Source organism: Nitrospira sp. BLG_1 (assembly GCF_047338595.1).
Classification (GTDB): Bacteria; Nitrospirota; Nitrospiria; order Nitrospirales; family Nitrospiraceae; genus Nitrospira_D.
Map to the genome: position 1 here is coordinate 1 of NZ_JBLFBO010000020.1, position 42,905 is coordinate 42,905.

Sequence of the window (42,905 nt, forward strand, 5' to 3'; positions counted from 1 at the left end):
GCGGTCAGGTCCCGACGAGCTTGATCGGGAATGATGCGTTTCAGGAAGCAGACAATATCGGGTTGAGCCGACCCTGCACGAAATATAATTTCCTTGTGAAAGACGTGAACGATTTGGCGGCTACTATTAAAGAGGCGTTTTATATCGCAACGACTGGCCGACCTGGTCCGGTCCTGGTCGATATTCCGAAAGATGTCTCGATGGCCAAAGCGGACTTTACCTATCCGAATTCGGTCTCGATCCGTGGGTACAACCCGACTGTCGAGGGGAATAAGTGGCAGATTAAGCAGGCGGCCGAAGCCATTATGAAGGCCAAGAAGCCGATTCTCTATGTGGGCGGTGGGGTCGTGTTTTCAGGCGCATCGCAAGAGCTCCTTGAATTGGCTGAGATGACGCAGATTCCGGTCGATATGACCTTGATGGGGCTGGGTGCGTTTCCTGGGGAGCATCCACTGTCCATGGGGATGCTGGGGATGCATGGGACCTATCAGGCTAATATGGCCATGCATTATTCGGATTTGGTCATTGCGATCGGGGCACGGTTTGATGATCGGGTGACGGGGAAGCCATCAGAGTTCTGTCCCCATGCGAAAGTTATTCACGTTGATATCGATCCGACGTCGATCCGCAAGAACATCCATGTCGACATTCCAATCGTGGGCGACTGTAAGAGCGTGCTCCGTGAGTTGAATCAGATTCTACGTGCAACAGTGAATGGGGAGCAAAAAGACCTTCGGAAACCTTGGTGGGATCAGATCCGAGACTGGCAACAGGCTCATCCCTTGGCGTATCACCAGGAGAAGGAGGGGCCGATCAAACCGCAACAAGTCGTCAAGCGGTTGTATGAGTTGACGAAAGACCGAGATCCGATCGTCGCCACCGATGTCGGACAGCATCAGATGTGGGCGGCGCAATATTTCAAGCTGGCGAAACCCAACCGGTGGTTGACCTCAGGCGGGCTGGGTACGATGGGCTTTGGATTCCCCGCAGCAATGGGGGCACAGGCGGCTTTTCGAGATCGTCTGGTGCTCTGTATCGCAGGCGATGGCAGTATTCAGATGAACATGCAGGAAATGGCGACGGCGGTCTTGAGCAAATTGCCGGTGAAGATTATCATCCTGAACAATGGATTTCACGGCATGGTTCGGCAATGGCAGGATCTATTTTATGAAGGGCGCTACGCATCGAGCAATCTTGGTACGACGCCGGATTTCGTCAAGTTGGCGGAGGCCTATGGGGCGGTGGGGCTGCGGGTCAAGAAGGTCGGTGATCTCGATGCGGTTCTGAAAGAAGCGTTGGCAACGGATAAACCCGTCATTGTGGATGTGCCGACCTATCCCTATGAGAATTGCTATCCGATGATTCCTGCCGGCGGGTGCAATCATGAGATGATCTTGGAGGATCCGCCTGAGTTGAAGATGAAACAATCCGGTGGCGCCAAAGTGACACCGGAAGATAAGGATACGGTTCTAACTGCATAGGAGTGAGAGCGTGTGGCGTATCGCTGATGGCAGAAACGGGAGACTGTAGTCGGCTCCGAGCCATAAGCCATCGGCTAGAAGCTCTTTGAGTTGAGAATGGAACATATTATTTCAGTGACTGTTGAAAATAAGTTTGGAGTCTTATCCCGAGTCGCAGGGTTGTTCAGCGGGAGAGGATTCAATATTGAGAGTTTGTCGGTGGCTCCGACGCTTGATCCCTCCATGTCCCAGATGACGATTGTGACCTCGGGCGATGAGCGGATCATCGAGCAGATCGTGAAACAACTCAACAAACTGATCGATGTAATCAAGGTGGTCGATTTGAACGAGACGGAATTCGTCTCCCGAGAGACCGCGATCATCAAAGTTCATACGAAAGATGTGGATCGAGCCGAGGCGCTGAGAATCGTCGATATCTTCCGTGCGAACGTGATCGATTCGACACCGACGACCTATACGATCGAAGTATCCGGCGATCCGAAGAAGATAGAAGCGATCATTAACTTGCTTCAGCCGCTTGGGATCAAGGAGTTGGTCCGTACCGGTCGAGTCGCTGTTGCGCGGGAGCCTGTTCGTCAGGCTGCCGTCCAGGCGAAAAAAATTGCCCGCGAATGATTGACTGAGGGACCAAAGAAGCGTCGCTCTAGATTGACCTATGGAAAGGGTGTTTCATGAACATTTACTACGATAAGGATGCTGATCTTCAACAGATTCGGAACAAGAAGGTGGCGGTGGTCGGCTATGGAAGCCAGGGCCATGCGCATGCCCTGAACATGAAGGAAAGCGGAGTCAATGTCGTGATCGGGCTGCGTGAAGGGGCGTCCTGGAAAAAGGCTGAACAGAGTGGGTTGAAAGTTATGCCTGTTGCCGATGCCGTCAAGGCGTCCGATGTCGTGATGATTCTGGCACCTGATGAAGCCCAGGCCGCCATCTATCGACAAGACATTGCGCCCAATCTCAAGCCGGGGGCCTATCTCGCATTTGGTCATGGCTTCAATATTCACTTTGGGCAGATCGTGCCGCCTGCCTCCATCAATGTCTTCATGGTCGCACCGAAAGGCCCGGGACATCTCGTTCGCTCCGAATACACGAAGGGCAGTGGCGTGCCTTGCTTGTTGGCGATTCACCAGGACCCCAGCGGGACGACCAAGCAAGTGGGATTGGCGTATGCGAGTGCGATCGGCGGTGGGCGTGCCGGTGTCATCGAGACCAATTTTCGTGAGGAAACTGAGACGGATCTCTTCGGTGAGCAAGCGGTGTTGTGTGGTGGCCTCACGTCCTTGATTCAAGCGGGTTATGAAACGCTGATTGAAGCTGGTTATTCGCCTGAAATGGCGTACTTCGAGTGTTTGCACGAAGTGAAACTTATCGTCGATCTGATTTATCAGGGGGGCATTGCCAATATGCGCTACTCGATCAGCACGACGGCAAAGTACGGGGATGTGACTCGCGGCCCACGAGTCGTGACCGAGCAAACGAAGCAGGAGATGAAGAAGATTCTCGATGAGATTCAGACCGGGCGGTTTGCCAAGGAATGGGTGCTTGAGAATCAGGCCAATCGACCGGTCTACAATGCTCTGCTCGCGAAGGGGGAGGCGCATCCCATCGAAGCAGTGGGAGCCAAGCTGCGGGGAATGATGCCGTGGCTCAAGAAGGATCAGCTGGTCGATAAAACGAAAAACTAGAGATGTTGAAACCAAGCACCAGTTTCGTTCTCGCATCGTTCAAAGGCTCAACGTACAATAACCACGTACGCTTCACCGTTTCACTTCCTGCGGCCTCGCTGGACGGCCGGTTAGAACATCTCTTCTGAAGAATTGAGGCCACTCCATGGCAGATCGTGCAGTCGGCGTTCCCTTTGCGAAAGAAGGAATTCCCTTCATCGCAGTTCCTGCTGGCGTTACACTGTTGACGGGATTGTTGGGCTGGTCCTTCGTCGCGTTCCTCGGTGGGATTGCGACCTTGTTTTCGGCTTGGTTTTTCCGAAACCCGGCCAGAGTGATCCCGCAAGGTCCAAACCTCATCGTCGCTCCCGGCGACGGTAAAGTGATTGCCATTGAGGAAGAGTTTGAGCCGAGGTATCTGAAAGAACGGAGCCTCCGCGTGACGATCTTTCTGAATGTCTTCAACGTGCACATCAATCGACTACCCTGCGACGGAATGGTTGAAAATGTGCAATATCAGCCGGGTTTGTTCATGGTGGCCAGTAAACCTGAAGCCACGTTTATGAACGAGCAGAATGCATTGATGATCAAGACGCCCGAGGGAATCAAAGTCTTGTGTGTGCAGGTGGCTGGCCTGATCGCCCGGCGTATCGTGTGTTGGATTGCGCCGCTGGAACGAGCTGTTCGGGGTGAGCGATATGGGCTGATTCGGTTTGGGTCGCGTATGGATACGTTTCTCCCTATCGGCACCACGCTTCGGGTGGCTGTCGGGCAGCGGGTGAAAGGCGGGGAAACCATCTTAGGAGAGTTGCCATGAAAACAGCGAGCTTTCGAAGTTCGTTTGGAAAGGGAGGAAAGCGGAGAAAGGCCGCGATGCACCTGATTCCCAACCTCTTTACGACAGGCAACTTGTTCTGTGGGGTATTTGCCATTCTGTCGGTCTTCAATGGCAACTACCTGGAAGCCGCAATCGCGGTGTTGGTCGCTATGATCTTTGACGTCCTGGATGGAAAATCAGCTCGGTTGACCAACAGCACCAGCCAGTTCGGGTTGGAGTATGATTCGCTTTCTGATGTGGTGTCGTTTGGTGTGGCCCCAGGGATCTTGATCTATTCCTGGGCGTTGAGCGGGCATGGAACGTTCGGGGTAGCAGTCATGTTTGCCTATGTGGCCATGGGAGCCGTCCGATTAGCGAGGTTCAACTCCACAGTGGCGGTCTCCGACGGTAAGTACTTTACTGGGTTGGCCATTCCTGCCGCTGCCGGGGTCGTGGCGTCCTTGGTCGTCCTGGATCATTACATCATGAAGATGGGGGCGGATGTCCGCTCGATTGTCGTTCTATTGATGACATTAGGGCTGTCGTTTCTGATGGTCAGCACGATCAAGTATCGGAGCTTTAAGGATCTGAAGTTCAAAGGGCATCGCCAGATCACGTACTTGGTATGGGGTATTCTGGCGCTGATGATGGTCGCCGCGTGGCCTGCGGTTATGTTATTCGTTGTGTTCGCGGGCTATGCCTTGATGGGACCGGTCGAAAAGATCGCTGGGCTGCTTGTTCCGGCTTCTGGGAAACGGGGTGTCGGAAAAGTTGATCTACCACCGGTGGAATCAAACCCATAGCAATAGGAATGGAGAGAAACCGAGAAGGGTGTGAACGGCTAGGATGAGGAGTAGTAGGCGAACTGTTTAGAAGACTGAATGTTCAAGACGGCGATCCAGCATGATTGCAGTGAGGATCCTGTTTCAACATTCTAGAGAGAGCTGGTGGATGGTGCAAACCAGCCTGGACGTCGCCGAACTCGCCTCTGAGCTGAGTCTCCGAACAGGAAGTAAGAGACTCCGTCTCGCCTCCGTAAGAGGCTGAAAGAAGGGTCTGAGGGGAAGATGATCCTCAGGCTAAATCAGGGTGGTACCACGGAGTGCTTCAAGCCTTCGTCCCTGGGTCTAACGGGATGAAGGCTTTTCTTTTACAAGCTGCTGAAAAAGCCTTCCCGCTGCGTTCTCAGTCGTTTGAACCCCTCGACGTACCAACCCAGTACGCCTCGGGGTTCGCACTCCTTGCGGCCTTGCCGGAAGGACTTTTTGAGCAGCTTGTATCGGAGGTTAATATGACACGCATGATCAGAATTTTTGACACGACGTTGCGGGACGGCGAGCAATCGCCCGGTGCCAGCATGAATGTGGAAGAAAAGGTCATGGTGGCGAAACAGCTCGCACGGCTCGGGGTCGATATTATTGAGGCGGGATTTGCCTATAGCTCCCCTGGTGATTTCGAAGCGGTGCGACGGATTGCCCAGGAGGTCGAGGGGCCGACGATCTGCAGCTTGGCACGAGCTCGTCCCGAGGACATTGATCGGGCATGGGAAGCGTTAAAGGGCGCGCCAAAGGTTCGCATCCATACATTTTTGTCGACATCTGATATTCATCTCAAACACCAGTTTCGGATGACGAGGGAACAGGCCAAGCAGCGGGCCGTGGAGATGGTTCAGCGGGCGCGAGGGTATGTCGAGGATGTTGAATTCTCTCCCATGGATGCAAGCCGATCAGACCCATCGTTTCTTTACGAAGTGATCGAGGCGGTCATCGCTGCGGGAGCCGGGACCGTGAATATTCCGGACACCGTGGGCTATGCCGTTCCACAAGAATTCGGTGCGCTGATCAAAGGGATTTGCGACCAAGTCCCCAATGCCAACCAAGCCGTGATTTCCGTCCATTGCCACAATGATCTGGGGGTGGCGGTATCGAACAGCTTGGCGGCCATCATGAACGGGGCCGGACAGGTGGAATGTACGATCAATGGTATCGGCGAGCGTGCGGGGAATACCTCGTTGGAGGAGATCGTGATGGGTCTCCGAACGAGGAAAGACTTTTATCAGGCCGATACCGGAATCAGAACAGAAGAGATTGCGAAGACCAGCCGCTTGGTGAGCAAGATTACCGGCATGGTGGTACAGCCCAACAAAGCGATCGTGGGGGCCAATGCCTTTGCTCATACCTCGGGCATTCATCAAGATGGCTTGCTGAAGGAAAAGGCAACCTATGAAATCATGCGTCCGGAATCAATTGGGTTGGTTGAGAGTCAGATGGTCATGGGCAAGTTGTCCGGGCGACATGCCTTTCGGCAGCGGTTGGAAGAGCTGGGTTACAAGCTCGGTGAAGCCGAGGTCAATCATGCCTTCGAGCGGTTTAAAAAACTCGCCGACCACAAGAAGGAGATTTTCGAGGAAGATCTCGAAGTGATCGTTTCGGAAGAGCTGGCAAAGATGGCCGAGCGTCTTGTTTTAAAGGGCCTGCATGTATCGAGCGGAACTGATCAGGTTCCAACTGCCACGGTTGAACTGGAGATCGATGGCAAGTCTGTCTCACAAACCGGGACCGGTGATGGGCCGGTGGATGCCGTCTATCGCACCATTGCTGCCCTGACGAAGACGAAGAGCCGCTTGTTGATGTACGTCGTCAAAGCCATTACCGGCGGGACTGATGCTCAGGGCGAAGTCTCAGTGCGGGTGCAGGAAGACGGACGGACCGTGTCTGGGCATGGAGCCGATACTGATATCATCACAGCGTCCGCTCGAGCCTACGTCAGCGCCTTGAACAAGTTATCCTATTTGGCGACGCGACAGGCGCAAGGTGAGCAGAAGGTGAACTTGATTTAACGCGGAACTCCACGGTACAGTTTATCTTTTTTGAGTTGATGTTGGTTCGATCGAGAGGGCTTGTTCTTGTTCAAGGTGACGCTAGCGGATCGCCCCGAGTTTCTCGCTGGGGACGAGACCCGCTTGCGGGAGATTTTTCATCCTGCCAAACACCAGTTATCGCTGAATTATAGTCTTGCCCACGGAACCTTGCCGCCCGGGCAACGTTCGAAACGCCATGTCTTAGCCTCCGCTGAAGTCTATTACTTCATCTCGGGGTGGGGGAGATTGACGATTGACGACCAGGTTGCATCAGTTGAACCAGGAACGACGATCTATGTGCCGCCAGGGGGGCGACAGTTTCTTGAAAATATTGGAAACACCGACATAGAGTTTTTGTGTCTCGTTGATCCGGCCTGGCGGATAGAAGATGAAACGATAGTAGAGTAAGCCGTGAGGCTGCGTCATCGAAAGGAGCACCTGTGAAGGCGAAGATTGCAGTATTGGCTGGAGATGGGGTCGGGCGCGAGATCGTGCCTGAAGCGGTCAAGGTATTGAAGGTCATCGCAGAGAAGTTCGGACATGCGTTTGAGTTTGTCCCTGGCGATATCGGTGGGCAGGCAATCGACAAGCTGGGTGTCCCTTTACCCAAAGATACATTGGCCTTAGCCAAGCAAAGCGATGCAGTTCTTCTGGGAGCCGTGGGCGGACCCAGATGGGAAGGGCTTGAATACAGCCTTCGCCCTGAGCGTGCACTGCTTGGAATCCGAGAAGCGCTTGGGCTCTATGCCAACTTGCGACCGGCCAAACTCTATTCGGCACTCGTGGACGCCTCGACCTTGAAGCGTGAGGTGGTCGAGGGGATCGACATCCTCGTCATTCGTGAGTTAACCGGGGGCATCTATTTCGGTAAGCCGAAAGGGATCGAGAAGTTACCCAATGGGGATGAGCGGGGAATCAATACGGAGGTCTATACGACGGAAGAAGTGCGACGAATCGCCAAAGTGGCGTTTGAAGCGGCGAGAAAACGCCGCAAGAAAGTGACATCAGTCGATAAAGCGAACGTCTTAGAGTCCTCGGAACTGTGGCGAAAAGTTGTGATCGATGTCCAGGCCTCCTATCCGGACGTGGAGCTCAGTCATATCTATGTTGATAACGCCGCGATGCAATTGGTGCGAAACCCTCGGCAGTTTGACGTGCTGCTTTGCAATAACATGTTCGGGGATATCCTCAGCGATGAAGCGGCGATGTTAACCGGTTCAATCGGAATGTTACCGTCGGCAAGCATCGGCGCCAAAGTGGGCCTCTTTGAGCCGATTCATGGGAGCGCACCGGACATCGCCGGGAAGAATATTGCCAACCCAATTGCGACCATTGCCTCTGCCGCCATGATGTTGTCCTATGCGTTTCAGCTTGAAAAAGAAGCGGATGCCATCGAGCAGGCCATCCTCAACACGCTCGATCAGGGCTATCGCACCAGGGATATCCAGAGTGCCGGGGCGAAGATCATCGGTACAGTGGAGATGGGTGACGCCATCGTTCGCAATCTCAGTTAGTCAGCGCGTCTAAACTATGGCAGCCATTTTGTCTACATGGATGATCCGCACCCTTGCCGGGAACGGCGAGCCAGGTTTTACCGGTGATGGTGGACCTTCACTCTACGCACAGTTGAACGAGCCGAAGGGGGTGGCGGTCGATGATCATGGTGATGTGTATGTGGCTGACTCTGAAAATCATGTGATCCGTAAGATAGAGCGTACCACGGGCATTATTTCGACGGTTGTCGGCATGCCGCCTGAAGGGCAGGGGGAAGAAGATTCTCAACGAGATCATGTGATTTCTGTCGCAGATGAGGATCCTTTCGCGGACTCTCGTCATGAGTCTGCACAACAATCGTATGTTCAACAGTCGGATTTGAGCGGAACGGTCAGATATGTCACGACGGGAACCGCTCCACTGCAGCGATATGCTGGAGACGGTGGATTGGCCGTAGCCGCTTCCCTCAACTTTCCAACGGCGGTTGTGGTCGATAAAGTTGGAAATCTGTATGTCGCGGATACCATGAACCATCGTGTGCGGCTGGTGAATGCAGTCACGGGTATCATTACCACCTTGGCGGGGACAGGTCAGCCGCGATTCTCGGGCGATGGCGGTTCTGCTGACCAGGCGGCACTCAATGAACCGGCGGCGTTGGTTCTGAGCACCGATGAAACCCTGTTGTACATTGCCGATCAGAGCAACCATCGTGTGCGGATGATCGATCTCAGAACCAGAGTCATTCAGACCGTTGCTGGAACCGGATCGGCGACCTACGATGGGGATGGGAAACTCGGGGTTGAGACGGCCCTTGCTGGCCCAAGTGGCTTGGCGATTACGGGTGACCAGCTCTACATCGCTGATACGTTCAATGGTCGAGTTCGCGCTCTCCATCTTTCAACCGGGCTGATCTCTAACGCTGCGGGAAACGGTGGATCCTACCGATATGAGTCGGCGTTGGACGCATCATCAGCGAGTCTTGCACGTCCGACGGGAATTGCTATTGGTCAGCAGGGAAGGCTCTTTCTGACGGACTCTGATAATCACCTCATCCGAGAATGGGACCAGGCATCAGGAATGGCGGTCTGTGTGGCCGGGCAAGGAAGTCCCTGCTACTCAGGTGATAACGGTCTCGCACGAGAAGCCGGTGTATGTTACCCATTCGGTATCGTTGCCGATCGCGACGGAACGCTGCTGGTGGCGGACACGTTCAATCATCGTATTCGCGCATTGACATTGGAGTAGACGCTGCATGCTGAAGAAGAAACAAGGGTATACAGTGGCCATCCTTGGCGCAACCGGCGCGGTCGGCCAGGAAACCTTAGAAATATTGGAGGAGCGGCAGTTCCCGCTGGCAAGTCTGAGACTGTTTGCCTCCAAGCGATCTGTGGGCGAGATTATGGCGTGTCAAGGAAAGGAGTGGACAGTTGAGGAACTGACGGACTCCTCGTCGTTCGATGGCGTCGATCTGGCTTTTATCTCCGCGACTGATGCGATCAGCAAGGACTATGGGCAGCGATTGGGCGCCGCCGGGATCGCCGTCATCGATGATAGCGCTGTCTTTCGTATGGATGAACAGGTCCCGCTGGTGGTTCCGGAGGTCAATGCGGCGGCATTACGAGACATGCCGCGAGGCATCGTGTCCATTCCCAACTGCACGACCACCCCGTTGGTCATGGCGCTGAAGCCGCTTCACGATGCGGTAGGGGTCAAGCGCGTGGTGGTGACGACCTTCCAATCCGTATCGGGAACCGGGTCGGCGGCCATGGATGAGTTGATGGACCAGACAAAGGATCTCTTGGCGTTTCGTGACATCACGACCAAAGTCTATCCCTACCAAATCGCCTTTAACCTTTTGCCGCACATCGGCTCATTCAACGAGGAAGGCGACTGTTCAGAGGAGATCAAGATCGCGAAGGAGACCCGAAAGATTCTCGGAGCACCAAATCTCAGAGTGACTGCCACGACCGTGCGCGTGCCGGTGCTGCGGTGCCATTCCGAAGCGATCAATATCGAATTGGAACGTCCATTAAACGCGAATGAGGCACGTGCGGCGCTCGCAGCGATGCCTGGCGTGCTGGTCTACGATGATCCGGCAAAGAAACTCTATCCCATGCCGCTCGATGCGACGGGAAAAGACGAGGTGTACATCGGCCGCGTGCGGGAAGACGAATCGATCGCCAATGGTCTCAACCTCTGGGTGGTATCCGACAATCTTCGCAAGGGTGCGGCGTTGAACGCGATTCAGATCGCAGAGTGTTTGATAAATGGCTGATACTACGTCATAAGACTCCGGAGCTGAAAGGTTCCATTGTTCAGAGGGATCACGAGTGATGCCGGAATGGGCCACCCTTGGGAAGATCCTCATTGGAGTAGGGTTTGGGATTGTTGCGCTGGGGATATTGCTAATCGCCCTTGACCGGATTCCTGGTTTTGGAAATAGCCTGAGTTGGCTCGGTAAATTGCCCGGTGACATTTCCATCAAACGTGAGAATGTCAGCTTCTACTTTCCTATCGCCACCAGTATCGTTCTCAGTGTTCTTCTGAGTCTGCTATTCTATATTCTAGGATGGCTCTTCCGAAGATGACAGCAGCACGGCTCTGGGCCGGGGCTGCGGGATTGGGAATCTGCCTGGGGGCGGGCATGGTGTCGGAGGCCCAGGCGGCGCAATCGATTCGCGTCCTATTGGTATCCGATGTTCAGCAGCTCGAAGTGACAAGTGATCAGACTCTTTGGGTGACTGACGAACGGAATCAGGCCTGGTCCTATGGCTCAGTGCTCAAGATTAAGGTGCGAGGCCATGCCCTCATCCTGAACGGCAAACCGGTGGTGACGGATCGACTCACACTACGGGCAGGCAATCACGATCTCACGGTTTGGCTGAATGGACCCGGGAACCGACCCACGGCGCACACCGCTGAGGAGAATGGCGCCCTTCACGTCGGTGGAGTGCTTCAGCTCGTTCGAAAAGGGAAGAGCCGTCTTCTCGTCAACCAAGTTGATCTCGAGGAATATGTCAAAGGTGTCGTGCCGCAAGAAGTGAATTCAACGTGGCATCCGGAGATGCTGAAGGTGCAGGCCGTCGCGACCAGGACCTATGCATTGTACCAACATATGCTGAATTCCACTCGAGCGTACGATGTGGTGGCCGGCATTCAAGATCAGGTCTATCGTGGGCGCCAAGGCATTGATGTCCGAGTGATCGCGGCAGTGGAGTCCACCAGGGGGCTCGTGGTGACCTACCAAGGGGCACCGATCTACGCTGCGTTTTCCTCCACGGCGGCGGGCGTGACAGAAGATGCGATGACCGTGTGGTCAAAGGATCTCCCCTATTTGAAGGGCGTGGAGTGTCCGTTCGACATCGAGTCTCCCTATTATCAGTGGAGGGCATCGGTGAAGATCGAGGCGCTCGAGAAGAATCTTCGGCAGCAGGGATTTTCAGTGGGGTCGATTTCCCATGTCGCTCCGCAGTCGTACAGCCGTGCCGGACGAGTGGCGACATTGCGAGTTATACACTCGAACGGGGAGTTGGTAATACGAGGTGAAGATCTCCGTAGAGCGGTAGGATATACGATTGTTCCCAGCACTCAATTTACCGTTCAGTCGATCGGACAGGACCTTGTCCTTTTCGGCTACGGAGCCGGTCATGCGGTCGGTCTCTGCCAGTGGGGAGCAAAAGAATTGGCAGAGCTGGGTTATTCGTTTTCGAGCATCCTGAGTTATTACTATCCGGGAACGGAACTGCGTGATGCGGCATTGACGCAAACACCGTCTGCTCCTCCCGCTTCTTTGGCCCCTCCGTCCTAACCGGCATTCTTCATGAGTGCTCCTACTGCAACCGCTGATGCGCCACCACGATATTTGTCGTTCGTGAAACGTGAAGCGTATCTCGTTTCCGGAGTCGGAGACTTCACAATAGGCGAGGCTAAAACGGTTTTGTCACTCGACCTCTCAACATCGCTCAGGGTCGAGCCTGAGTGGGGTCGAAGGCTTGACGGTGCTCGGGACACTGTGCTGGTCGATGGGGCACGAACCATCATAAACAATGTGGGCTAATGCAACTGTCCGAGTTTGACTTTCCCTTTGACCCGTCCCTGGTTGCGTTGCTGCCGGTGAGCCCTCGCGATCGTGCGCGGTTGCTGCTTGTGGATCGAGTGAGGAAGCAGTTCGCACATCAGCATGTCGCGGATCTTCCGGGTCTGCTGAAGCCAGGGGACCTCCTTGTGGTGAATGATACCAAGGTCATGGCTGCGCGGGTGCCGGGAATCAAAAAGTCGACGGGAACGCCGGTCGAGGTGCTGTTTGTGAAGGAGCTGGGCGATCGACGATGGGAAATCATGGTGAAGGGGACGTTTCGAGTCGGGCAAGTCATCGAATTTGATCGACAATCCCACGCAACAATCGTCAAACGTGATGCAACAGGGACAGAGGTGGTGGTGCAGAGCTCCGTGCCGATCACACAGCTATTTGATGAACGAGGGGTCATGCCGCTTCCCCCATACATCAAACGCGTACCAACTCAAGAGGATCACCAGTGGTATCAGACTGTGTTTGCAAAGCACGAGGGTGCAATTGCTGCACCGACGGCAGGACTGCACTTTACCGAAGACCTGTTTCAACGACTGCGCGAAGCCTCCATCAACATTGCAACTGTGACCCTGCATGTCGGCCCCGGTACGTTCAAGCCGGTGACGACCGACCGGATCGAGGACCATCGGATGGGAGGAGAAGTGTTTCACGTCAGCGAGGATACGGCCAAGGCGATCGTCAAGACGAAATGTGCTGGTGGGCGGGTGGTTGCGGTCGGGACGACGGTCGTCCGGACGCTTGAAACGGTTATGAAAGAGAAGGGCGAGATGATGCCGTTGTCCGGCGAAAGCCGACTCTTCATCACCCCGGGATTTGAGTTCAAGATTGTCGATGCGATGATGACGAACTTTCACCTGCCCAAGACGACCTTGCTGATGCTGGTCTCAGCCTTCGCCGGGATCGACCAGATTCGCAGGGCTTACGAAGAGGCAGTCCAGGAGCGATATCGTTTCTACAGCTATGGCGACGCGATGTTGATACTTTAGCGTGGGATGGAATTCTAGAGGGATATGTTTCAACACTCTCGGCGCGAACAAGCCCTCCTAATTATTGAAAAATCTTCTTCATGCGCGCCGAGATCTTCGAAGGCTAGCTGAAAGAGGGAGCCTGTAGTCTGTTTGGCGGATGTATCGGAAAACAAGAGAGGCTTATAGCAGCTCCCGCCGGATGGTGATTGGAATCTTCGCTTTCATCGACTGCTGAAATGAGACGAGGGCGCGTTGCTGCTTTTGCAACAGCATGTCGTCCAGGACCCGTTGTTTGGCCTCAGCCATCTTCGCGGGGTCGTTACCATCCGCAGGTCTGGTCATGAGCGACTGCCCTTCGGCGATCTCCTCGGGCGTCAGGGCAACGGAATCTCGGACGATCATGCGGGCTTTGTTGGCCAAGACTTCCTGGTGCTGAATCGACTCAAATGTCGCCGGAGTGAGGTGATTCGCGGCAAGGATACGTTTATAGAGCTCCGGGTCGAAGGCGCCGTTCTTCTGAAAGACCGGTGTTTGCATGATCAATTCACGCAAGTCGGCGTCGGAGACTCGCACTCCCATCTCTTGGGCGGCGATGATCCACACGCGGCTGTCGACGAGTTGGCCCATGACGAAGTCCTTGAACTCCTCGTCTTTGAACTCGGTCTTGACGTTGTCCTTGTAGATCCGGTGCATGTTCTCGTAGGTACGCTTAAACTCATCGAGTGAAACCGATTGTTCGCCGACCTTGGCGACCGGTCCACCGGCCTGTTCACCGAATCCCCACCAGCCCATCGTAATGACAAAGGCAATGGCCAGGATCCCCATGATGGACTTCAACAGCCACGGATAGTTGTGTGATGCCTCTCGCATTGTCTTAATCATCAAACCCCTCTTTGCTTTTGTGAGGGTAACAGTGTACTTATGGGCTGGGCGGAAGGCAAGAGCCAGCTCTTAGGGTGTGTGGAGATTTCATGCGTGAGGTGTTCACGAGCTCTTTCGGGAGGGTACGAAAAAATATTCAGAAAAAGATGGCTCTTTGTTTGTGCAAGTTGGCCGATTTTGTTATACTTTGCCACTAATTAGAAGGAGATCCCTTGGGAGGGGAGGGGCCAGGCTCGACGTCGTTCGATTCAAGGGTTTATCCGAAGGCCCATGTGCTGAATCGGTTCATCGCGAAGTTGATTGACCTATTCATTGTCGTCGCTGCCGGCGAAATTGCTTCTCCGGTCGGTTTTCTTTCCGGGTTGACGTACATCCTGATTGCCGATGGGTTTGCGGGGGGGAAGAGTATCGGCAAACGGCTGGTCGGTTTGCAAACCGTGCGGGTGGATGGTCGGGGCACTGTCGGGTTTCGAGAGTCGATCATTCGGAATCTTCCACTGGGCGGTGCACAGGTTGCTTATGCGATCCCGTACATTGGGTGGCTTGCCTCTCTGGCGATTGTCGCGTTCGAAAGTTTTTTGATTATCGGGAATGAGCAGGGGCACCGCCTGGGCGATGAAGTGGCCCGGACACACGTGTTAGACGCTGGTCAACTGGCAGTTCCGGATTAAGTGCCATCGAGATCACGCACGCAAGCTGGACTCTGAATGGGCCAGCTCAGATGAAGGGAGAGATACCGTGGGGTTCCCGGGAGATGTGTTCGGTTGGTTTTCCGATGACCTAGCAATCGACTTAGGGACTGCAACGACCCTCGTCTATGTTCGTGGGAAGGGGATCGTCCTCAATGAACCCTCCGTGGTCGCGGTTGAGAAGAAGAGCGAAAAGGTCCTCGCCGTCGGCGCCGAGGCCAAGAAAATGCTCGGTCGCACTCCAGGGAACATTGTTGCGGTTCGGCCCATGAAGGAAGGTGTGATCGCCGACTTCGAGATGGCCGAACAAATGTTGAAGCATTTCATCCGGAAAGCCCATAACCGGAGTGCATTCGTTCGCCCACGGATCATTATTGGTGTTCCTTCCCGGATTACCCAAGTCGAGCAGCGGGCGGTCCGTGACTCGGCGGAATTGGCCGGTGCTCGGGAAGTCTATCTCATCGAGGAGCCGGTCGCTGCGGCGATTGGGTCAGGGCTGCCGATCACGGAGCCGTCCGGTAACATGGTCGTCGATGTGGGCGGTGGTACGACCGACATCGCGGTGATCTCGCTGGGCGGGATTGTCTATAGCGAGTCCGTCAAGGTCGCCGGCGATCGGATGGACGAAGCGATCATGAATTATATTAAGAAGAAGTACAATTTATTGATCGGCGAACATATGGCCGAGCGGATCAAGTTTGAAATCGGGTCCGCCTATCCGTTCGAAGAGCGGAAAACCATGATGATCAAAGGGCGGGATTTGATTACGGGGATTCCGCGCACATTGGTCATTGATGATGCCGAGATTCGTGAAGCATTGCACGAACCGATTGGGACTATTGTCAATGCCATCAAGATTGCATTGGAAAACACCCCACCCGAATTGGCTGGTGACATCATCGATCGCGGGATTGTGCTGACCGGTGGAGGCTCTCTATTGAAGGGGATGGACACGCGATTCCGTGAAGAAACGAATCTGCCGATCATTACGGTCGATGATCCGCTGACATCCGTGGTGTTGGGAGTCGGGAAGATTCTGGATGAATTGGACCTGCTCCGAAAAGTATCGGTCATGTCTCAGGCGAACAACCTCCGGTAAGGTCCCATCCCCTCATGTGGATGGTTAATTTACGCGTGACATCCAATGCCAGGCGTGTGGCCCTCGTTCTTGCCGTCGTCCTGATCCTCGGCTTTCTGCTTCTGCCAGGTCAACTCCAAAGTGTGTTTCAAGGCGTGGGTGGTCCGCTCGGATGGATCATCAGTTGGCCGCTGAGTGCCGTGGCTGGAGTTCATGATCGGATTGCTGGGGTGTGGGGCGGCTATGTCGCGCTCCAGGGGATAGAAGACGAGAATCGGCAGTTGAAACGAGAGTTGGAACTGCTGAAAGAACAGAACGGACAACTGCGAGAATCTGCCGCGGCCACCGAGCGGCTGGCAACCCTGCTGGAGTTCAAAAGGCAAGCCCTGCCCACATTGATCGCGGCTCAAGTCATCGGTCGTGATACCGGCAATTGGTACAAGACGATCATCGTGGATAAGGGGGCGTCCGACGGGATCTTGCCTGATCAGGGTGTGATCACTCCTGCGGGAGTTGTCGGCCGGGTTGTGAAAACGACGGCGTCTACCGCCGTGGTGTTATTGGTGACGGACCCGAATAATGCGATCGCGGGACTGATTCAGCGCACCAGAGACGAGGGAATTGTCGAAGGGACGACCCAGGGGCAGGCACGACTGAAGTATATCCCGCTATTGTCGGGTGCGCGCCCAGGTGATCGAGTTGTCACGTCGGGACTGGTTGAGGGGTTTCCGCGAGGACTCGCGATCGGCACCATCACGCGAATTGATAAAGAAGAGGAAGCCCTGTTCCAGTCCGCGGAACTGACACCTGAGGTTGATCCCAACCGGATTGAAGAAGTGCTCGTCATCCAGTCCTCTCTCGTACCGGCAGAAAAAGAACGATTGAGTATGCCAAGGCCTAAGCCATGAAGGCGTTGCTGTACAGTGTCGTCATCGTGGGGATTGTCCCAGTTCAGTCCGTACTGCTGCCGCATCTCACCCTCTGGGACGTGAAGCCGGATTTTGGTGTCGTGGCGGTGTGTTTGATCGGACTGATCAACGGAGAGCTGGATGGTTTGTTGGTCGGGGTGGCAGTCGGATGGGCGTTGAGTCTGTTTTCTGCACAGGATGTGCTCACCGGAGCCATGCTGAAGGGGGGGCTTGGGTTGGTCGCCGGTCTAGCGGGACGACAAATGGTGTATCTGAGCCCTCTCGTCCTCGTGTCGGGGTTGCTGGTGGTGTCGTGTCTGGCCGGACTTGTGACTCCGGTTGTGCTGAAGCTAAGTCCTCAACAAGATTTGTGGTGGGCGATCTGGAATGTGGCGTTGCCGCAAGCCTGTCTTGATGCGGTCATCGGTGGGGCAATCTACTGGCTGATGTGGAGTCAGTTCAACATCGAACAGTTGATGTCGGAATCCCGGATGTAGGCAGTGACGTGGCGACAGCTCATTATCCAGAAACAGAGGTTGGGGATCTTCATCGGCGGCTGGTCATTCTCCGTGTGGGGCTTCTGTTGGTTGTTGCGCTGCTCGGGCTTCGACTCTGGCACCTGCAGATTCGCGAAGGGCCCTATTATCGCGATTTATCTGAAAACAATCGGACCAGACAGGTCTTGCTGGAGCCGGCTCGCGGGTTGATCTATGACCGGCATGGGGTGCTTCTGGCGAATAACGTGCCGAGCTTTAGCCTCTATGTCACATTGGAGGACGTGAAGGATCGGGAGCTGTTGGTCAAGCAGCTGACCGATCTACTCGGTCTTGACGCCGCTCTTGTCCGAAAAAAACTGACGGCCAAGGGAAGTAAGCTCCTTCCGCGAAAGATCAAGGATCGCATGACGCTGCGCGATGCGACGCTGGTGGAATCGCACCGGCTTGATCTGCCCGGGGTCATGATCCAGGTGGAGTCGCAGCGCAATTATCCTGGTGGTATGACGGCCGCTCACATCTTGGGCTATGTGGGGGAAATTTCCGGAGAGCAACTGGAGAAGCCGGAATTTCTTGATCTCCATCAAGGCAGTGTCGTGGGACAGTATGGGGTGGAAAAGTCCTATGATCGACACATGCGAGGCGTCGCTGGGCAGAAGAATGTGGAGGTCGATGCGCTCGGTCATGAGAAAAGGGCCACGGTGGTCGACAGGCCGCAGGCCGGCAATGATCTGTATTTGACCATTGATGCGCGACTGCAGAAGGTGGCCGAAGACTTGCTCGGTGAAGAGCATGGAGCCATTGTCGCGCTTGATCCGACCAGCGGGGATATTCTGGCCATGGCCAGTCGGCCAGGCTTCGATCCTAATGTCCTCTCGCGAGAACTCACTGCCAAACAGTGGGTGGAAATCGTTCAAGATGAAGGGCGCCCGCTGAACAATCGCGCCTCACAGGGGCAGTATCCGCCAGGCTCGACCTTCAAGATTCCAATGGCCATTGCCGCGTTGGAAACGAAAACCATGACACCGTCGAGCACCGTCTTCTGTAACGGAGGCTACCAATTCGGGAAACGGCTCTACCATGACTGGAAGGCCGGTGGACATGGGTACGTTGACCTCCACAACGCCTTGGTCCATTCCTGCGACGTGTACTTTTATACGGTCGGGCAACGAATGGGGATCGATGTGATGGCGGAATTCGGCAAGGACTTCGGTCTTGGGAAGGCGACCGGGGTGGAGTTGCCGTCGGAGCGATCGGGGATCATGCCGTCGACGGCGTGGAAGCAGAAGGCCAAGAACGAGCAATGGCTACCGGGCGAAACCATTTCAGCCGCGATCGGTCAAGGCTATGTCACGGTGACTCCATTGCAGATGGCGAGTTTAGTCGGCACCGTTGCCAATAACGGCGTCAGTTACCGCCCTCGACTGGTCCAAGCAGTGATGGACCGAACGACCGGGAATCTGATGGAGATCCCGGCGGTCCCACGCGGAAAACTCTCCGTGAAGCCGGAAACCTTTCGTCTTATCAAAGACGCGCTTGCCGATGTCGTGACAAAGGGGACCGCAACACGGGCAAAGTCGTCAGTGGTGACGATTGCAGGGAAAACCGGCACCGCCCAGGTGGCGGCTCTCCGCACTGGGCCTGAGGAAAGTATTCCCAAAAAGTTCAGAGACCATGCATGGTTTGTGGCTTTTGCGCCCGTCGAGTCACCCAAGATCGCTGTGGCTGTGATTGGTGAGCATATGGGGCACGGGGGGGCCGCGGCGGCGCCGCTGGCAAAGGAAGTCATCGAAACCTATATGAAACTTGCCCCACAGGTTCCAACGGTCACCTCGGATCGTCCCACTATGGAAGGGCCAGGGCGTTTCTCAAACGACTCATGATCAATCGGTTGACTGAACATCGGGAACTCGATAGTTTCGACATTCGCTACGTGGCGTTGATTCTCGCCATTCTCGGGATCGGCGTCCTCTCGATTTACAGTGTGACGTACGGGCAGCGTGGCGTCGGGACCCCGTATTATCTCAAGCAACTCATCTGGATCGGGGTCGGCTCAGCGGCCTTCCTCATCATGTGGGCGTCGGATTATCACCACCTTGCACGGTTTGCCTATCCGGCCTATGCCGTGATCTTGGTGATGCTGGTCGTCGTCTTGTTCGAGGGGCGAACGAGCAAGGGGGCTCAGCGATGGATCGCCTTGGGTCCGTTGAGTTTCCAACCGTCGGAGTTTGCGAAGCTCATTCTCGTCTTGGTCCTGGCCCACTACTACTCGAAAGCGCCAAGGGTGGGGTGGTTACAGCGAGTCATCGTCCCAGGGCTGCTGGTGTTGCCAGGCCTTCTTCTCATCTTGAAACAGCCGGATTTGGGCAGCGGGCTGAGCTTTGTTGCAGTCTATGCAGCGATGTTACTCATGGTAGGAGTTCGGTCACAAGCCTTAGGTGTGATCTTGCTCTTCTCGATCATGCTGTTTCCCTTCGCCTGGGAAGGGGTCTGGGGGTCCTTGCATGATTACCAGCGACAGCGCATTATGGCGTTCGTTGATCAAGACTATGATCCAGGCGGGAAGGGCTACCATGCGCTGCAATCGAGAATTGCCATAGGATCAGGAGAACTGTTGGGGAAGGGGCTCTACGGCGGGACCCAAAGTCAGCTGAAATTCTTGCCGGAGGGGCATACCGACTTTGTGTTTGCCGTGTTTGCGGAGGAATGGGGATTCATGGGTGTGCTGGTGTTGTTGGCGTTGTTTGTTGGGTTGATCTGGCTCTCGTTGGAAATTGCGTCCAAAGCCAAAGATCAGCTGGGAGCGTTGCTCGCCGCCGGGATCGTGGCGATGCTCTGTTTTTGTGTGGTGGTCAATATCGGGATGACGGCGGGCATGTTTCCGATCGTCGGTATCCCGTTGCCGCTTGTGAGCTACGGCGGAAGTGCTACGATTATGACCATGGCGGCCTTGGGCTTGTTACTGAATGTCAAACGTAAGCGGTTAAGTTTATTTTATTGAGTCATGTCGGACGACTGAACCACAGCGGTTCAGTGTTCAGTGAGATATTAGCGTGTCTATCGCTAATGGAGCTGATCGGATGGATAAGGTGGAGATCCGGGTCGTTGCCCGCATCACTCGCTTGACCTCAGCCCTGGTGGCGATGAAACAAAAGGAGTGTGTATGGGAAATGAAATTGCGATAACGCTCGCGCGAGAAGAAACTCGTGTGGCCGTGCTTGACGGCGGTGTCGTCACGGATTTATTCGGAGACCGCGCGAAGCATAAAGATTTTGTGGGCAATATTTACAAAGGCCGGGTGGCGAAGGTCTTGCCGGGGATGCAGGCCGCCTTCGTGGATATCGGGCTGGAGAAGGCCGCGTTTATGCACGTCTCCGACTTGTTGGTGGAGGCGGAGCCCGGTGATCTATTGGTGGAAGCGGAAGAAGACGAGAAAGATTCCGATATGCTCAGGCCGAAGCGGCAAAGTGCGAAGCCGATCGAGCAGCTTTTGAGCGAAGGGCAGGAACTGATGGTGCAGATCTCAAAGGGGCCGATCGGCACGAAGGGGTCTCGAGTCACGACCTATGTGTCGCTGCCTGGGCGGTATCTGGTGTTCATGCCGAACGTCGATCATATCGGCGTCTCTCGACGGATTCCACGAGATGAGGAACGGGCCAGGTTGAAGGACATCATGCGCCGGGTGCGGCGGCCGGGGTATGGGTATATCGTGCGAACGGTCAGCGAAGGGGTCAAGGAAGATGAGCTGAAATCCGACGTCGACTTTTTGCACGTCCTCTGGCAGGACATTTTGACCAAACGGGAACAGCTTCCGGCCCCGGCATTGCTCCATTCGGACTTGAGTCTCAGTTTTCGTGTCGTCCGGGACTTGTTCAGTAAGAAAGTGGATCGGCTCTGGATCGATTCACGAGAGGAATACGATGCCATTCGGAGCTTTGTTCAGCGGTTTTCTCCTGAGCAAACGGCGAGGATTCAACTCTATGACAAAGACGAGCCGTTGTTCGACCATCTCGGTGTGGAACAGGAGATCGTCCGAGCCTTAAGCCGGAAGGTCTGGTTGAAGTCGGGCGGCTATCTGGTGATCGATCATACCGAGGCGATGACGGTGATCGACGTCAATACGGGGCGGTTTGTCGGAAAGCGAGATCAAGAGGAAACGATCTTGCGGAACAATCTGGAGGCAGCCAAAGAGGTGGCCTACCAGCTCAAGCTGCGTGGCATCGGCGGGATCATCATCGTCGATTTTATCGATATGGAGCGGGAAAAGAATCGGGACAAGGTCTACCATGCGCTTGTGGACGCCATGGGTTCGGACAAGGCACGGACCAGGATCTCTCGGATCTCGGATCTTGGGTTGATCGAGATTTCCCGTGAGCGTGTGCGAGAGGATCTCTTGCGGTCGTTGTCGGAGCCCTGTCGGTATTGTGACGGTCGGGGATATACGAAGTCCCCCACGACCGTCGCGTATGAGATTTTTCGGGAGATCCGACGGATCGAGCCGTCTGTGGATCAGCAACGGATTATCGTGGGAGCGCATCCGACGGTCGCCGAGCTCCTCCAGGACGAAGAGCGTCAGAGCGTGGAATCTCTTGAACGAGACTGCACGGCAAAAATCATCGTGACGCCGGACAGTCAGTTACATCTGGAGCAGTACGATCTCGTCGTGTTGTAGCGGCGTGCCGTGTCAGCCGGTGGTTGCGCGCGAGGTCGCAAGCATCCTTCCTGCCGTTCTATGACTCTCCCAGTGTATGATCGAGGCCGAGCATGGACGAAGCCTTCTTGACGCAGTGGCTCTCGCTTCGAGCCGTGGACGGTGTCGGCGATCGGACGTTACTGAAGCTCATCCACGCCTTTGGATCATCCAATGCCGTGCTGCATGCGCCCAGTGGTGATTTGGTCGCGGCAGGGTGCAGCTCTGATTTGGCAGACGCTATTCGCCGGGGGCCGTCAGCAGAGATTCGCCGGCAGATCGATCACCAAGTCACGGCAGTTGCGCGCCTCAAGGTTCGGATCCTCACGTTCTTTGACGACAACTACCCCGTGCGCTTGAAAGCCATTCCCGATCCGCCACCGTTGTTGTACGTGAGTGGGGAGCTGTTGCCACAGGATGCGGTGGGAGTGGCCATTGTCGGGGGAAGACGGGCGACTCCCGCTGGAAGAGTGGTTACAGAAGAAATAGCAAAGGACCTCGCGAAATGCGGCGTGACCATTGTCAGTGGTTTGGCGCGTGGGATCGATGCGGCGGCTCATCGTGGCGCACTCGCAGGTAAGGGACGAACGATTGCGGTCCTGGGCTGTGGTATCGATCGAACCTATCCGTCTGAACATCAGGCGCTTCGGCGAACCATCGAATCGCACGGAGCCGTTCTCTCGGAACTGCCGATCGGTGCGGCTCCTCAAAGTCATCACTTTCCGCGGAGAAATCGGATCATCAGCGGGCTGTCGATCGGTGTGCTGGTCAGCGAGGCAGCGACCGATAGTGGGTCGTTGATCACGGCGAGGTTGGCGCTCGAACAGGGACGAGACGTGTTCGCAGTGCCTGGTTCCATTAAAGAGGAAGCCTGTCGAGGCTCAAATCGCCTGATCAAGGAGGGCGCAAAACTGATCGAAGGCGCACGCGATATTCTGGATGAGATTCTGCCGCAAGTCGATGCACGGCAACGGGCGATGTTGCACGTGGATCGCATCGTAGCCGATGCCGTGGTTCCGTTGCGTCACGAAGAGGCGACCGTCTACGAAGCGCTGTCCTATGAAGCCCGGTCGGTCGATGCCGTGATCGAAAGCACCGGGCTGCATGCTGCTCAAGTGGTCGCGACATTACTTTCCTTGGAGTTGGGAGGGCGTATCCGTCAGTTACCCGGTCAACAATACATCCGTCTCTGACCAGGATGTCAGAAAGCTCTTTCAGGTTCACAGTGGTCACGCTTGAAGATCACGTGGAGTGAACCTCGATTTTCCAATCGGCATTCACCTGTTTGTGTTCGCTCGAAACGCCTGACGACAGCGTTGCGGGAAAGCCTATCAACTGGTGCCGACTGCCAATCTAGTTGCATGAATCTTCGATATTTGGTACGGATGATACAGTTTGCAAGGCGGAAACGGGGTTGCTATGGCAAAAAATCTGATTATCGTTGAGTCGCCGACCAAGGCGAAGACGATTACGAAATATCTGGGCCGCGGTTATACGGTCATGGCGTCGGTCGGACATGTCAAAGACCTGCCGACCAGTAAGCTGGGCGTGGATCTCGAGAATGATTTTGAGCCGCAGTACGTCACGATCAAGGGCAAGTCGAAGGTGTTGTCTGAGATCAAGAAGAAAGCGGAAGAGGCGGACAAGGTGTTTCTGGCCCCGGACCCAGATCGCGAAGGGGAGGCCATTGCCTGGCATCTTGAGCAAGAGCTGCTTGGAAAGTCGAAGAAGAAAAAGCAGGAGGGAAAGATTTTCCGAGTGTTGTTCAACGAGATCACCCAATCGGCGATCAAACGCGCGCTGCAATCGCCGGGTGAAATCGATATGAACCTGGTCAATGCGCAGCAAGCCCGCCGTGTTCTGGACCGTATCGTCGGTTATCAAGGCAGTCAGTTGCTCTGGAACAAGGTGCGACGCGGTCTCAGTATGGGCCGAGTGCAGTCGGTGGCGATGCGATTGATTTGTGAGCGCGAAGCGGAGCGGGAGGCCTTTCGCAGCGAAGAGTACTGGTCGATTACCGCGTTGCTGGCCGGTGCCAATCCACCGTCCTTTGAAGCGAAACTCCATAGTATCGATGGCGGCGAGGCCTCGATTGAACATGCCGAACAGGCCGGTCGCATTATCGGCGAGGTTCAAGGCAAGACATTCGTCGTCCAATCGATTGAACGCCGCGAAAAGAAGCGCAACCCTGTGGCACCGTTCATTACCAGTCGGCTGCAGCAGGAGGCGTCGCGCAAGTTGCATTTTTCGCCGAAGAAGACCATGACGCTGGCGCAGCAGTTGTATGAAGGGATCGAAATCGGCGCCGAAGGGGCGACGGGGTTGATCACCTACATGCGAACTGATTCACCGCGTATTTCCAATGAGGCGATGGCCGACGCGCGGGAGGTGATCCAGTCGCGATTTGGATCGGAGTATCTTCCGGCCACGCCGAATGTGTACAAGACGTCAAAGGCCGCGCAGGAAGCGCATGAAGCAATCAGGCCGACATCCGCGGCGCGTGATCCGGAGTCGATCCGCCAGTACTTGGAACAGGATCAATACAATCTGTACAAGTTGATCTGGAATCGATTTATTGCGTCGCAGATGGTGCCGGCGATCTTGGATGTGACCCGCATCGATTCATCACCGCTTGGGACGACGGCCCGGTACATCTTCCGCTCAACCGGAACCGTCGTGAAGTTTCCTGGGCACACCATCGTCTATATGGAGGGCGTCGATAAGGAAGCTCCCTCACAAAAGCCCAAGGCTGACCAGGAGGCGGACGACGACGAACGGCAGCTGCCGGCGTTGTCAGAAGGGGAACGGTTGCGGCTCGTGGAACAAGAGGCACAGACAGTGCCGGGATTGCTCTCGAAGCAGCATTTTACGCAACCGCCGCCACGGTACAATGAAGCCCTGCTGATCAAGGAGCTGGAAGAAAAAGGGATCGGGCGCCCGTCCACGTATGCGGCCATTATTTCAACCATCCAGGACCGTAAGTATGTGGAGAAAACCGAAGGCCGGTTGGTTCCCACCGAGACGGGGAAGACGGTCAATGATTTTCTGTTGAAGGGATTCCCGCAGCTCATCAACGTCGATTTCACCTCACAGCTCGAAGAACAGCTGGATGCCGTCGAAGAGGGGAATAAACAGTGGGTCGCGGCCGTTCGAGATTTTTACGCACCGTTCACCATGGAAATGGAGCGTGCCAAGACGATTCCCGGCCCCAAAGATATCGTCGAGCCACCGACCAATATCCCATGCGAGAAGTGCGGCCGGATGTTGGAAATCAAATGGGGACGGAACGGCAAGTTTCTCGCCTGCCCGGCCTATAAGGACGATCCGCCGTGTAAGAATACCCAAAACTTCGAGAAGCTACCGGACGGGACAATTAAAATTGTCCCCAAGGAAGAAATTACCACTGATCAGAAGTGCGACAAATGCAGTAGCCCCATGGTGGTGAAGACCGGACGATTCGGGAAGTTCATCGCCTGCTCGGCTTATCCGCAGTGTAAGACCACCAAACCCCTGGCGTTGGGCGTCAAGTGTCCTCAGCCAGATTGCGGCGGTGATCTGGTGCAGAAGCGAACGAAGAAGGGCCGATCGTTCTTTGCCTGCAGTAACTATCCGAAGTGCGAATATGCGTTGTGGGATCGTCCGATCCCCAAGGCCTGCCCCACCTGCCAGGCGCCGTTCCTGGTCGAAAAAGTCAGCAAACAGGACGGTCGGAGCGTGCAATGCCGCAATCAGGACTGTGGCTATCGTGAGGCGGGATGACATAGCAGGCTCCTCTCGTTCATTCCCCCAGAGATCATTCAGCGGTTCGTTCCTCTCTTCGTCACTCACCTCCTGGATCGTGTCGCCATTTCTCTCCTCCACCCGTGTATACTGCCGCAGATGGCGGGGTTTCAAGAAACCGTAACAATGTCGATGTTTCTGTTTCATCTATGACACGCATCAACTTGGTATGCGCGATGGTCCTGCTTTCAGCAGGCCTGACGTGTTTGCCAGCCGCTGCTGCAGACGATCAGCCGTCATCACGGATTGGACAGCAGTCAGTTGGGCTTGTGGCCGGGGGAATGCTGCCCGTTCGCTTGTTGGAGTCCCAGGCCTCAAAACTCAACGGAGTCGCGGTCCATCCCTCGTGGCAGATCACGCTGACTGATCCGATTGGGGACAGCTGGTGGAGTGGGACGATGGCACTGGGGGCAGAAGCTGCATTCTTAGGAGTGACAGAACCAACCGGGGCCTATGGGATCGGATTTGCCCCAAAAGTCATTTACACGTTCACCTCATTCGGTCCACTCCAACCTTATATTGAAGGCGGTGGTGGCCCACTCTGGACGAATTTCGACGGCCGGATTCGGGAACAAGGGTCGGACTTCAATTTTCTGGTCTGGGGTGGGGCTGGCGCGAGGTATGAGCTCACTGCACAATGGGGGCTGATCGCCGGAGTCCGTTTCAGCCACATCTCCAACGCCGGCATCGATAGCCCGAACAGCGGGCTCAATTACCTGCTGCCGTTTGCCGGAGTCTCCGCGAAGCTCTTCTAATTTTTCTAGGCCATACAATTAGTCAAAAAACTCTAGGCTTGTGGGATTGCTGCATGTACTCTGGGTAAGGCCCGCTCTTGGGCCCTTGGAAGTGAGTTTTGCAGAGATGTCTCGTGCGAAGACACGAATGAACGGGGGTACTTAGCGAGATGTTTATCCTTCGAGTGTGTGCCGTGACGGTCTTGTTCTATGTCGGCTTGGCGTGGCTGTCTCCGATTTCGGCCGAGGAATCATCGGGGGGGATGGTTGGGAAACAGACCGTTGGGGTGGTCGTCGGCGGAATGTTGCCGGTGCGGTTGACAGACGGACAGTCGTCCAAACTGAACGGAGTGTCCGCCCATCCTTCGTGGCAAATGACAGTCACCAATCCGATCGGCAACGAGTGGTGGAGCGGTACGATCGCCCTGGGAGTCGAGGTGGCTCTGTTAGGGATCGCGGAGCCAACCGGTGCGTATGGCGTGGGATTCACACCGAAGGCGGCCTATACGTTCACTTCCTTCGGCCGGCTGAAGCCGTATATCGAAGGCGGTGGCGGTCCACTCTGGACGAATTTCCAAGGGCGAATCCCCGAGCAAGGGTCGGACTTCAATTTTCTGGTCTGGGGTGGGGCAGGTGTAAGCTACGATTTGACCACGTATTGGGCTCTCAATGCCGGCGTGCGCTTCAGCCACATCTCCAACGCCGACACCGATACTCCGAACAGAGGAATCAATTATATGCTACCGTTTGCCGGCGTTTCTGCGAAGATCTTCTGATCAATAGGATGGGATCGAGGTCACTGTTCTCCTGGACTTCCCCAAAATGTAAACGCTGAAGAAGCAGGCGTATCTCAGGCCTAGCTTGATACTCACTTCACTGTTCTTGTCATTTAAGAGTTTTTGTCGTTAGGCGACAGTCCTTCGGAGCCAATCATAGTTTCTCTGGTTCTTCTCTGATAAATCGGAAAAGTGTTCGCGATACCAGGACACTGTACGCTCAAGGCCTGTTGTGAAATTGTAGGACGGATGCCAATCGAGATATTGCCTTGCTTTTTTGCAGGAAAGCTCCATGTTCGGTATTTCCGTCGCACTATTCTGGTTCACGACAACCTCAACCGGCACATCAAGCAATCGGCAAACCTGTTTCACAATATCGAGAACTTCAACGTGCTCGCCGTACGAGAAATTAAACGCTTCTCCGTACAGAGTCTCGTCCTCTGAAAGCCGCTGGGCCAGCAGGAGCTGCGCTTCTACGGCATCCTCAATGTACAAGAAATCTCGCGTGAACCGGCCATTGGATCGGAGAGCTGGAGTGTTGCCCTGCATAATGCTTTGGACGACTCCGGGAATGAGACGAGTGAAATTGAAGTCGTATCCGCCAAAATAATTCCCACAGCGGGTGACGGCCACCGGTAATTGGAACATCTTCCCATAGCTTTGGGCGGCATGATCCTGGGACGTTTTGGCGACTTCGTACGGGTGCAGCGGCTGAAGCGGGGAATCCTCCAGGTAGGGTGTCGGCTGACGACCGTACACCTTGTCGGTTGAACTGATGACCGAGATGCAGTTCGGATGATGCTGTCTGAGAAAATCTAGAATCTGCCATGTGCTGATGGCCGAGGATCGGAAGCACTCCAAGGGTTCCTCGAGCACGCGATGCACATCCGCGCCATACGCCGTATGGAACAAGACGTCAATCGGGTAGTCGTCAAAGATTTGTTCAATCAACGCTTGGTCAGAAACATCACCCCAGTAAACCGTGACGGATGGGGAGTCATCAAATGATTCCAGAAAGAACTGGGAGTTCGGCTTGTGGGAACGGACGAGCGCCACGACCTGTGCGCCGTACTCGAGGAGGCGGCGCATCAACCAGCCTCCCAGAAACCCGGTGGCACCCGTCACCAAGACTGTTTTTCCGGACCAGAAGGAAGATGTGTTATGCATGGTGTGGAACCTTTCAGAATCGAGCAGAGTTCAGTAAGGCCATTGTCCCGATGACCCGTTCACAGAAGTTGTAATCTAAAGAAATGAGAATACATACCGTGCGAAACCCTTGCATCATTACTGTGCGATATCGAACGCAACATCTGTGCTTAAAAGGCACTGGTTGAATACATCAAAGAAGTCAGTCTGTTCGGATACTGGAACAAGTGTGAATCTTTTTCCAAGTGAAGGTGTGCTGACAGTAATTTGGGTAACAGTTTCTAGTGAAAAGAGACGCGTATACTAAGAGTATCAATCAGATATGTGCGCTGCATCGATGGGAAATGGTAAGGAGCGGAGGTGTATGGTTTAGGCTATAGCCGTACAGGCTCTTTTCAATGGTTGGTGGTGATTCAGGATGGCGGGATCATTGCTAAAACGCCTCCAGACGATCAGAAAATCTCAATCTGAGACGACCGATCCATCCTTTCGAATTTCAAGTCAGACGTTGGCGCTGACGCCGTAACCGGCTATAACTGGTACCAGAATCTGAATAGGCTGTGTTGTGAGTTCACACGATTGAACAAGAGGCTGAGTCTCAGCGATTGATCAGCTCGCGTTACCACCATGACAAATCCTGCTTGGTCCAGAGGGAAACGGTATTGCGCTCGTGAGGGCCATCATTGAGGCATCGACGGGAGTGAGGCGGAAGGCATTACTGAATGGATATGAACAATGGGTACATTGAAGCAACTGATGTTGTATGGAATGCCTTGTGCCGCCATGCATAGTACAAGATCCGATCTCACCAAACCGACCTGCGCAGGTTCTGAATGACAGACAGTTCTTGCTTAGTTCTTCAGACGGTGAAAGGCGTTGGTTGAAGGCCAATCTGCTAGGATGCGGTGATGTACCACCCACCGGCCACAAGCCCACCACGCCAAGCTGCAGTCCTCTTCATCCTCATCACCGTCCTTCTCGATATGCTGTCGTTCGGCATCATCATTCCGGTGCTGCCGAAACTCGTCGAGGAATTTTTCTCCGGCGACACGGCACAGGCTGCAGTCCTTTACGGGCTGATGGGAACAGCCTGGGCCTTCATGCAGTTCTTCTGTTCGCCGATCCAGGGCGCGTTGTCTGATCGATTCGGCCGCGTCCAGTGGTGCTGCTATCCAATCTAGGCTTGGGACTCGACTACATTGTGATGGCACTCGCGCCGAACGTCGCCTGGCTCGTTGTAGGCCGCGTCATTTCTGGGATGGCCTCCTCCAGCTTCAGTACCGCCGGCGCCTATATCGCCGACGTGACGCCGCCGGAACAGCGAGCTGCGGCGTTCGGCAAGATCGGCATGGTCTTCGGCCTCGGCTTCATCATCGGTCCCGCCTTGGGCGGCTGGCTGGGTGCGATTGATCCAAGATTGCCGTTCTGGGGAGCGGCGGCACTCAGTCTCATGAACGCCTGTTACGGTTATTTCGTGCTTCCCGAATCCTTGCCGCCGGATAAGCGCATGCAATTTCGCTGGACGCGGGCCAACCCGGTCGGCTCGCTCGTGCTCTTGCGCTCACATCACGAACTCTTCGGTCTTGCGACCGTGGCATTCTTCGGCTATCTGGCTCACGCGGTGTTGCCGAGCGTCTCGGTTTTGTATATGGGCTATCGCTATGGGTGGGGACCGGCCTCGGTTGGACTGATGATGGCGGGTGTTGGACTGGCGGCAATGATTGTGCAGGGTGGGTTGATCGGTCCCATCACCGCTCGGTTTGGCGAACGCCGCACGCTGCTGCTCGGCTTACTGTGTGGAGCAGTCGGATTTTCCGTTTATGGTATTGCGCCGGAGGGCTGGATCTTCTGTCTCGGCATTCCCGTCATGGCCTTCTGGGGACTTGCCGGTCCATCAAATCAAGCGCTCATGACACGCCACATCAGTAGTTCTGAGCAGGGCCAGCTGCAGGGTGCCATCGCCAGCATCAACGGCATGACCGGCATGATCGGCCCGACCCTCTTCACCCAGACCTTTGCCTTCTTCATCCAGTCCCATTCTCCTCTCAGTCCTCAGCCCTCAACCCTCAGCCCTTCCCTGGATTTTCCAGGCGCCCCGTTCATCCTCGCTTCGCTCATGCTTCTCAGTGCTGCCGTGATCGCCTGGCGTACGACGAAAGCAAGAAAGTAGAGCAGTGGCGTCAGTGGTGAGCACTACATTAGTATGCGTGCGTGCTATCACATCCCCGGTGGATCGTACCGACTGTGGTAGAGCACTATATTCAGTCGTGGGAGAGGTAATGAGGTTCTGCCTGACGGGTCACGAGGTCGTCGATGACATACCAGTGTGATCTTGCTCTACATGAATGGGCCAAATACGAACGGCTGATTCTCTTCGACGGGGTCTGCAATTGGTGCAATGCCTGGGTAAATTTCGCGATCGCCCATGATCCAGGCGGGCAGTTTAAGTTCGGGACACTCCAGTCCGAACCGGCGCAACGCATTCTGCGCGACCTGAAGTTGTCCATTACGGACTATCAGACCTTCCTCTTGCTGGAAGGGGGCCATGTCTCTACCAAGTCCACGGCGGCGCTCAGGGTGCTGCGACAACTCTCCTGGTGGTGGCCTCTGTATTATGTAGGCGTGCTGGTGCCGGGTCCTCTCCGAGATGTGATCTATGATTTCGTGGCGCGTCACCGCTATCGGTGGATGGGTCGAACGGCCACCTGTCGCGTTCCCACTCAGGCAGAACGTGAGCGATTTGTGGGATTATGAAGAGCGGTATGCCGAAGGGCGGAGATGCCTTGCGCGATCCAGTTAACAAAGACGTCCGACCCCCTCATATGTTCACCGAACTTGCGCCGCAACCGGTGCAGCGGGCGAGGAAACTTTGGCCAGTGCCCTGATTCTTTGAGATAGGTGACTCTTTTATTTCAGAGCCGTCGACCCCTAAAGCACACTTGCAACTTAGGGGTAGTAATTCTGCTGATTGATGTTGCATTGGTTTTCAATGAACTCAACTACTGCAACACTCTTGGCGAGATATTCCTTTAGCCTTGCTAAGGTGATCCCTGAGTCCTTTCCATGTGCAATCAGATGGCGGTTTGACATTATTGCGTCGATGGCTTCTCGCCTACCATCAGAGTTTAAAAATGTTGCTAGTTCCTCTTCCCACGCTTTGTTGAATGCTTTTGCGGTCTCTTCAAACCTCCTGGCCTTTGGATTCTGCATCTTTCTTAGCGTCGACTCCACATAGTCTCCTACTGCTGGGGCAGAACAGGCCCTCGCATATTGTGAATATACATCGATAATGGCGTTCTCCAAGAATCCAGCGGATAGTACGCATATATAGCGAGCAAAGTGAGCCTGAAGCTCGAGTTGGTCTGCATTGAGTGCATTGGCCTGTGAGATTAGCCAATGCAGCCGTTGGATCTGGCGTGAGAGGGCCTGCAACCTCATCCGTTAGCACTCACGAAACGCTTCTGTTGCCTTTTGGACTCTCCTTTTTACAAACCCTTCATCGGCGGTTGAGCGAGACACAGCTTCAAGGTAGCTCTTGTCAGCTAGAAGCCTTTGGTATGCGTGTTTTACGGATGCCTGGGCCGGTGGTTTAGTCGGATTTGAAGCAAGCCTCCTTGCCATGCCAATCATGCAGGAGTCATAGACGGCTACGTTTAATGTCTTTGTGAGCCGGAATGGCTTTGTATCTAGCGATGCCACAAAAACAGCTATAGCATCTTTGAATATTTTAGTTAGTTTATTCAGCTGACCTTCGCCCGGGTTCTGGTGACGCCCCGCGTATTTGCTCATGAATTCTGCCAAGGGGCGTTCGTATCGCTCAATGTCGTCATGGAGAGCGAAAAACCGTAGTATCAACTCTTGGTCCTTAAGACGGGAGTGGAGTTTGCCAAAAACGCGTCGCCAAGGCTCATAAGAATTAAGTGCTTTCACTCTCTCGATCAGCTCACCATGATATAGTGCAATGCGCATTTCTTGATCGGTAAGGCGTCGGCCGCCACTGTTTAGTCGTTCGAAGATATGGTACAGACTTGTATCGTCTCCTGGAGGAGCCGATTGCTTCACTGTTGTGGCATGAATTATCGAAGTATCGAGTCTTATCCGATCATGTTCCTGTAACGTCTTGTAGGTTTTCCCTTCATAAGATTTCTGCACCTTGGTGAGGGTGAAAACTCGCTGTTTGACATCATCAGGGTGGGGATTGAAAAAACCGTCGTAGAAAAATAGCAGAGTCTTTAAACGCTGTTGTCCATCGATCACTAGTTGCTTATTGGTGCTTGGATCAGTGGCAAAAAACACGCCGGGAACTGGGAGCCCCAAAAGTAGCGACTCAATGAACTTTGATGCTTCTGGTTGTCGCCAGACGTAATCGCGCTGAAAAGGGGGAATCATGATATCCCCTCTCCTCAAACGATTGACGAGGCCCTCAACCTCAGGATCTGACCCATAACTCGTGACATCGTATGAGACCGCTGGAACGATATCGTCTTCTGGAGAAAGTTCTTCCCCCTCCACCTCCTCATCATCGAGAAGATTTTTCATCTCTTCCGGCGTCATGTATCATCTCCTGCGTTCACTTATTCTGCACGTTTGACACAGGGTGCTAAGGTTATCCAAGAGCCGAGTATGTCAACACATCGGACTTCCCTCCTTCAATTTTTTGAAAAACTTCAGAAAGATTCTCGTTTTCTGAGAACTTTCTGTAAAGCTAGGCCGTTCATTGAAGGCTGTCAAGGTATCTTAATATAGATAGTAGGTGTTGGGGATTGTGCCTTGTATTCCCGTATCGTGAAGGCGTGGTTGGTCGAAATTCTCGAACGAACGCCAATAGGTGATGATCGCATGTGGTCGTCAACTGTTCCAGATGCCGATAGGTAGAGGAAACGGGGACGGAAGTTCTTCATGCGCAAATGGCTCTTCTCGGGTCGGATCACGCATTGTGCACGGCGGCGAGATACCGCTTCAGCCCTGCCATTCAACCCCCAGCAGAGGCCATGCCCTTCAGTCTCTACAACTCCGAAAACCAGTACGCCCCATCATATGCCTGATGTCATGCCAGATTCGACGGTCACCTCCCGACCGAACTCGCGATGCGGTGGCTCGGTCCGGTCAGAACACACTACTCGCTGAGTAACTTGGCCAGTGCTGCGTAGTCCAGCGCTTTGAGCGACGCATTGAACCACGCATAATTCGGATCGGTCTTCGGCTGAGGACTGAGCCCCACCACGATCAAGTGAATGTGCTGGGGGTCACGTTGCGTGTACGCCGGATCAACTTTTGCGAGTGGCTTGCCCGCCGGATCGTCGACGCGGATGACTTTGTCGGGCGTCAATGAATTGCTGATGGTGCCCGGCATCGCGAGTTGTGCGGGTGTGAATGAAGTCCGGTATGCATCGAAGGCTTGGCGCTGCTGCGTCGTCCATTGCGCAGCTTTAGCTGACTGGCGTGTGCTATCGGCTCGCATTTTCTTGAGCGAGGCGAGCAGCTGCGTGCGCGTCTTCTCCGCGTCTGCCGCATTGATCTTCTTCATGTCATGATAGATCTCTTCGATCTTCGCTTCCGTGAGTTCGTTGCCGTTCTGTTGTATAGAAGCCTGGTACTCCTCCTCCTTTTTCTTGAGTTCACGCTCGCGCCAGTCCAACATGTCGGCAATCGTGACCGGCACCCACGGCTCATAACCTGCACGGCTCATCAATAGGCGTGGATTGTCCTTGTTGCCACCCCCGGCATAAATAGGAAATCCGGCGGTGTTGCCTAATGGCACAGGCATTCCACTGGCCTTCAGTTCGGCATCTCCCAGGTGTCCGCCGAACAGGGCTTCTGGTTTGTTGATGAAGATGGCAAGCGTCCCATCCGAGAGCCCGCCGCCGCGATCCGCAAACTTGCTGACCTTGCAGCCGCCGGCGAGCCAGGCTTTCTGGTTGTATGCCGTGGTCACGACGGAGGCAGATTGCCGGTCCCAGCCACCATAGTTGATCGTGGTGCGGATCCGCACCGGTTTGTTCCCCTGCATGAAGACGGCGTTCTGCTGGACAATGGCGGCTACCGCACGCGCGGCACGCTGGAGCTCCGTGGCACCGGGCTGCTTCGGATCGAAGCCTTCTTCGCGCGTGGGCACGATGCAATCGAGTTGCGCCTGGGCGAAGGTAGGCACCATGAGCGTGATCAGTGTCATGACTGCCACGAGCTTCAGGCTCATCGTCGTTCTCCGTTGAGTTGCCTTGCTTGCCAGATGCGAGATAAACGAAAAGATCTGCTTCCGTTAGTGGCCTCCTGCTGTTCCTTGCCACAGCATGTCGTATCCCAGCTCTTTCGTCTCCGAACACATGGTCGTCAGCTTCGCGAACTTCTTCTTAAAGACGTCGTCCGCATGGGAGCGTTCGTGTGCGTCGAACGAGCGCCAATAGGTGACGATCACATAATGGTAGTCGGCGGTTCTGGAAGCCGAGAGCGAGCCCTCGGTTGAGACGAAGCCGGAAAACTTGAACACTTGTCCGGCGATGAATCCGCCTTTCTCTCCTCCATAGGTTCCCTTGACCACCGCGCAGAGTTCTCCGACGGCTATCTCCACCTCCTCAAAGGTGACGCCGGGTTTGAGTGTAACGGTGTTGAACAGCATTTTGGCGCCAAATGGAATGGTGATGGGTCCGAACATGTATGCCCTCCTGGGTTTCTCTTCCTGAAAAAAAGTATGACGGTAGAAGCAGTCCTGTATGACTCCACGAACCGTGAGATGGTCTATTGTTTAGGAGATTGCGTCAACAAAAAGCATCCCAGGCAACCGTACGACGGTTGGGATGAGTCGGTTGTCAGAAAAAGAGTAGGGTCAAATCATGAATCGTGCACGTTCTCTGTTTCTGCAGGCTGCGGAAAAACTCCTTTTTTAACCCATGTCGCCGTCACGGATATTGAGCTGCGAGAGGACGTTGAGTATTCATGCAGGATGCGCAAAAAGGCCGTCCAGCAAGGCCGCAGCGAGCGAAGAGGCAAATCGTACTCTGGGCCGTACGTTGAGCCTCTGAGCGATGCGAGAATGCCCGTGGCGGTCTTTTTCCGCATCCTGCTAGGAAGAGGAGAGGACTCCGGCAATACAACCGGTCAGCAATGTCGTCAAAAAGGCGGTCCAGAGAGCCCGTAGGCCCAGGAGCGAGATATCCTTTGCCCGATGCGGGACCAATGCGGAGATACCGCCGACAAAGATGCCCATGCTCGCCACATGCACGAATCCACAGAGAGCGTAGGTCATCGCCGTGAGGGATCGCGGAGAGAGCGGTGCTGGAGATGTGGCTTGCACAGCGGCCAACTTGAAATAGGCGGCGACTTCCGTCTCGATAAACCGTGACCCCAGCAAATCGGCACCGATCTGCCATTCCTCAGGACGGAGACCCAGGAGAACGGCGAACGGCCAGGTCAGCCAGGCCAGGATCCTGATGACGGAGAGCGGCGTTCCATTCATCGCCGGAAGCTGTCCTAGTGCCAAATCGACCAACGCTTCCAATCCAAGAAACACAATGAGTAGCGCAGCAATGCCGACGGCCATTTTCATTCCCTGTCCGGCGCCATCGATCAACGCGACAATGAAGTTGGAAGGCGGCGGGCTCGCATGATCGTCGGATGTAGTCGAGGTGTCCCTGTCTGTGGGGTCTGAGGGGACACCGCCGAGCGTCATGGGCTGTCCATCTTCGGGCCAGGTCAGTTTGCTGATGAGCACCGCACAAGGAATCGAGATGATGGACGCGGAAATCAAATGCCCGGCGATCTGAGGCACCGTCTGTTGCAGCGCCGATACGTAGATCCCCATGACGGTGCTCGCTACGGTCGCCATCATGCACGTCAGCACCAAGAGCAGTTCCGACTGGGTCATGGCTGCGAGGTAGGGACGGACAATCAAGCCTGCCTCGATCCCGACGAAGATATTCGCGGCGCCGGAGAGCGACTCAGCTCCCGATAAGCCCATCGTCCGGTAAAAGAGCCGGGCAAACACCCTCACGATCGCTTGCATCGCGCCTACATAGTAGAGACCCGACATCAAGGCGGCGAAGAACACGACGGCCGGCAGCGCTTGTGCCGCCAAGATAAACCCGATCGAGACTGTTCCACCCGGCAACGTCTGGCCGGGGCCAAGTGCGAGGGGTCCAAGCAGAAACACCGTGCCTTTTTGCGAGGCGGTGAGGACGGCAACCACCAGATCGTTGATCATACTCCAGAGCCAGCGGGAGCCCGGAAACCAAAAGGACAGGATACCGAGTCCCCAGGCCAATGCTGCGCTACCCCCAATGGTCGTCCAGTTTAGCCGAGTGCGCTTCCCTGTTAACCAAGCCAGCCATGCGATCGAGATGAAACCGATGCCCGCAATAAGGCGATAGGGCCATTCCTCCACCGTCATCTCCTCCTTCTGATGAAAGCCCGGCGGGAGGCTACGCTGGGAGCCGGTTGCCGTCAAGAGAAAATGTGGTGTGCGATCTACGCTTCTTCAGCTGAGACCATTCAGACTGGTGCGAGGAGCCTACCAGGCTCCGCTGCTCTCCCATATGGGTGGTTACGCCCCCTACGGATGCGGGATTGGTTCTCGGCTCCGCGAGGGCAATATGGAAGCCTGATGCAAGGGCTTATGAGTCAACACCCTGTTCAAATTCACTCGTACTGGAAGGAGAGGACAATGGGTATGTTCAGGCACACCCAAGCAGGTCATGGACTGTATGCCGGCTACAAAGGTGTTCTCGCATTCGGAGTTGTGTTGTGGCTGATGCTGTTACTGATCGGCTGTTCCGCATCACGGAAAGAATACGTGGTGGACTATGCTCGTGGGAACGACCAGACCGCTCAAGGCTCACGCGAGCGCCCCTGTCAGACGGAGGGACACTGCCGGCTGCTCGCTGAGCGCGACGGGGTGCGGTCGTATTGGATGGTCTATCAATGATGGTCGCAACGGTTTTGCCAGGCAGCATGAAGAACTCTTCATGCTCTCATCATCGAGGCTTCATCTTGGAGGTGTATAAGTGACTCAGGTAACACACGAAAAGGGGTGACACATCATGCTTTCCTTCATCGAAGCCTACGCATTCGTCGCTATATTCGGAATGCTCTACGGAATGTTGCAACTTGCCAGTCGTTGAGGTGTTCGACTCCCGAGAGCGAGAGGCGTCAATCATCTACAAAGGCGTGGTGACTTCACCGTCCGTTGCCAGGTGGGCGCGCCACGTAGATAGAGCCGGAATAGCCGGCGGTCTGTAAATCAGATTGAGCTATGACGCTATTGTGGTGAGTGGGAGTCGTGCATTGAGTTGCTTGTGGAGCAGCCAGGCCAGTATGTGGCCTTTCGGGGTCAGGGCGAGCAGCACTGACCGATCGTCTTCCGGTGAACGCTGTTTGGTAATCCATCCCTTGTGGTGTAAACCACGAACCAGCTGCCTCATCGTTGAGCTAACGACACCAAACACTCCGGCACAGTGCTGAATAGAACAGTCGGGATTTCGCTGAAGATAGAGCACGGCACGGGCCTGAGCAGGAGTGATTCCAAGGTCAGATAGTTCCTCTTGATAGGCATTCAACCATCTCAGACACAGTCGCCATTCTGCTGAAGTCGTAGACCGTGATTCTCGGAGCAGCCGTACAAGTCTCATAGCGGTATGCTGCCTCAGGATTTCAAACCTGACTACTGATTCTGCAATTCCTGCTGTCTCAATTGGATGACCTGGAACGGGCAATGTTGAGGCGGATCTATGGCGCAGGATCGTTTCAGCATATTCATTAGCCGTGCCGTATCTTTCTCACTCGTTCCCACTCAGATCTGCTACGATCCACTACCGCGCAGTCTCAGATACCTGAGTCTGTTGTAATCAGGTTTGTCTTGTTCAGCGGGGATACAACGGTAGCAATGTCACAACTGATGGACGAGCAAGCCTCCGAAAACCAGATGCTTACTCCGCCAAGCAGAGGTCCGATCGAGCGGTGGCAGAATATCCCTCTCTATGGGCGCATCGTCATCGCCTTGGTGCTCGGTGTCATTACCGGGTTGTTGCTTGAGAGCCATGCCGCATCGCTTGCCGTGCCGGGGAAGCTCGTGTTGCGTCTGCTCGGTGCACTTGCGCCGGCGTTGATTCTCGCGGCGATCGTGCACACGTTCATGACGACACAGCTGGGCGGGCCGCTCGCAGCGCGGCTTCCACGGTTGTTGCTGCTGAATACGCTGGTCGCGATTACGGTAGGGTTAACCGTCGCGAATGTGATTCAGCCAGGGCAGGGGGCGGGACTCGCACCGCCGGCTTCACATGACGAAACCGCCAGAAGCGCCGATCCGCTCGCCCTTTTTCTGGAAAATGTGCCCAAGAGTCTGCTTGGTCCGCTCGGTGATGACGGCAAGGTGATCGGTGTGATCTTCGTTGCCGTGGCCTTTGGTATGGCACTCCGCCAGGAGCGGGCACGCCCTCTTGGAACCGTAGGCCATCTTGTTGAACTCTTCTTGGACGCACTGATCAAGATTTTGCATTGGATCATCGCGGCCGTGCCGGTGGCGGTCTTTGGTATTGTGGCCAGCATCGTGGGAACGGAAGGTTTTGTGCAATTCAAGGCGCTGGGGATGTTTGTCGTAAGTGTCCTGCTTGCCCTTGGGATCCAGACGGTCTATTACCTTGCCCGCATCCGGTTCGGTTCGTGGGTATCTCCCGGGCAGTTGCTGCGTGGTGGACGCGACGCGCTGGTGATGGCTTTCTCGACGGCGAGTTCCACTGCCACCATGCCGGTGACCTATGCTTCCCTAAAGGAAAAAGTGGGGTTGCGCGAGCAGTCGGCCAGTATGGGGGCATTGGTCGGGGCAAATTTCAATAACGACGGCACGGCGCTGTACGAGGCGATGGCGGCCCTGTTCGTTGCTCAAATGATCGGGATGGACCTGAGTATTCAGCAGCAACTGATGGTGGTGCTGACGAGCATCATCGCTTCCGTCGGTGCCGCCGGCATTCCTGAAGCAGGCTTGGTGACGATGACGATGGTCTTTACCGCTGTGGGGTTGCCCGTGCACTACATTCCTGTCCTACTGACCGTGGATTGGTTCCTCGATCGCTGTCGCACGGCGATCAACGTCATGGGCGATATGAACGTCAGTTGTCTGTTGGATGGGAAACGGAAGGAGGAGACGTAATAGGCTTCGGAAATATGGGTTGCATGCTTCGACAGGCCTACACACATGACGACCTCAGCTAGTCACTGACTGCTTTGTTTCGTGCAGCTTGTCGAAGGATGAACGTAGCTCTTGCCGATACTACTACTATTACTACTACGCTTTAGCGCTCTTTTGCTTGTGCTGGTCTGTCAGGGTGGCCCGCAGTTTATCTTCCTGCTCCTTGCTGAGTGATGTTTTGAGGATTGTTCCTTCGTACCGGGAGAAGCTTGCCAACAATCTCTCTTGGTCAACATTCCGGATCAGCAGAAAAATCGCGGATGTGCCTCGCTGGATCGTGCTACCCAAATCCTTGATGAACTGATCGGGAATCCCGTAGTCGCTTAAGAGGCCAAACTCACTGGCTCCCACGGAGACTGCTCCCCCGCTGGCTCCGCCTGCAAGGCTTCCCAACAGGCCTGCAAGGGGGTTAAAGAACAACAAACCGATCAACCCTCCCCATAACATGCCCAGTGCGACACCATGCTGGGTGGCACCTCCGAACACGTCGACACACTGCTTCAGATGGACTTTGCCGTCCATATCGCGGATGACGATGACGGCGTCTTCCAGGTCGAGGATATAATTCGATTCCATGGCGCGCAGTTCGTTGAGCACTCGATCGGCCGTGCTGGAGTCCTTAAATGCGATACAAACCAGTTCACTCATGATGTTCTCCTTGGAGCGGATAGGTCTCGCCACAACCGGTGGCGGCGAGGAATTCATCTAGTAGATTTGATCTTAGATAGCAGTAGGATTGCCCTCAGTGCAAGATGGCAGTGCCGACTGTCTGTTGAGTGGCGCAGTATCTTACGCTTTCGCCTCTTGTTTTTCAGCGTTGCGTTCCCTTACTCTCGGCGGTTCCGGATTGAATAGGCGGACTATGTTACAAGCTGTTGGACTGAGTTGCCGTCGTGGAGAACGCCGGCTGTTCTCTGACCTCAACGTGGGGGTTGAGCGGGGAAAGCTGTTGGCGGTTGTGGGGGAGAACGGAAGCGGAAAGACCAGCTTGCTTCGTATCTTCTCGAGTTTGTTGCCCCCCGAGGAAGGTTCGGTGCGATGGGAGGGGGAGGACATTCATCAACTGAAAGAACTCTATTCCGGGCAGTTGATGTATCTCGGGCATCTCAACGGAATCAAAGACGATCTCACGGCGGTTGAAAATCTGATGAGTTCGATGGCACTCGCCGGGGAACCTTGTTCGGAGAGCGGGGCTAAGGAAGCCCTAGAGGCAATCGGGCTGAAGCGACTGGTCCATCGGTTACCCTCCAAAGTGCTCTCGCAAGGGCAAAAGCGACGAGTAGCGTTGGCTCGGCTGTGGCTGTCGACGCGCCCGCTCTGGCTGTTGGACGAACCGTTTACGTCGCTCGATACGGCATCAACCGCGGTGGTGACGCAACGGGTGCATGCGCATTTGCAGCGTCAGGGGTTGGTGGTTGTCGTGACACATCAGGAGATTGCGCTTCCCGCGGAGCGGCTGCAGCAGCTGAGGCTGGCTGGATGAGTCACTCCAGTACGTGGGACTCCATCAGTGGAATCATTCAGCGGGACCTGCTGCTGGCCATGCGACGGTGGTCGGACGCCGCGATGTCGGTCTTTTTTCTGGTGATTGTCGTGAGTCTGTTCCCATTGGGGGTCGGGCCCGAGCCGGCGGTCTTGCGGACTATTGCTCCGGGTGTATTGTGGGTCGCAGCCTTGCTGACTTGTCTTTTGTCGCTTAGCCGCGTGTTTACCCCGGATTATCTGGACGGTGTCCTTGAGCAGATGGTCCTGGTTCCCCAACCGCTGTCGCTCCTGGTGCTTGGGAAGGTGCTGGCCCATTGGGTGATCTCCGGGCTTCCCGTTGTGCTGCTTTCTCCGCTGCTGGGGTTACAGTTCGGCCTGGACGGGGAGGCGCTGGGGGTACTGGTGTTGTCGCTCTTGCTTGGGACGCCGACGTTGAGTATGATTGGTGCGATCGGCGCCGCGTTGGTCCTTGGCGTGCGGGGGAGTGGTCTACTGGTTGCCCTCCTGGTGCTTCCACTCTACGTTCCAGTCTTGATCTTCGGGGCCGGCGCCGTGACCAGCAGTATGGCTGGGATCGGCGGCGAAGCAAACTTGTCGCTGCTTGGGGCCTGTTTGGTACTCTCACTTTTTCTGGCACCCTGGGCCACGGCAGCGGCGTTACGTATCGCATTGGAGTAAAAGGATTTCAAGCACGTGATCTGGTCCAAGTATTCAGCTCCTCAAGCCTTTTATCCTCTGGCAGGTCGCCTCATCCCCTGGTTTGCAGCGGTGGCCGTCATCCTGATGGTCGTTGGTCTCTATATGGGGTTCTTTGTGGCACCGACCGACTTTCAGCAGGGGGAATCCTATCGGATTATCTTTGTGCACGTTCCGGCTGCCTGGATGTCGATGTTTCTGTATGTGGTGATGGCCATCTGGGCCGGTGTCGGAATGGGACTCAATGCCCGACTGTCCTTCATGATGGCGCAGGCGATTGCACCCACCGGGGCGATGTTCACTTTTTTAGCCTTGTTGACCGGAGCCATGTGGGGGAAGCCCACGTGGGGAGCATGGTGGGTTTGGGACGCTCGGTTGACGTCGGAACTGATTCTCCTGTTCCAGTATGCGGGTGTGATGTTGTTACGAACGTCCATTGACGACATGCGTCGCGCTGACCGTTCGAGCGCGGTGTTTGCGCTGGTTGGGGTCGTCAATGTGCCGATCATCTATTATTCCGTTCAATGGTGGAACACTCTGCACCAAGGGGCCTCCGTAAGTATGGCGACGGGTTCGAAAATGGCGGCGACCATGCTGACGGCCATGCTCATTATGACGATCGCGTTCTGGATGTACAGTATCGCGGTGATCCTCGCCCGAGTCCGCTGCGTCATGGTCGAGCGGGAAGCTCTGCCGACCTGGGATGATAAGCCGGCGGCGATGCCAGAAGCAGTGGAGGCGCGCTGATGCAGTGGGGGAGCGCATCGGAATTTTTTGCAATGGGAGGCTACGGCCTCTATGTCTGGACCTCGTTTCTTGCCACGGCCTTGTGCATGGTCTGGGAAGTGCTGGCGTTATGGCGACGACGGGCGGCGGCGCGCGCCGAACAGCGTGCTGCTATGTTAGGAGGCACGGATGAAACCGCGGCATAAACGGTTTGCGTTTATCGGGTTGGGTCTAGTGGTAGTGGTTGTGGCCACTTGGCTGGTGATGAATG

The 42,905-nt window shown here is 55.2% G+C and carries 41 protein-coding genes and 1 pseudogene; 33 read left to right on the plus strand and 9 right to left on the minus strand.

Annotated features, from left to right (window positions below):
- The 13 genes from ilvB to queA form a co-directional block, all read left to right on the plus strand.
- Positions 1-1,481 (plus strand): biosynthetic-type acetolactate synthase large subunit (gene ilvB, locus ACMTNU_RS13830; protein ID WP_413935846.1); only part of this gene is annotated, 1,481 nt, incomplete at its 5' end.
- Between the two features lie 96 nt (positions 1,482-1,577).
- On the plus strand, positions 1,578-2,096 hold the full coding sequence (gene ilvN / locus ACMTNU_RS13835; protein WP_413935847.1) for an acetolactate synthase small subunit: 519 nt from the start codon (positions 1,578-1,580) through the stop codon (positions 2,094-2,096).
- A 56-nt stretch (positions 2,097-2,152) separates the two neighbouring features.
- Positions 2,153-3,166, plus strand: coding sequence for a ketol-acid reductoisomerase (ilvC, locus tag ACMTNU_RS13840; RefSeq protein WP_413935848.1), 1,014 nt, complete (start codon positions 2,153-2,155; stop codon positions 3,164-3,166).
- A gap of 145 nt (positions 3,167-3,311) precedes the next feature.
- Complete coding sequence (locus ACMTNU_RS13845; protein WP_413935849.1) at positions 3,312-3,962, plus strand: phosphatidylserine decarboxylase family protein; 651 nt, start codon at positions 3,312-3,314, stop codon at positions 3,960-3,962.
- Positions 3,959-4,765: a CDP-diacylglycerol--serine O-phosphatidyltransferase gene (gene pssA / locus ACMTNU_RS13850; protein ID WP_413935850.1), complete on the plus strand. Its 807-nt coding sequence runs from the start codon at positions 3,959-3,961 to the stop codon at positions 4,763-4,765. Before ACMTNU_RS13845 ends, pssA begins: the two co-directional genes overlap by 4 nt.
- Before the next feature lie 488 nt (positions 4,766-5,253).
- Positions 5,254-6,801 carry a 2-isopropylmalate synthase gene (locus ACMTNU_RS13855; protein WP_413935851.1) on the plus strand — a complete coding sequence of 516 codons (1,548 nt, stop codon included), beginning with the start codon at positions 5,254-5,256 and terminating at the stop codon, positions 6,799-6,801.
- Positions 6,802-6,861: 60 nt separating this feature from the next.
- A complete protein-coding gene (locus ACMTNU_RS13860; protein WP_413935852.1) occupies positions 6,862-7,230 on the plus strand; it encodes a cupin domain-containing protein in 369 nt (122 codons plus the stop codon).
- Positions 7,231-7,262: 32 nt separating this feature from the next.
- On the plus strand, positions 7,263-8,336 hold the full coding sequence (gene leuB, locus ACMTNU_RS13865) for a 3-isopropylmalate dehydrogenase (protein WP_413935853.1): 1,074 nt from the start codon (positions 7,263-7,265) through the stop codon (positions 8,334-8,336).
- A 16-nt stretch (positions 8,337-8,352) separates the two neighbouring features.
- The gene (locus tag ACMTNU_RS13870) at positions 8,353-9,561 is read left to right on the plus strand and encodes a hypothetical protein (protein WP_413935854.1); all 1,209 of its coding nucleotides are present in this window, start codon (positions 8,353-8,355) and stop codon (positions 9,559-9,561) included.
- Positions 9,562-9,568: 7 nt separating this feature from the next.
- Complete coding sequence (locus tag ACMTNU_RS13875; protein ID WP_413935855.1) at positions 9,569-10,591, plus strand: aspartate-semialdehyde dehydrogenase; 1,023 nt, start codon at positions 9,569-9,571, stop codon at positions 10,589-10,591.
- A gap of 58 nt (positions 10,592-10,649) precedes the next feature.
- Complete coding sequence (locus ACMTNU_RS13880; protein ID WP_413935856.1) at positions 10,650-10,904, plus strand: DUF2905 domain-containing protein; 255 nt, start codon at positions 10,650-10,652, stop codon at positions 10,902-10,904.
- Complete coding sequence (locus tag ACMTNU_RS13885; protein WP_413935857.1) at positions 10,901-12,124, plus strand: SpoIID/LytB domain-containing protein; 1,224 nt, start codon at positions 10,901-10,903, stop codon at positions 12,122-12,124. Before ACMTNU_RS13880 ends, ACMTNU_RS13885 begins: the two co-directional genes overlap by 4 nt.
- Before the next feature lie 248 nt (positions 12,125-12,372).
- On the plus strand, positions 12,373-13,392 hold the full coding sequence (gene queA, locus ACMTNU_RS13890; RefSeq protein ID WP_413935858.1) for a tRNA preQ1(34) S-adenosylmethionine ribosyltransferase-isomerase QueA: 1,020 nt from the start codon (positions 12,373-12,375) through the stop codon (positions 13,390-13,392).
- Between the two features lie 162 nt (positions 13,393-13,554).
- Here queA and ACMTNU_RS13895 read toward each other — a convergent pair whose 3' ends face one another.
- Complete coding sequence (locus ACMTNU_RS13895) at positions 13,555-14,256, minus strand: SurA N-terminal domain-containing protein (RefSeq protein ID WP_413935859.1); 702 nt, start codon at positions 14,254-14,256, stop codon at positions 13,555-13,557.
- Positions 14,257-14,468: 212 nt separating this feature from the next.
- Between ACMTNU_RS13895 and ACMTNU_RS13900 the strand changes: the two genes are divergently transcribed.
- From ACMTNU_RS13900 to ACMTNU_RS13955, 12 genes are all read left to right on the plus strand, one after another.
- A complete protein-coding gene (locus ACMTNU_RS13900; protein ID WP_413935860.1) occupies positions 14,469-14,927 on the plus strand; it encodes an RDD family protein in 459 nt (152 codons plus the stop codon).
- A 67-nt stretch (positions 14,928-14,994) separates the two neighbouring features.
- Entirely contained in the window at positions 14,995-16,044 is a 1,050-nt protein-coding gene (locus ACMTNU_RS13905) for a rod shape-determining protein (protein ID WP_090742259.1), read from the plus strand.
- 14 nt (positions 16,045-16,058) lie between these two features.
- Complete coding sequence (gene mreC / locus ACMTNU_RS13910; protein WP_413935861.1) at positions 16,059-16,931, plus strand: rod shape-determining protein MreC; 873 nt, start codon at positions 16,059-16,061, stop codon at positions 16,929-16,931.
- Positions 16,928-17,428 (plus strand): hypothetical protein, encoded by a 501-nt coding sequence (locus ACMTNU_RS13915; protein WP_413935862.1) that lies wholly within the window; start codon positions 16,928-16,930, stop codon positions 17,426-17,428. The genes mreC and ACMTNU_RS13915 overlap by 4 nt, the downstream gene beginning before the upstream one ends.
- A gap of 8 nt (positions 17,429-17,436) precedes the next feature.
- The gene (mrdA, locus tag ACMTNU_RS13920; RefSeq protein WP_413935864.1) at positions 17,437-19,308 is read left to right on the plus strand and encodes a penicillin-binding protein 2; all 1,872 of its coding nucleotides are present in this window, start codon (positions 17,437-17,439) and stop codon (positions 19,306-19,308) included.
- On the plus strand, positions 19,305-20,426 hold the full coding sequence (rodA, locus tag ACMTNU_RS13925) for a rod shape-determining protein RodA (protein WP_413935865.1): 1,122 nt from the start codon (positions 19,305-19,307) through the stop codon (positions 20,424-20,426). Before mrdA ends, rodA begins: the two co-directional genes overlap by 4 nt.
- 52 nt (positions 20,427-20,478) lie before the next feature.
- On the plus strand, positions 20,479-20,610 hold the full coding sequence (locus ACMTNU_RS13930; protein ID WP_413935866.1) for a hypothetical protein: 132 nt from the start codon (positions 20,479-20,481) through the stop codon (positions 20,608-20,610).
- Positions 20,589-22,097: an Rne/Rng family ribonuclease gene (locus ACMTNU_RS13935; RefSeq protein ID WP_413935867.1), complete on the plus strand. Its 1,509-nt coding sequence runs from the start codon at positions 20,589-20,591 to the stop codon at positions 22,095-22,097. Before ACMTNU_RS13930 ends, ACMTNU_RS13935 begins: the two co-directional genes overlap by 22 nt.
- 92 nt (positions 22,098-22,189) lie before the next feature.
- Complete coding sequence (dprA, locus tag ACMTNU_RS13940) at positions 22,190-23,308, plus strand: DNA-processing protein DprA (RefSeq protein WP_413935868.1); 1,119 nt, start codon at positions 22,190-22,192, stop codon at positions 23,306-23,308.
- 226 nt (positions 23,309-23,534) lie between these two features.
- Positions 23,535-25,874 (plus strand): type I DNA topoisomerase, encoded by a 2,340-nt coding sequence (gene topA / locus ACMTNU_RS13945; RefSeq protein WP_413935869.1) that lies wholly within the window; start codon positions 23,535-23,537, stop codon positions 25,872-25,874.
- A gap of 170 nt (positions 25,875-26,044) precedes the next feature.
- The gene (locus ACMTNU_RS13950; RefSeq protein ID WP_413935870.1) at positions 26,045-26,650 is read left to right on the plus strand and encodes an acyloxyacyl hydrolase; all 606 of its coding nucleotides are present in this window, start codon (positions 26,045-26,047) and stop codon (positions 26,648-26,650) included.
- Between the two features lie 149 nt (positions 26,651-26,799).
- Positions 26,800-27,405 (plus strand): acyloxyacyl hydrolase, encoded by a 606-nt coding sequence (locus ACMTNU_RS13955; RefSeq protein WP_413935871.1) that lies wholly within the window; start codon positions 26,800-26,802, stop codon positions 27,403-27,405.
- A gap of 129 nt (positions 27,406-27,534) precedes the next feature.
- Here the strand turns inward: ACMTNU_RS13955 and ACMTNU_RS13960 are convergent, their stop codons facing one another.
- Entirely contained in the window at positions 27,535-28,572 is a 1,038-nt protein-coding gene (locus ACMTNU_RS13960) for a GDP-mannose 4,6-dehydratase (RefSeq protein ID WP_413935872.1), read from the minus strand.
- Positions 28,573-29,459: 887 nt separating this feature from the next.
- Here ACMTNU_RS13960 and ACMTNU_RS13965 point away from each other — a divergent pair.
- A pseudogene (locus tag ACMTNU_RS13965) lies at positions 29,460-30,721 on the plus strand (TCR/Tet family MFS transporter).
- Positions 30,722-30,864: 143 nt separating this feature from the next.
- Positions 30,865-31,305, plus strand: a complete 441-nt coding sequence (locus ACMTNU_RS13970) for a thiol-disulfide oxidoreductase DCC family protein (RefSeq protein ID WP_413935873.1) — start codon at positions 30,865-30,867, stop codon at positions 31,303-31,305.
- A 192-nt stretch (positions 31,306-31,497) separates the two neighbouring features.
- Here ACMTNU_RS13970 and ACMTNU_RS13975 read toward each other — a convergent pair whose 3' ends face one another.
- From ACMTNU_RS13975 to ACMTNU_RS13995, 5 genes are all read right to left on the minus strand, one after another.
- Complete coding sequence (locus ACMTNU_RS13975; protein WP_413935874.1) at positions 31,498-31,989, minus strand: HEPN domain-containing protein; 492 nt, start codon at positions 31,987-31,989, stop codon at positions 31,498-31,500.
- A 3-nt stretch (positions 31,990-31,992) separates the two neighbouring features.
- Positions 31,993-33,105, minus strand: coding sequence for a DUF262 domain-containing protein (locus ACMTNU_RS13980; protein ID WP_413935875.1), 1,113 nt, complete (start codon positions 33,103-33,105; stop codon positions 31,993-31,995).
- A 562-nt stretch (positions 33,106-33,667) separates the two neighbouring features.
- Positions 33,668-34,747: a hypothetical protein gene (locus ACMTNU_RS13985; RefSeq protein ID WP_413935876.1), complete on the minus strand. Its 1,080-nt coding sequence runs from the start codon at positions 34,745-34,747 to the stop codon at positions 33,668-33,670.
- Positions 34,748-34,810: 63 nt separating this feature from the next.
- Entirely contained in the window at positions 34,811-35,203 is a 393-nt protein-coding gene (locus ACMTNU_RS13990; protein WP_413935877.1) for a hypothetical protein, read from the minus strand.
- 408 nt (positions 35,204-35,611) lie between these two features.
- A complete protein-coding gene (locus ACMTNU_RS13995) occupies positions 35,612-36,934 on the minus strand; it encodes a NupC/NupG family nucleoside CNT transporter (protein WP_413935878.1) in 1,323 nt (440 codons plus the stop codon).
- Positions 36,935-37,207: 273 nt separating this feature from the next.
- On the opposite strand from ACMTNU_RS13995, the gene ACMTNU_RS14000 reads away from it, so the two are divergent.
- Entirely contained in the window at positions 37,208-37,468 is a 261-nt protein-coding gene (locus tag ACMTNU_RS14000; RefSeq protein ID WP_413935879.1) for a hypothetical protein, read from the plus strand.
- 325 nt (positions 37,469-37,793) lie between these two features.
- Here the strand turns inward: ACMTNU_RS14000 and ACMTNU_RS14005 are convergent, their stop codons facing one another.
- The gene (locus ACMTNU_RS14005) at positions 37,794-38,171 is read right to left on the minus strand and encodes a MarR family winged helix-turn-helix transcriptional regulator (protein WP_413935880.1); all 378 of its coding nucleotides are present in this window, start codon (positions 38,169-38,171) and stop codon (positions 37,794-37,796) included.
- A 254-nt stretch (positions 38,172-38,425) separates the two neighbouring features.
- Between ACMTNU_RS14005 and ACMTNU_RS14010 the strand changes: the two genes are divergently transcribed.
- Entirely contained in the window at positions 38,426-39,688 is a 1,263-nt protein-coding gene (locus tag ACMTNU_RS14010; protein ID WP_413935881.1) for a dicarboxylate/amino acid:cation symporter, read from the plus strand.
- Between the two features lie 135 nt (positions 39,689-39,823).
- On the opposite strand, the gene ACMTNU_RS14015 is transcribed toward ACMTNU_RS14010, so the two are convergent.
- Positions 39,824-40,375 carry a DUF1269 domain-containing protein gene (locus ACMTNU_RS14015; RefSeq protein WP_413935882.1) on the minus strand — a complete coding sequence of 184 codons (552 nt, stop codon included), beginning with the start codon at positions 40,373-40,375 and terminating at the stop codon, positions 39,824-39,826.
- A gap of 214 nt (positions 40,376-40,589) precedes the next feature.
- Here ACMTNU_RS14015 and ccmA point away from each other — a divergent pair, with 214 nt between their 5' ends.
- Genes ccmA through ccmD form a run of 4 tightly spaced genes read left to right on the plus strand, consistent with a single transcriptional unit; the run spans position 40,590 to position 42,840 of the window.
- Positions 40,590-41,210, plus strand: a complete 621-nt coding sequence (ccmA, locus tag ACMTNU_RS14020) for a cytochrome c biogenesis heme-transporting ATPase CcmA (RefSeq protein ID WP_413935883.1) — start codon at positions 40,590-40,592, stop codon at positions 41,208-41,210.
- Positions 41,207-41,890: a heme exporter protein CcmB gene (gene ccmB, locus ACMTNU_RS14025; protein ID WP_413935884.1), complete on the plus strand. Its 684-nt coding sequence runs from the start codon at positions 41,207-41,209 to the stop codon at positions 41,888-41,890. The genes ccmA and ccmB overlap by 4 nt, the downstream gene beginning before the upstream one ends.
- A gap of 15 nt (positions 41,891-41,905) precedes the next feature.
- Entirely contained in the window at positions 41,906-42,655 is a 750-nt protein-coding gene (ccmC, locus tag ACMTNU_RS14030) for a heme ABC transporter permease CcmC (protein WP_413935885.1), read from the plus strand.
- Positions 42,655-42,840 carry a heme exporter protein CcmD gene (gene ccmD / locus ACMTNU_RS14035; RefSeq protein WP_413935886.1) on the plus strand — a complete coding sequence of 62 codons (186 nt, stop codon included), beginning with the start codon at positions 42,655-42,657 and terminating at the stop codon, positions 42,838-42,840. Before ccmC ends, ccmD begins: the two co-directional genes overlap by 1 nt.
- The last annotated feature ends 65 nt before the right edge of the window (positions 42,841-42,905 follow it).

Bases quoted from the DNA above. Each gene is read 5' to 3' on its own strand.
- ACMTNU_RS14000 (WP_413935879.1), top strand. From the start codon at position 37,208: ATGGGTATGTTCAGGCACACCCAAGCAGGTCATGGACTGTATGCCGGC.
- ACMTNU_RS13970 (WP_413935873.1), top strand. From the start codon at position 30,865: ATGACATACCAGTGTGATCTTGCTCTACATGAATGGGCCAAATACGAA.
- queA (WP_413935858.1), top strand. From the start codon at position 12,373: ATGCAACTGTCCGAGTTTGACTTTCCCTTTGACCCGTCCCTGGTTGCG.
- dprA (WP_413935868.1), top strand. From the start codon at position 22,190: ATGGACGAAGCCTTCTTGACGCAGTGGCTCTCGCTTCGAGCCGTGGAC.
- ACMTNU_RS13955 (WP_413935871.1), top strand. From the start codon at position 26,800: ATGTTTATCCTTCGAGTGTGTGCCGTGACGGTCTTGTTCTATGTCGGC.
- ACMTNU_RS13895 (WP_413935859.1), bottom strand. From the start codon at position 14,256: ATGATTAAGACAATGCGAGAGGCATCACACAACTATCCGTGGCTGTTG.
- ACMTNU_RS13985 (WP_413935876.1), bottom strand. From the start codon at position 34,747: ATGAGCCTGAAGCTCGTGGCAGTCATGACACTGATCACGCTCATGGTG.
- ACMTNU_RS13935 (WP_413935867.1), top strand. From the start codon at position 20,589: ATGGGAAATGAAATTGCGATAACGCTCGCGCGAGAAGAAACTCGTGTG.
- pssA (WP_413935850.1), top strand. From the start codon at position 3,959: ATGAAAACAGCGAGCTTTCGAAGTTCGTTTGGAAAGGGAGGAAAGCGG.
- ACMTNU_RS13875 (WP_413935855.1), top strand. From the start codon at position 9,569: ATGCTGAAGAAGAAACAAGGGTATACAGTGGCCATCCTTGGCGCAACC.
- ACMTNU_RS13885 (WP_413935857.1), top strand. From the start codon at position 10,901: ATGACAGCAGCACGGCTCTGGGCCGGGGCTGCGGGATTGGGAATCTGC.
- ccmB (WP_413935884.1), top strand. From the start codon at position 41,207: ATGAGTCACTCCAGTACGTGGGACTCCATCAGTGGAATCATTCAGCGG.
- ACMTNU_RS14010 (WP_413935881.1), top strand. From the start codon at position 38,426: ATGTCACAACTGATGGACGAGCAAGCCTCCGAAAACCAGATGCTTACT.
- ilvN (WP_413935847.1), top strand. From the start codon at position 1,578: ATGGAACATATTATTTCAGTGACTGTTGAAAATAAGTTTGGAGTCTTA.
- ACMTNU_RS13870 (WP_413935854.1), top strand. From the start codon at position 8,353: ATGGCAGCCATTTTGTCTACATGGATGATCCGCACCCTTGCCGGGAAC.
- ACMTNU_RS13995 (WP_413935878.1), bottom strand. From the start codon at position 36,934: ATGACGGTGGAGGAATGGCCCTATCGCCTTATTGCGGGCATCGGTTTC.
- ACMTNU_RS13915 (WP_413935862.1), top strand. From the start codon at position 16,928: ATGAAGGCGTTGCTGTACAGTGTCGTCATCGTGGGGATTGTCCCAGTT.
- ACMTNU_RS13990 (WP_413935877.1), bottom strand. From the start codon at position 35,203: ATGTTCGGACCCATCACCATTCCATTTGGCGCCAAAATGCTGTTCAAC.
- rodA (WP_413935865.1), top strand. From the start codon at position 19,305: ATGATCAATCGGTTGACTGAACATCGGGAACTCGATAGTTTCGACATT.
- ACMTNU_RS14005 (WP_413935880.1), bottom strand. From the start codon at position 38,171: ATGAGACTTGTACGGCTGCTCCGAGAATCACGGTCTACGACTTCAGCA.
- ACMTNU_RS13950 (WP_413935870.1), top strand. From the start codon at position 26,045: ATGACACGCATCAACTTGGTATGCGCGATGGTCCTGCTTTCAGCAGGC.
- ccmD (WP_413935886.1), top strand. From the start codon at position 42,655: ATGCAGTGGGGGAGCGCATCGGAATTTTTTGCAATGGGAGGCTACGGC.
- topA (WP_413935869.1), top strand. From the start codon at position 23,535: ATGGCAAAAAATCTGATTATCGTTGAGTCGCCGACCAAGGCGAAGACG.
- ACMTNU_RS13880 (WP_413935856.1), top strand. From the start codon at position 10,650: ATGCCGGAATGGGCCACCCTTGGGAAGATCCTCATTGGAGTAGGGTTT.
- ccmA (WP_413935883.1), top strand. From the start codon at position 40,590: ATGTTACAAGCTGTTGGACTGAGTTGCCGTCGTGGAGAACGCCGGCTG.
- mreC (WP_413935861.1), top strand. From the start codon at position 16,059: ATGTGGATGGTTAATTTACGCGTGACATCCAATGCCAGGCGTGTGGCC.
- ACMTNU_RS13975 (WP_413935874.1), bottom strand. From the start codon at position 31,989: ATGAGGTTGCAGGCCCTCTCACGCCAGATCCAACGGCTGCATTGGCTA.
- ACMTNU_RS13960 (WP_413935872.1), bottom strand. From the start codon at position 28,572: ATGCATAACACATCTTCCTTCTGGTCCGGAAAAACAGTCTTGGTGACG.
- ACMTNU_RS13855 (WP_413935851.1), top strand. From the start codon at position 5,254: ATGACACGCATGATCAGAATTTTTGACACGACGTTGCGGGACGGCGAG.
- ilvC (WP_413935848.1), top strand. From the start codon at position 2,153: ATGAACATTTACTACGATAAGGATGCTGATCTTCAACAGATTCGGAAC.
- ACMTNU_RS13980 (WP_413935875.1), bottom strand. From the start codon at position 33,105: ATGACGCCGGAAGAGATGAAAAATCTTCTCGATGATGAGGAGGTGGAG.
- ACMTNU_RS14015 (WP_413935882.1), bottom strand. From the start codon at position 40,375: ATGAGTGAACTGGTTTGTATCGCATTTAAGGACTCCAGCACGGCCGAT.
- ACMTNU_RS13845 (WP_413935849.1), top strand. From the start codon at position 3,312: ATGGCAGATCGTGCAGTCGGCGTTCCCTTTGCGAAAGAAGGAATTCCC.